Annotated in this window: 59 protein-coding genes (2 of these 59 running past the window's edge); 18 read left to right on the top strand and 41 right to left on the bottom strand. The window is 62.3% G+C overall.

The genetic code is table 11. From position 1 onward, the window contains the following. From AC1DY9_RS18080 to AC1DY9_RS18065, 4 genes are all read right to left on the bottom strand, one after another. A protein-coding gene (locus AC1DY9_RS18080) for a TIGR03862 family flavoprotein (protein WP_477667234.1) crosses the window boundary here: on the bottom strand, positions 1-441 show its beginning. Its footprint begins 951 nt before the window's first position; 441 of the gene's 1,392 nt are visible here — the first part of the coding sequence; it begins with the start codon at positions 439-441; its stop codon lies beyond the left edge, outside the window. A 263-nt stretch (positions 442-704) separates the two neighbouring features. Beyond that, complete coding sequence (locus AC1DY9_RS18075; RefSeq protein ID WP_457278648.1) at positions 705-1,337, bottom strand: hypothetical protein; 633 nt, start codon at positions 1,335-1,337, stop codon at positions 705-707. Positions 1,338-1,395: 58 nt separating this feature from the next. Further along, on the bottom strand, positions 1,396-4,698 hold the full coding sequence (locus AC1DY9_RS18070) for a UvrD-helicase domain-containing protein (RefSeq protein WP_477667233.1): 3,303 nt from the start codon (positions 4,696-4,698) through the stop codon (positions 1,396-1,398). After that, positions 4,695-7,289 (bottom strand): PD-(D/E)XK nuclease family protein, encoded by a 2,595-nt coding sequence (locus AC1DY9_RS18065; protein WP_477667232.1) that lies wholly within the window; start codon positions 7,287-7,289, stop codon positions 4,695-4,697. Before AC1DY9_RS18065 ends, AC1DY9_RS18070 begins: the two co-directional genes overlap by 4 nt. A gap of 184 nt (positions 7,290-7,473) precedes the next feature. Between AC1DY9_RS18065 and trxA the strand changes: the two genes are divergently transcribed. From trxA to AC1DY9_RS18040, 5 genes are all read left to right on the top strand, one after another. Further along, positions 7,474-7,806, top strand: coding sequence for a thioredoxin TrxA (gene trxA / locus AC1DY9_RS18060; protein WP_077594529.1), 333 nt, complete (start codon positions 7,474-7,476; stop codon positions 7,804-7,806). A gap of 244 nt (positions 7,807-8,050) precedes the next feature. Beyond that, complete coding sequence (gene rho / locus AC1DY9_RS18055; RefSeq protein WP_348050341.1) at positions 8,051-9,313, top strand: transcription termination factor Rho; 1,263 nt, start codon at positions 8,051-8,053, stop codon at positions 9,311-9,313. A gap of 279 nt (positions 9,314-9,592) precedes the next feature. Further along, positions 9,593-9,874, top strand: a complete 282-nt coding sequence (locus tag AC1DY9_RS18050) for a type B 50S ribosomal protein L31 (RefSeq protein WP_457278651.1) — start codon at positions 9,593-9,595, stop codon at positions 9,872-9,874. A 207-nt stretch (positions 9,875-10,081) separates the two neighbouring features. Beyond that, positions 10,082-11,833 (top strand): hypothetical protein, encoded by a 1,752-nt coding sequence (locus tag AC1DY9_RS18045; protein ID WP_477667231.1) that lies wholly within the window; start codon positions 10,082-10,084, stop codon positions 11,831-11,833. After that, complete coding sequence (locus AC1DY9_RS18040) at positions 11,830-13,185, top strand: MATE family efflux transporter (RefSeq protein WP_477667230.1); 1,356 nt, start codon at positions 11,830-11,832, stop codon at positions 13,183-13,185. The genes AC1DY9_RS18045 and AC1DY9_RS18040 overlap by 4 nt, the downstream gene beginning before the upstream one ends. On the opposite strand, the gene phoR is transcribed toward AC1DY9_RS18040, so the two are convergent. From phoR to pstS, 7 genes are all read right to left on the bottom strand, one after another. Then, entirely contained in the window at positions 13,173-14,528 is a 1,356-nt protein-coding gene (gene phoR, locus AC1DY9_RS18035) for a phosphate regulon sensor histidine kinase PhoR (RefSeq protein ID WP_477667229.1), read from the bottom strand. The genes AC1DY9_RS18040 and phoR overlap by 13 nt on opposite strands. Next, positions 14,525-15,250 carry a phosphate regulon transcriptional regulator PhoB gene (gene phoB, locus AC1DY9_RS18030; protein ID WP_431096707.1) on the bottom strand — a complete coding sequence of 242 codons (726 nt, stop codon included), beginning with the start codon at positions 15,248-15,250 and terminating at the stop codon, positions 14,525-14,527. The genes phoR and phoB overlap by 4 nt, the downstream gene beginning before the upstream one ends. A gap of 171 nt (positions 15,251-15,421) precedes the next feature. Continuing rightward, a complete protein-coding gene (gene phoU / locus AC1DY9_RS18025) occupies positions 15,422-16,123 on the bottom strand; it encodes a phosphate signaling complex protein PhoU (protein ID WP_411879881.1) in 702 nt (233 codons plus the stop codon). Positions 16,124-16,142: 19 nt separating this feature from the next. After that, a complete protein-coding gene (gene pstB / locus AC1DY9_RS18020) occupies positions 16,143-16,922 on the bottom strand; it encodes a phosphate ABC transporter ATP-binding protein PstB (RefSeq protein WP_457278655.1) in 780 nt (259 codons plus the stop codon). A 47-nt stretch (positions 16,923-16,969) separates the two neighbouring features. Continuing rightward, positions 16,970-17,830, bottom strand: coding sequence for a phosphate ABC transporter permease PstA (gene pstA, locus AC1DY9_RS18015; RefSeq protein WP_457278656.1), 861 nt, complete (start codon positions 17,828-17,830; stop codon positions 16,970-16,972). Continuing rightward, on the bottom strand, positions 17,827-18,792 hold the full coding sequence (pstC, locus tag AC1DY9_RS18010) for a phosphate ABC transporter permease subunit PstC (RefSeq protein ID WP_477667228.1): 966 nt from the start codon (positions 18,790-18,792) through the stop codon (positions 17,827-17,829). Before pstC ends, pstA begins: the two co-directional genes overlap by 4 nt. 117 nt (positions 18,793-18,909) lie before the next feature. Beyond that, positions 18,910-19,953: a phosphate ABC transporter substrate-binding protein PstS gene (gene pstS / locus AC1DY9_RS18005; RefSeq protein ID WP_457278658.1), complete on the bottom strand. Its 1,044-nt coding sequence runs from the start codon at positions 19,951-19,953 to the stop codon at positions 18,910-18,912. A 228-nt stretch (positions 19,954-20,181) separates the two neighbouring features. Between pstS and AC1DY9_RS18000 the strand changes: the two genes are divergently transcribed. The 4 genes from AC1DY9_RS18000 to AC1DY9_RS17985 all read left to right on the top strand — a co-directional run bounded on the left by AC1DY9_RS18000 (position 20,182) and on the right by AC1DY9_RS17985 (position 24,374). Next, positions 20,182-20,661: a fasciclin domain-containing protein gene (locus AC1DY9_RS18000; protein ID WP_457278659.1), complete on the top strand. Its 480-nt coding sequence runs from the start codon at positions 20,182-20,184 to the stop codon at positions 20,659-20,661. A gap of 169 nt (positions 20,662-20,830) precedes the next feature. After that, entirely contained in the window at positions 20,831-21,970 is a 1,140-nt protein-coding gene (locus AC1DY9_RS17995; RefSeq protein ID WP_477667227.1) for an ABC transporter substrate-binding protein, read from the top strand. A gap of 323 nt (positions 21,971-22,293) precedes the next feature. Next, positions 22,294-23,793 (top strand): exopolyphosphatase, encoded by a 1,500-nt coding sequence (gene ppx, locus AC1DY9_RS17990; protein WP_457278661.1) that lies wholly within the window; start codon positions 22,294-22,296, stop codon positions 23,791-23,793. 104 nt (positions 23,794-23,897) lie between these two features. Then, positions 23,898-24,374 carry a hypothetical protein gene (locus AC1DY9_RS17985; protein ID WP_477667226.1) on the top strand — a complete coding sequence of 159 codons (477 nt, stop codon included), beginning with the start codon at positions 23,898-23,900 and terminating at the stop codon, positions 24,372-24,374. Between the two features lie 59 nt (positions 24,375-24,433). Here AC1DY9_RS17985 and AC1DY9_RS17980 read toward each other — a convergent pair whose 3' ends face one another. The 15 genes from AC1DY9_RS17980 to AC1DY9_RS17910 form a co-directional block, all read right to left on the bottom strand. Continuing rightward, a complete protein-coding gene (locus AC1DY9_RS17980; RefSeq protein ID WP_477667225.1) occupies positions 24,434-24,853 on the bottom strand; it encodes a YcxB family protein in 420 nt (139 codons plus the stop codon). Positions 24,854-25,562: 709 nt separating this feature from the next. Next, complete coding sequence (locus AC1DY9_RS17975; RefSeq protein WP_477667224.1) at positions 25,563-26,087, bottom strand: SLOG cluster 4 domain-containing protein; 525 nt, start codon at positions 26,085-26,087, stop codon at positions 25,563-25,565. A gap of 79 nt (positions 26,088-26,166) precedes the next feature. Continuing rightward, entirely contained in the window at positions 26,167-26,910 is a 744-nt protein-coding gene (locus AC1DY9_RS17970) for an AAA family ATPase (RefSeq protein ID WP_477667223.1), read from the bottom strand. 65 nt (positions 26,911-26,975) lie between these two features. Next, a complete protein-coding gene (locus AC1DY9_RS17965) occupies positions 26,976-27,392 on the bottom strand; it encodes a hypothetical protein (protein ID WP_477667222.1) in 417 nt (138 codons plus the stop codon). Between the two features lie 201 nt (positions 27,393-27,593). After that, complete coding sequence (locus AC1DY9_RS17960; protein ID WP_477667221.1) at positions 27,594-28,091, bottom strand: GNAT family N-acetyltransferase; 498 nt, start codon at positions 28,089-28,091, stop codon at positions 27,594-27,596. Between the two features lie 62 nt (positions 28,092-28,153). Continuing rightward, positions 28,154-28,483, bottom strand: coding sequence for a cupin domain-containing protein (locus AC1DY9_RS17955; RefSeq protein WP_477667220.1), 330 nt, complete (start codon positions 28,481-28,483; stop codon positions 28,154-28,156). Between the two features lie 87 nt (positions 28,484-28,570). Beyond that, positions 28,571-29,068, bottom strand: a complete 498-nt coding sequence (locus AC1DY9_RS17950; protein WP_477667219.1) for a hypothetical protein — start codon at positions 29,066-29,068, stop codon at positions 28,571-28,573. A 378-nt stretch (positions 29,069-29,446) separates the two neighbouring features. After that, the gene (locus tag AC1DY9_RS17945; RefSeq protein WP_477667218.1) at positions 29,447-29,920 is read right to left on the bottom strand and encodes a SixA phosphatase family protein; all 474 of its coding nucleotides are present in this window, start codon (positions 29,918-29,920) and stop codon (positions 29,447-29,449) included. Position 29,921: 1 nt separating this feature from the next. Continuing rightward, positions 29,922-32,015 carry a polyphosphate kinase 1 gene (gene ppk1 / locus AC1DY9_RS17940; RefSeq protein ID WP_477667217.1) on the bottom strand — a complete coding sequence of 698 codons (2,094 nt, stop codon included), beginning with the start codon at positions 32,013-32,015 and terminating at the stop codon, positions 29,922-29,924. 50 nt (positions 32,016-32,065) lie between these two features. Beyond that, complete coding sequence (locus AC1DY9_RS17935) at positions 32,066-33,193, bottom strand: glycosyltransferase family 4 protein (RefSeq protein ID WP_477667216.1); 1,128 nt, start codon at positions 33,191-33,193, stop codon at positions 32,066-32,068. Beyond that, positions 33,190-34,053 carry a UDP-2,3-diacylglucosamine diphosphatase gene (locus tag AC1DY9_RS17930; RefSeq protein WP_477667215.1) on the bottom strand — a complete coding sequence of 288 codons (864 nt, stop codon included), beginning with the start codon at positions 34,051-34,053 and terminating at the stop codon, positions 33,190-33,192. Before AC1DY9_RS17930 ends, AC1DY9_RS17935 begins: the two co-directional genes overlap by 4 nt. Beyond that, on the bottom strand, positions 34,053-34,919 hold the full coding sequence (locus AC1DY9_RS17925) for a GNAT family N-acetyltransferase (RefSeq protein WP_477667214.1): 867 nt from the start codon (positions 34,917-34,919) through the stop codon (positions 34,053-34,055). The genes AC1DY9_RS17930 and AC1DY9_RS17925 overlap by 1 nt, the downstream gene beginning before the upstream one ends. Before the next feature lie 111 nt (positions 34,920-35,030). Then, positions 35,031-35,294, bottom strand: a complete 264-nt coding sequence (locus AC1DY9_RS17920; RefSeq protein ID WP_477667213.1) for a hypothetical protein — start codon at positions 35,292-35,294, stop codon at positions 35,031-35,033. Positions 35,295-35,664: 370 nt separating this feature from the next. Next, positions 35,665-36,171, bottom strand: a complete 507-nt coding sequence (locus AC1DY9_RS17915) for a hypothetical protein (protein WP_477667212.1) — start codon at positions 36,169-36,171, stop codon at positions 35,665-35,667. A 54-nt stretch (positions 36,172-36,225) separates the two neighbouring features. Beyond that, positions 36,226-37,353: an MFS transporter gene (locus AC1DY9_RS17910; protein WP_477667211.1), complete on the bottom strand. Its 1,128-nt coding sequence runs from the start codon at positions 37,351-37,353 to the stop codon at positions 36,226-36,228. Positions 37,354-37,428: 75 nt separating this feature from the next. On the opposite strand from AC1DY9_RS17910, the gene AC1DY9_RS17905 reads away from it, so the two are divergent. Together AC1DY9_RS17905 and AC1DY9_RS17900 are read left to right on the top strand one after the other, a co-directional pair. Further along, positions 37,429-38,328, top strand: a complete 900-nt coding sequence (locus tag AC1DY9_RS17905) for a LysR substrate-binding domain-containing protein (protein WP_457278678.1) — start codon at positions 37,429-37,431, stop codon at positions 38,326-38,328. Between the two features lie 150 nt (positions 38,329-38,478). After that, positions 38,479-38,787, top strand: a complete 309-nt coding sequence (locus tag AC1DY9_RS17900) for a plasmid stabilization protein (protein WP_477667210.1) — start codon at positions 38,479-38,481, stop codon at positions 38,785-38,787. 366 nt (positions 38,788-39,153) lie between these two features. On the opposite strand, the gene AC1DY9_RS17895 is transcribed toward AC1DY9_RS17900, so the two are convergent. The 10 genes from AC1DY9_RS17895 to AC1DY9_RS17850 form a co-directional block, all read right to left on the bottom strand. After that, on the bottom strand, positions 39,154-39,741 hold the full coding sequence (locus AC1DY9_RS17895) for a hypothetical protein (RefSeq protein WP_477667209.1): 588 nt from the start codon (positions 39,739-39,741) through the stop codon (positions 39,154-39,156). Between the two features lie 25 nt (positions 39,742-39,766). Then, the gene (locus AC1DY9_RS17890; RefSeq protein WP_457278681.1) at positions 39,767-40,555 is read right to left on the bottom strand and encodes a DUF899 domain-containing protein; all 789 of its coding nucleotides are present in this window, start codon (positions 40,553-40,555) and stop codon (positions 39,767-39,769) included. A 59-nt stretch (positions 40,556-40,614) separates the two neighbouring features. Continuing rightward, positions 40,615-41,226, bottom strand: coding sequence for a glutathione transferase GstA (gene gstA / locus AC1DY9_RS17885; RefSeq protein WP_477667208.1), 612 nt, complete (start codon positions 41,224-41,226; stop codon positions 40,615-40,617). Positions 41,227-41,361: 135 nt separating this feature from the next. Continuing rightward, entirely contained in the window at positions 41,362-42,039 is a 678-nt protein-coding gene (locus AC1DY9_RS17880) for a Vgb family protein (protein ID WP_457278683.1), read from the bottom strand. A gap of 44 nt (positions 42,040-42,083) precedes the next feature. Further along, entirely contained in the window at positions 42,084-43,304 is a 1,221-nt protein-coding gene (locus AC1DY9_RS17875) for a helix-turn-helix domain-containing protein (protein WP_477667207.1), read from the bottom strand. Positions 43,305-43,341: 37 nt separating this feature from the next. Then, positions 43,342-44,187 (bottom strand): YhjD/YihY/BrkB family envelope integrity protein, encoded by an 846-nt coding sequence (locus AC1DY9_RS17870; protein ID WP_457278685.1) that lies wholly within the window; start codon positions 44,185-44,187, stop codon positions 43,342-43,344. Positions 44,188-44,228: 41 nt separating this feature from the next. Beyond that, on the bottom strand, positions 44,229-44,369 hold the full coding sequence (locus tag AC1DY9_RS17865) for a hypothetical protein (protein ID WP_457278686.1): 141 nt from the start codon (positions 44,367-44,369) through the stop codon (positions 44,229-44,231). A gap of 86 nt (positions 44,370-44,455) precedes the next feature. Next, positions 44,456-45,046: a flavin reductase family protein gene (locus AC1DY9_RS17860; RefSeq protein ID WP_457278687.1), complete on the bottom strand. Its 591-nt coding sequence runs from the start codon at positions 45,044-45,046 to the stop codon at positions 44,456-44,458. A gap of 89 nt (positions 45,047-45,135) precedes the next feature. Then, positions 45,136-46,050 carry an amino acid ABC transporter substrate-binding protein gene (locus AC1DY9_RS17855; RefSeq protein ID WP_477667206.1) on the bottom strand — a complete coding sequence of 305 codons (915 nt, stop codon included), beginning with the start codon at positions 46,048-46,050 and terminating at the stop codon, positions 45,136-45,138. 7 nt (positions 46,051-46,057) lie between these two features. Then, positions 46,058-46,507 (bottom strand): VOC family protein, encoded by a 450-nt coding sequence (locus AC1DY9_RS17850; RefSeq protein WP_457278688.1) that lies wholly within the window; start codon positions 46,505-46,507, stop codon positions 46,058-46,060. A gap of 114 nt (positions 46,508-46,621) precedes the next feature. Here AC1DY9_RS17850 and AC1DY9_RS17845 point away from each other — a divergent pair, with 114 nt between their 5' ends. Further along, positions 46,622-47,500 (top strand): LysR family transcriptional regulator, encoded by an 879-nt coding sequence (locus tag AC1DY9_RS17845; protein WP_477667205.1) that lies wholly within the window; start codon positions 46,622-46,624, stop codon positions 47,498-47,500. A 90-nt stretch (positions 47,501-47,590) separates the two neighbouring features. Here the strand turns inward: AC1DY9_RS17845 and AC1DY9_RS17840 are convergent, their stop codons facing one another. The 3 genes from AC1DY9_RS17840 to arsC all read right to left on the bottom strand — a co-directional run bounded on the left by AC1DY9_RS17840 (position 47,591) and on the right by arsC (position 49,169). Further along, positions 47,591-47,821, bottom strand: coding sequence for a hypothetical protein (locus AC1DY9_RS17840; RefSeq protein ID WP_457278690.1), 231 nt, complete (start codon positions 47,819-47,821; stop codon positions 47,591-47,593). Between the two features lie 207 nt (positions 47,822-48,028). Next, a complete protein-coding gene (locus AC1DY9_RS17835; RefSeq protein WP_457278691.1) occupies positions 48,029-48,397 on the bottom strand; it encodes an RNA recognition motif domain-containing protein in 369 nt (122 codons plus the stop codon). Positions 48,398-48,734: 337 nt separating this feature from the next. After that, positions 48,735-49,169 carry an arsenate reductase (glutaredoxin) gene (gene arsC / locus AC1DY9_RS17830; protein WP_477667204.1) on the bottom strand — a complete coding sequence of 145 codons (435 nt, stop codon included), beginning with the start codon at positions 49,167-49,169 and terminating at the stop codon, positions 48,735-48,737. Positions 49,170-49,230: 61 nt separating this feature from the next. Between arsC and AC1DY9_RS17825 the strand changes: the two genes are divergently transcribed. The 6 genes from AC1DY9_RS17825 to AC1DY9_RS17800 all read left to right on the top strand — a co-directional run bounded on the left by AC1DY9_RS17825 (position 49,231) and on the right by AC1DY9_RS17800 (position 53,772). Beyond that, positions 49,231-49,593 (top strand): ArsR/SmtB family transcription factor, encoded by a 363-nt coding sequence (locus AC1DY9_RS17825; RefSeq protein WP_477667203.1) that lies wholly within the window; start codon positions 49,231-49,233, stop codon positions 49,591-49,593. Between the two features lie 76 nt (positions 49,594-49,669). Then, positions 49,670-50,122, top strand: a complete 453-nt coding sequence (locus AC1DY9_RS17820) for an ArsI/CadI family heavy metal resistance metalloenzyme (protein WP_477667202.1) — start codon at positions 49,670-49,672, stop codon at positions 50,120-50,122. Beyond that, a complete protein-coding gene (locus AC1DY9_RS17815; protein ID WP_457278695.1) occupies positions 50,113-50,835 on the top strand; it encodes an aquaporin in 723 nt (240 codons plus the stop codon). Before AC1DY9_RS17820 ends, AC1DY9_RS17815 begins: the two co-directional genes overlap by 10 nt. A 52-nt stretch (positions 50,836-50,887) precedes the next feature. Then, on the top strand, positions 50,888-52,132 hold the full coding sequence (locus AC1DY9_RS17810; protein WP_457278696.1) for an MFS transporter: 1,245 nt from the start codon (positions 50,888-50,890) through the stop codon (positions 52,130-52,132). Between the two features lie 6 nt (positions 52,133-52,138). After that, the gene (locus tag AC1DY9_RS17805) at positions 52,139-53,053 is read left to right on the top strand and encodes a hypothetical protein (protein WP_477667201.1); all 915 of its coding nucleotides are present in this window, start codon (positions 52,139-52,141) and stop codon (positions 53,051-53,053) included. A 191-nt stretch (positions 53,054-53,244) separates the two neighbouring features. After that, positions 53,245-53,772 (top strand): hypothetical protein, encoded by a 528-nt coding sequence (locus AC1DY9_RS17800; RefSeq protein ID WP_457306394.1) that lies wholly within the window; start codon positions 53,245-53,247, stop codon positions 53,770-53,772. 102 nt (positions 53,773-53,874) lie between these two features. Here AC1DY9_RS17800 and AC1DY9_RS17795 read toward each other — a convergent pair whose 3' ends face one another. After that, complete coding sequence (locus AC1DY9_RS17795; RefSeq protein ID WP_457279765.1) at positions 53,875-54,402, bottom strand: GNAT family N-acetyltransferase; 528 nt, start codon at positions 54,400-54,402, stop codon at positions 53,875-53,877. A 56-nt stretch (positions 54,403-54,458) separates the two neighbouring features. Then, on the bottom strand, positions 54,459-55,236 hold the 3' portion of the coding sequence (locus AC1DY9_RS17790; RefSeq protein ID WP_457278699.1) for an amidohydrolase family protein. 59 nt of this gene lie beyond the right edge of the window; only the last 778 of its 837 coding nucleotides appear in the window; the start codon falls outside the window, past its right edge — the gene reads right to left on this strand; its stop codon occupies positions 54,459-54,461.

Here is a 55,236-nt window from a genome sequence, read left to right as displayed (position 1 = left end):
GCGGTGCCGCATGGAAAACTGCACGCCGGCCTGGCGAAGGCGGTGCAGCCAGGCGCGCAGCAGCGGCGCGGCTTTCATGTCTTTGGGGAACACGCGGCCCGAGCTGCCGATAAAGGTTTCCACACCCAGCGCTTCAGCCCAGGCACGCAGCTCGGCCGGGCCGAACGCGGCCAGCAACGGCTGCAGCTGTGGAGCGCGCTCGCCATAGCGGCTCAGAAAAGCCTCCGGTGCTTCGGAATGCGTGAGGTTGAGCCCGCCCTTGCCGGCCAGCAAAAACTTGCGCCCCACCGAAGGCATGGCGTCGTACACCTCGACCTTCACGGCCGCACCGGCAGCGGCCAGCACCTCGGCGGCCATCAGGCCGGCGGGTCCGCCGCCTATGACGGCAATACGCAGGGGGCCGGCAGGCGGCGGTTTCACGGGAGAGGCTGAGTCGTTCAAAAGGTGTTCCGTCTGCTCGCGGAGGCGAGGTATGGTGAGATGGGAGAAATCAAGGCCAAACAACCGCCGCCTTCCTGAAAGGCGTCAAAGATAGCGCTTCACAGGCGAATGTGTTTGCTCTGTTTTTGATAGCTGCTTGCGCCCTATCCTATTGGCCTGCAGGGCTAAATCGCTTAAAAACAGGGGCCAGGTACAGGTTTGGCGCCGGTGGGCGGCATGCGCCAATTATCACAGGCCGCACTTGCCGGCCCGCGCGCGGCGCATTACATGGGCGGCGCAAAACCATCGCGGCCGACGATGACACGCAGCGCGGTCGGCTTGCCGGCTTTTTCCTGCGCAGTGATCATCACCTTGGCGCCCGGCACCAGCAAGGCGTTTTCGTCGGCCTTGCCGGGCTTGAAGGACACCACCGGCACATCCGGCGGAACAATCACGGTTTTCTCGCCGTCCTTGTAGCGCAGCGTGAGCTTTTGCCCGCCGGGCACCGACGTTGGCGCCGCGGCCAGGTCGGCCACGGTGGCGTTGGTCATGGTGCTGTCGGGCCGCAAATCCCAGGGGCGGTGGCCTTCACCGGCGCCGCGCGCTGCTTCGGGGAACACCAGCACCTCCAGCGCCAGCTGGCTGCCGTCGGGCTGCGGCATGCCGGCAGTGCCGATGTAGCTGCCGGGCTTGATGTCGGCGAGCGACAGCGGGTACACCTCGGACACGTCCATCTCGGCCGGGCGCACCAGCGTGATCACTTCGCCGCTGCGTTCCCTGATGGTGAGGCTGGTCGCATCGACTTTTTCAATCGTCGCGCGCAGGCGCACCGTGGGGTTAGTCGGTGCCGGGGTTTGGGCCCATGCCAGTGGCAGGACGGCCAGGAAGGTTAGCGAGGCGGCAAGTTGCTTGAACATGGTTGTCTCTTTCTTCAGGTCGGCGAATAACATGGGGTAGAGCGCGGGCTGTGTGAGATCAATCCAGCTCGACAACAGTTCCCCGCCCCGTCAGGAAAGCTGCTTTTACCGGCGCGCCGGGGTAAATCAGCTGCACCGCCGCACGGTAGTCCTGCAGCTGCGCCACCAGCGCGGGCTGCAGCTCCGGCGCCACGGCGGATTTGTAGTCGAGCACCCACCAGTGGCCTTCGTGGCCGGCGTCCTTGCGCTGCACCAGGCGGTCCAGCCGCAAGTCTTTCCCGGCGTAGACAAGGCCGACTTCGTTGCCTTGCCAGGCCACGGCTTGCGGGCTCCAGGCCCAGGCGCCCTCACCCGCCAGAATGCGCCCGGCCAGGCCGGCGGCCTCGGCGGCTTGTGCCGGGCTCAGGCGAAACTCGCGCGCCGCGGCCTTCACTTGTTCCGCCGACAGCGCACCGCCCCACTCCAGCAAACGGTGCATGGCCTTGCCGATGCGCGCCTTGAGCGAATCTTCATCAACGCGCACCGCAGCGGGCTCGGAAATCGTCATGACCTCGGGCAGTTCAGGCAACTCGGGCAGGTAGAACACGCCCGCGTCGGCCGCATCAAGATGGGCGGCTGCAGACTCATCCGCGACCGGCGCAGGCAGCTCGCCCACCAGTGCGTGCAGGCGCTGCCACCAGCTCTCAGTCGTCACACGGTGCGGCTCGATGGAGGAAATCACCAGCGTATGGCGGGCGCGCGTCAGCGCCACATACAGGGCGTTGAGCTCTTCGCGCTTGCGGGCGGCCTGCTCGCTGGCCAGCGTATCGGCGGCGCAGGCGGGCGGGCGGCTTTCGCTGACCAAAAAAACAAACTTGCGCGGCTCGGTCGCTTCGCCGGGCCAGTCGACCAGCACGCCCATGCTGTCGGCATTGCGTTCCACGGTGTCGGTGTCCAGCAGCAGCACGGCTTCGGCTTCAAGGCCCTTGGCGCCGTGGATGGTCAGCAGCCGGACCGCCTCGCTGCTGACGGCTGCCGGCGCCTGGGTGCCGCCGGCCTTGAGCGCGCGCACAAAACCGTAAGGCGTGGCGTAACGCCCGCCGTCGAGTGCCAGCGACACACCGAGCAGCGCGCGCAGGTTGGCCAGCACCGCGCTGCGCTGGGCCGCCGGGGCGGCAGCGCCAAAGCGCGCCAGCACGTCGCCGTCGTCGTAAATGCCCTGCAGCGCATCGTGCGGCGGCAAACGGTCCAGCCAGCTTTTCCATTTGGTCAAAATGGGCCCCAGCCCTTTCAAATCGGGCGCAAGCAGCTCCTCTTTTTGTAGCAGGCCGTACCACGGCTGGTGGTGCTCGCGCTGCAGCAGCGCCAGCTGCACCAGGCAATCGTCAGCCAGCCCGAACAGCGGCGAGCGCAGCGCGCGTGCCAAGGAAAGGTCATGCTGCGGCGACACCAGCACGTCGAGCAGCGCCACCATGTCCTGCACTTCGCAGCAGTCAATCAGCTCGGTTTTCTCGCCCACCTGCGCAGGAATGTGCAGCGCGCGCAGCTCGTCCTGCAGCGGCAGCAGGCCTGCGCGTTTGCGCGAGAGAACCATCACGTCCTGGGGACGCAGTCCGGCGGCTACCTGTTCTGAAATCCAGGCAGCGGCCTGGCGCGCCTCGCGCGTGCGCAGGGTCTCCTCGGGCAGTTCGCGCGGCGTGGTCAGGCTGTCGCGCCAGCCGGCGGCCAGCGGCGAGACCTCTTCTTCGTCCTTGTTGCGTGCAATGGGCGGAAGCCGGCCCACGGCGCCGGCGAGGCCTGAAGCCGTGGTGTGTTCGCGAAAACCGTCATAGCCGTCGGCCTCCCGTGCCATGGCCATGGCCGAGTTGACGGTGTCGATCACGGCTTCAGCGTTGCGCCGCGTATGGTCGCAGCTGAGCAAGTCACCGCCCAGGCCGTGCACCACAAAAGCCTGCGCAGCGCGGAACACCTGCGGCTCGGCACGGCGGAAGCGGTAAATGCTTTGCTTCGGGTCACCCACCAGGAACACGCTGGGCGCCGTACCCGCACCCGAGTATCCGATGAGCCAGGCATACAGGGCCTGCCACTGCAGCGGGTTGGTGTCCTGGAATTCGTCAATCATCAGGTGACGGATGCGCGCGTCCAGCCGCTCCTGCACCCAGCCCGACAACACCGGGTCGGCCAGCATCAGCAGCGCAGCGCGCTCTACATCGTTCATGTCGACCCAGCCGCGGTCGCGCTTCAACGCGGTGAATTGCGCAATCAACGCGCGCGTCAGACGCGCCATGCGCTGCTGGTACAGCCAGGCGTCGTGCTGCTGGCGGGCCGCCACCACGCGCAGCACCAAATCTTGCGCAATGCGCACCTGTTCGATACCGACGATTTTTTCGCCGAACTTGCGTGGCGTGCCCTTCTCGGTCAGCAGGGCCGCGATGGCCGCCGGAAAGTCACCGGCCATCAACGCCTGCTCCAGTTCCACGCCTTTGGCCGAGAAAGTCGGCGCGCTCGCACGGCCCAGCGCGATGGCAGCGTCCCTCAAGGTTTGCCGGTGAAAACGGTTGGTGCTGAGCAGCTCTTCGGGTTCATCCAGGCCGCCAAATTCAGTGAACTGAGCGCTGAAGGCTTGTACCGAGGCGTCGATCACCCCTTTTTCGTCGGCCAGTGTGAACTCGGTGCGCTTATCGAGCGCGGCCTGCAAGGCTTTGTCGGCCTGGAAGCGGCCATACGCCAGCACCACAGCCTCAAAGTCGGCCTTGAGCGACGCATCAGCCGCGACGGCCGCGTAAAACCGCCGCCACACCAGCGCGCGCGCTGGCGCGTCGTCTTCCAGCAGCTCATAGTTCACCGGCAGTTCCAGGCGCTGCAGCACCGCCACCGGTGCGCTGCGCAGCAGGGCTGCAAACCAGCTGTGGAAGGTGCGGATCTGCACCGAGCGGCCACTGGCCAGGATGGAGCGGTATAAATTTGATAGCTGCCCGCGCACGACCTGTGCGGACTGCAAGCCTTTTTGGCTTGAAAAATCGACCCTGACGCCGCGCATTTCGAGTTCGCGCTGCAGGGTCTCATCGTCGGCGTGGGCAAAGGCCTTGAGCCAGTCGTCCAGGCGCTCGCGCATTTCACCGGCGGCTTTTTTGGTGAAGGTGATCGCCAGGATCTCATGCGGCAAGACCTGCTGCCCCGGTGCGGCCGTGGCGCCGTCAAGCAAGGCCCGAACGATACGCGACACCAGCATCCAGGTCTTGCCGGCGCCTGCGCAAGCCTCGACAGCCACACTGCGCCGCGGGTCGCAGGCGATGGCGTAGAAGGCATCGGCGGAGAGCGGCTCGCCGTTGCATTCGTAGGCGGCGGCGTGGGGGACGAGCGTTTGGTTGAAAGGTGTCATTGGCTTTCCCCTCTCGCAGCTTGTTCCTCTAGATTCCAGAAGTCTTTGCGGCACAACCCTCTGGCTGAACAGTAATCGCAAGCCTTGCCCTCCCCCAACGCCGGCAGCACCGCACCGCGCGAGATACGCGCCATGTCGGTCAGGATGCTGTCGATGAGCTCGTCGCGCAGGCCGACGATGTCGGGCTGCTCATAGGTTTTGGTCGGCTCTTTTTCACCGAGATTGACATAGGCCGCGGCCAACGTGTCGTCGCTCATCAGGGCGGCATAAAACGCCAGCTGCGTGTCTTCCTGGCCGTTCTTGATGCGCTCGCTCGTGGTGGTGCGGGGCTCGGTCTTGTAGTCGATCACCAGGGCGTGCCCGTCGGGCTGGCGGTCGACGCGGTCGAGCTGGCCGAGCAGCGTGAGCGTGCCGACGGGCACTTCGCGCCAGACTTCGGCTTCGTCGAATACCGCGCCGGCGGCTTCGTGGTCGGCCAGCCATTTCAGGTAGCCCTCGCGCACGCCGGGCCAGGCCGCGGCAAAGGGCAAAAACTCGCTGTCGCTGAGCGCCAGCTCTTGCGTGGCGCGCTCGGCTGCTATGTTTAGCATAGCTACCCGCGCTGATAGATCGGGGGTTGGCGCCGCTTTGAGGGCTTCATGAAAATGCCGCAGCAGGCTGTGCAGCCAGTTGCCGAAGTCGCGCTTGCCCAGCTCGCTTTCAAGCTCTTCGGGTTCCTGCAGCCTAAGCTGGCGCAGCGCAAAAAAGCGGTAGGGGCAGCGCCGCAGGTCTTCATACGCGCTGGCCGAAAGCCGGGTGACGGGCAAGGCCTCGCCGGTCGGAAAGGGGTGCGGCGTGGGCTGGGTTGCCACGGCACGCAGGCTGCGAGGGTCGGTGGCCATGCGCTGTACCGCTTCCTCGTCCTGGTCCAGCAGCAGCTCCTGCACAAAGCCGCTGGGGATGAGGTGCTCGCCCGATTCACTGGTGCGCCAGAGCACGTCGAGATGCGGCATGTGCAGGGCGTAGTGCCAGGCTTGGCGCTGGGCCGCGGCCAGCACTTCCCGGGGCGGCAGGCCCAGCAGCTCGCGCTGGCCGGGCGTCCAGGGGCCGGCAGGTTCCGGCGACACCGGCAGGCGGATTTCATCGCAGCCGGGTAACACCACGGCCTGCATGGGGCGGCCCAGCAGCTGCGGCAGCGGCAAGATGACCACCTGTTCTGCCGGCGGATGCACCGGGGAGAACTTGCCGCCTTCCAGCGCCTGGTTGGCCCACTGCGTGAAATCATGCAGCCGCATCACCGGCGATGCTTCAAATTCGGTCTCAGCGCCTTCGTGCAGGCGCAGCACATCCAGCACCGTCTGCCCGGCTTCGTCCTGCACCAGTGCGTCCCACTGCCCGGCCGCCTGCAAAAGGGTGCGCAGGTCGCGCAGCCACATCGCCAGCGGACGGGCCCGGCCGAAAGGGCTGCGCAATGCGTTCACTTCGCGCGCCAGCGGGCCTGTAGCGGCAAACGCGGGCGGCAAGATGTCTTCTTCCGCAAAGTCCGGCAGGTCGCGCCAGGCGCGCACGCCGGTCTTGCGCAGCTCGGTTTCGGCGGCGGTGACCAGCGCGGCGTCAAACGCCGGTGCGTTTTTCAGCCAGTCCAGCACGGCATCCGTCGAGGCATCCCAAGGCATGGCGCGCAGCAGGCTCATCAGGGCGGCAGCGGCGCGTGTGGTCGAAAGCTTCCAGCCGGTTTCATCGCGCATGGCGATGCCGCGCTCAGCCAGCATGGCGCCTACGCGGCGGGTGAGCTGCCGGTCCTGCGCAATCAACGCGACCGGGCTGCGGCCTTGCGTCAGATGCGCCAGCACGCAAGCGGCGGCCCGGCCCGCTTCGTCTTCAGCGTCTTGCGCAATGTGCAGCGCGGGTGGTGCCGAGGGCTCTTCGAGTGAGATGCACAGCAGGATGGAAACCGACCGGTCGCCGAAGTGCGCCTTGAGGGCTTCGGTAAGCGGGTCGGCCTGAAAGCCTTCCAGCACGGCGAACAGCTGCGGTTTCGCCTGGAAAAGGCGGTCTGTGGGATAGGCGGACGCCGCCGCCCAGGCCAGCGCGATGCGCCCCACAGCAGCTTCGAGGGCCAGCACCGGCGAGTCCAGGCCGGCACCCAGCGTCAGCGCCAGCCGCTCGCTCCAGGCGCGGCGCGCGGCCGGCACGACGGCTGCGGCCACACCGGCCAGGCTCCAGGCCGCTTCAACCAGCCTGCCGGCCAGCGCATCCTGCTGGGCGCCCAAGCCGGCGCGGCCCAGCAGTGACGCGGCCGTCAGCATGTCGACCGCCACATCCATGCGCAAATCGTCGCCCGAGGGCACATAAAGGCCCAACGTGCCGCCCAGGCCGCTGGCCCAGTTCATGGTGGTTTCAAAGCGGGGAACAAAAAACGTCTCGCCCGCCTGCGCAGCCCAGGCACGGCGCGCCTGCTGGATCAGCTGGGCATAGGGCAGCAGCACCACGGCTTCTGCGGGATGGACGCCGCGCGCCTGCATTGCTTCTGCAAGCCGGCCCATGGCCTGATGCCAGCACAGCGCATCAGGCGCAGACCATGCGGCATCAGAGGTTGGGACGGGTGGCATACAGAGGTTGGGGAAAAGAGGTTGGCAAGAAAGAAATGAGGCCGGAAGCCGCAAATTGAATAATCTCTATCGGGGCCATAGCCCCCGCGCGCCCGACCCGGCCACTTGCTTTCTGCCACAATGACTACAACTTTAGCCGTACCGTACCGTATCGTAACCATCCTAACCAGACAAAGGAGCCGCCATGGCGAGCGAACTGATCAAACATACCACCGATGCCACCTTCGAAGCCGACGTGCTGCAAGCCTCCAAACCCGTGCTGGTGGACTACTGGGCTGAATGGTGCGGTCCGTGCAAGATGATCGCGCCGATTCTGGACGAAGTGGCCACGGGTTACGACGGCCGTCTGCAGATCGCCAAGATGAACGTCGACGAAAATCGCGACATCCCTGCCAAATTCGGCATCCGCGGCATCCCCACCCTGATGCTGTTCAAGGATGGCCAGCTTGCCGCCACCAAGGTCGGCGCCATGAGCAAGGCCCAGCTGACCGCCTTCATCGACCAGCAACTGGCCTGAGGTTTTTCGCGCGGGAAGGGAGGCACGGCGCACCGCCGCTTCCCGACCCGTGCAGGTCTCCCGGCCGCTGGCCGGATGCAGGGAAAATGCCTTGATTTCCCGCCTGAATTTCCTGTCATAATGTGCTTTATTCACCAGACGGCACTCGCTGCCTGGTTCGAGTTCCCGGTTTGTAAGCCATCTTCTGCGGCTTCTTTTCAAACCTCCCCCATTTCCATCAATGAACTCCGCAAGGAGTAACTCCATGCACTTAAACGAACTCAAGGCACTGCACGTGTCTGAAGTCCTCAAGCAGGCCGAAGCCCTTGAGATCGAAAACGTTGGCCGTATGCGCAAGCAGGAGCTGATGTTCGCCATCATCAAAAAACGTGCAAAAACCGGCGAGACCATCGTGGCCGACGGCGTGCTGGAAGTGCTGCCCGACGGTTTCGGTTTCCTCCGTGCTCCGGATTCAAGCTACACGGCCAGCACCGACGACATCTACATCAGCCCCAGCCAGATTCGCCGCTTCAACCTGCACACCGGCGACATGATTGAAGGCGAAGTGCGCACCCCCAAGGATGGCGAGCGCTACTTTGCCCTGAACAAGCTGGACAAGGTCAACGACGGCCTGCCCGAAGACAACAAGCACAAGGTCATGTTCGAGAACTTGACGCCGTTGTTCCCGCGCGAGCAGTTCAAGCTCGAACGCGACATCAAGGGCGAAGAGAACCTGACCAGCCGCATCATCGACATCGTCGCGCCTATCGGCAAGGGCCAGCGCGCCCTGCTGGTCGCGCCGCCCAAGTCCGGCAAGACCGTGATGATGCAGAACATCGCCCATGCCATCACCGCCAACTACCCTGAAGTGGTCATGATGGTGCTGCTGGTGGACGAGCGCCCTGAAGAAGTGACCGAAATGCAGCGCAGCGTGCGCGGCGAAGTGATCTCCTCCACTTTTGACGAACCCGCCGCGCGCCACGTGCATGTGGCCGAAATGGTGATCGAACGCGCCAAGCGCCTGGTCGAACTCGGCAAGGACGTGGTCATTCTGCTGGATTCCATCACCCGCCTGGCCCGCGCCTACAACAACGTGCTGCCCTCCTCCGGCAAGGTGTTGACCGGCGGTGTGGACGCCAACGCACTGCAGCGCCCCAAGCGCTTCTTCGGTGCGGCCCGCAATATTGAAGAAGGCGGCAGCCTGACCATCATCGGCACCGCACTGGTCGACACCGGCAGCCGCATGGACGAAGTGATCTTTGAAGAATTCAAGGGCACCGGCAACTGCGAAATCCACCTGGACCGCCGCCTGTACGAAAAGCGCGTGTTCCCGGCAATTCACCTCAACCGCAGCGGTACCCGCAAGGAAGAGCTGTTACTTGCACCCGAAATCCTCCAAAAGTCGCGAATTTTGCGTCAATTCATGTACAACATGGATGAAATCGAGTCCATGGAGCTGATGCTCAAGAACATGAAAGCGACGAAGAACAACCACGAATTCTTCGACATGATGAGGCGCGGCGGCTAAAGCCGCCACGCCAATTGTTGCCCCCACGGTCGCTCACTTCGTGTAGCTTCCTGCCCCCCGAGGGGGCCGCTGCGCCTGCGGCCCGGCAAAGCCGGTTCCGCGGCCCCGGCTGGGTTAAGACCAGTTCCTTACCTCCTCTTAGCTCTGTCTTGGACACAAAATCGCCTCTCAGAAGGCCAAAAGTGCGCTAAGTGCTTGATTTCATGCCATAATGTGCGGCTTAGCGGAAAGTGCCCAGGACTGGCTTGGTGTGGCTCCCGCAACGAATAAGGAAAGATCATGAAAGAAGGCATTCACCCCAATTACCGCGAAGTTTGTTTCCTGGACCTGTCCAACAACTTCAAGTTCGTCACCCGCTCCTGCGTGAACACCAAAGAAATGGTGAAGATGGACGACGGTCGCGAACTGCCCCTGTACAAGCTCGATACGTCCAGCGAATCGCACCCTTTCTACACCGGCACGCAAAAATCCGTGGACAACATGGGTGGCCGCGTCGAGAAATTCCGCAACCGTTTCGGCAAGACCGCAGCCAAAGAGGCCGCGCCCGAAGCTGCGAAGTAAGCTGCCGGATAAGCTGCGAAAAACTTTCGCCAGCCTGCAAAAAAGCAGCCTGAATTTCAGGCTGCTTTTTTTTCGGCAAAATTTGCCAGGTCACGCGATGTACCTCAGCCTGGTTTGACGCAGAATCACCCGTAGCCAAGGTTGAACGACCCGACAGCAGCCGCCCCCTTTCGATCCCTCAGATCTATCTATCCGATCCCCTACGTTTTGAACAAACCGTCTCCTGCCATCATTGCCCAGTCCGCTGTGCGCCGCCTGCCGCGACTCGCATTGCTCCTGTTTTGCGCAGCCTATGCGCTGCCGGGTTTTCTGGGGCGCGGCCCCTGGAAAAACGAAGACATTGCTGCGTTTGGCGTGATGCGTGAACTCGCCTCCATGGCGGGCAACTGGCTGCGTCCACAGCTGCTGGGCCAGGTCACGGAGTTCGATGCACTGGCACCGTATTGGCTGGGTGCCATCGCCATCAAGGTTTTCCCTTTTCTGGATCCGGCATGGGCTGTGCGCATTCCATTTGTGGCGCTGCTGGTGCTGACTATGCTGGCGACGTGGTACGCCGTTTACTACCTGGCGCGTAGCCCGCAAGCCCAGCCCGTCGCCTTTGCTTTCGGCGGCGAGGCCAGTCCGGTCGACTATGCCCGGGCTATCGCCGATACCGCCCTGCTGGCGCTGATTGCCAGTCTTGGCCTGGCACAGCTCTCCCATGAAACCACACCGGCCCTGGCGCAGCTCGGCTTCACGGCACTGGCCTTTTACGCCATGGCCGCAAGCCCCTACCGCCCGGCCACCAAGATCCTGGGGCCGGCATTCGGCCTGCTGGTCGGGCTTGCAGGGCTGGCCCTGAGCGGCGCGCCCACACTGGCACTTCTGATTGGCATGGGCGGAGCGTTGGTGGAATGGACCCACATGCGCTGGGGCACCGGCCAGTCCGACCCTGCGGCCAGGCAGCAGTCATGGCACTGGGTGCTGCTGATCACCGGCATCACGCTGCTGGTAGCGCTGTTGGCCTATGGGCTGAACCTGTGGCGCTGGAGGATTCACCTGCCCGGTGCGGACGGTCAATCGGCCTTGAAAGACTGGCGCAGCCTGGGACGCCTGCTGCTGTGGTTTACCTGGCCGGCATGGCCGCTGGCGATGTGGACACTTTACCGCTGGCGCAGGCAACTGGCCAGCCGCCATGTCGCCTTGCCATTGTGGTTCGCCGCGATGGCCGTGGCCGCCACGCTGACGACCACAGCCTCGGACCGCAGCCTGCTGCTGAGCCTGCCGCCGCTGGCAGCGCTGGCTGCCTTCGCGCTCCCCACACTCAAACGCAGCGTGGCCTCGTTGATTGACTGGTTCACACTGCTGTTTTTCACCGGCTGCGGCATCATCATCTGGGTGGTCTGGATTGCCATGCAGACCGGCGTTCCGCGTCAACCCGCAGCCAACGTCGCCAAACTGGCACCGGGGTTTGAACCCAGCTTCTCGTGGCTGGCATTCCTGGCCGCACTGCTGGCCACCTTGGCCTGGGCCTGGCTCGTCAAATGGCGCGCCGGCGCGCAGCGTGCGGCCATCTGGAAATCGCTGGTACTGCCTGCCGGCGGCGCCACCCTGTGCTGGCTGCTGCTGATGACACTCTGGCTACCGCTGCTCGACTACGCCCGCAGCCTTGCGCCCCTGTCGCGCCAGATCGCAAATCTCGTCGACAAAAGCGCCTGCGTTGAGATTTACGGCGTAGGCAGTGCGCAGGCCGCCGCGCTGCAGTACCACGGCGGGCTCGAGCTCCGGCAAGCCGGAACGCAGGCAAGCTGCCCCTACCTGATTGTGGATGTCGAGGCGCAGCCAACGCTCAGCCGCGTCGTTAATTTGCCCGATTGGGCCTTCCAGGCGACAGTGCGCCGCCCCACGGACAAGACTGAAAACGTCCTGCTGTTCAAGCGAGTGGGGCTTCCCCGCCCGAATTCAAGAACCAGCCCTTGAGCGAACTCAAGATCATCAGCCAGCACGCGGGCACCGTGCTCGTCGGGCAACTGGCCGTCATGGCCTTCGGTGTGGCCGACACGGTGATTGCAGGCCGCTACAGCGACGAGGCCCTGGCCGCGCTGTCGGTAGGGTCGGCGCTTTACATCAGTGTTTACGTCGGCCTGATCGGCATTGTTCAGGCGCTACTGCCCATCTGGGCCGAAATGATGGGCGCGCGCCGCCATGAGGCGGTAGGTGCTTCGCTGCGCCAAAGCATGTACCTGTGCGGTTTTATCGTGGTGGCGGGCATGGCCGCCATGCTCTTCCCCGGCCCCCTGCTGCGCTGGGCACAAGTGCCTGAACTGATGCGCGACGAGGTGCAGCATTACCTGGCGGTGCTGGCCTTTGCGTTCGCACCATCCCTGCTGTTTCGCATCTACAGCACCTTCAACCAGGCACTGGGCAAGCCGCTGTTGGTCACCTGGCTGCAGGTCGGCGCCCTGCTGGTCAAGATCCCCCTGTCTATCTGGCTGGTGGCCGGCGGTGCCGGCGTAGAACCCATGGGCGCTGTCGGCTGCGCATGGGCCACGCTGATTGTGAACTACCTGTTGCTGGCGCTGGCCATCCTGATGCTGCGCACACAGACGCTGTACCAGCCCTATCGCATCTGGCAACGCATGGAACGGCCGGACTGGCTGCAAATAGGTCACTTCGCCAGGCTCGGCATTCCCGGCGGCCTGGCTTATCTGGTGGAAGTGACGTCGTTCACGCTGATGGCACTCTTCATCGCCCGCCTCGGCACCGTAGCCTCCGCAAGCCACCAGATTGCATCCAGCGTGGCTGCGGTTCTCTACATGATGCCGCTGTCCATGGCAATCGCGTGCAGTGCCCGTGTCTCGTTCTGGATAGGCGCAGGACGCCCGGATTACGCCAAACGCGTGGTGCTGCTGGGGCTGAAGCTCACGGGGCTCGCGGCGCTGACACTCGCGGCCTTGGTTTCAATGGCCGGCCCCGTACTGGCAAGCTGGTACTCCGGTAACCCGGAAATTGTCGCGCTGGCCTCCGCTTTGCTGGTGTGGGTTGCGTTCTATCACGTCGCCGATGCAACACAGGCCCTGACGGCCTTTTTGCTTCGCTGCTACCGCATCACCATTGCGCCGCTGGCCCTTTATGGCGTGCTGCTCTGGGGACTTGGGCTTCTGGGGGGTTACCGTCTGGCTTACGACGGCATTGCAGGCCGGGCCGCGACGCAGTCCGCCAGCAGTTTCTGGGCAGCCAGCACGCTCGCCATTGGCCTCGTTGCGGCATGCTTTCTGGCCCTGTTGTGGCATGCGGTCAGGCGCAGCCTGAAGGTGACTCAAACGGGTTGAGTCCGGCGAACCCGCACGACGGGAAAAATGATGGAAAAGCAGGAGCCGTGCCCCGGTTCACTTTGAATGTTGAGTTCGGCACCGTGACGCTGGGCGACATGTTTGACGATAGCGAGGCCGAGGCCGGTGCCCCCGGTTTCACGCGATCGGCTGCGGTCGATGCGATAAAAACGTTCCGTCAGGCGCGGCAGGTGCTCAGGCGCGATACCCGGCCCGCTGTCCTTGACCTTGAACTCACCACGCCCGTCCGCCAGCAGCGTCCAGCTGACGCGGACCAGACCTCCCTCGGGCGTGTAGCGCACAGCATTGGTCACCAGATTGGACATCGCGCTATAAAGCTCGGTCTGAACCCCGGCAACTTCGGTGCCTGGCCCCTGGTCAAATTCCAGCTGGTGGCCCTGCGGCGCAATCACCAACGACAAGGCCCTTGCCTCCTGCTCTGATTGGGCCATCAGCGCACTGACGGTCATCCAGTCATTGGCACCCGGAAACGGGCTGCCTTCCAGCCGCGACAGGGTCAGCAGGTCATTCACCAGCGTTTGCATGCGCTGCGATTGCTGCGACATCAGCGCCAGGTAGCGGGCCCGCTCCGGCTCCTTGAGCGGCAGCGTCTGCAGGGTTTCGATAAAACCCGACAAGACCGTCAGCGGCGTGCGGATCTCATGCGACACATTGGCCACGAAATCGCGACGCATGGCTTCTGCCAGCTCCACGGCGGTGATGTCCCGCGACAGCAGCAGCTTGCGGTTTTTGCCATAGGAATGTACATGCACCGACAGCTTCACCGGACGGGCCGGCGTGCTGAAGTTGCCGGGGATCACCACGTCGTGCGAGAAATCACCCGCTGCCATATAAGCTTTGAAGGCCGGGTCACGCACCAGGTTGGCGATGTGCTGCAGCACGTCGCGCTGGGCGTCAAAGCCGAAGTGCTGGCTGGCCATCTGGTTGCACCACTCGATACGGCCTTGCGCGTCGAGCAGCACCACGCCGCTCGGCGAGGCTTGCATGGCCGCCAGGAATTCATCGAGGCGCGCCTGGCTTTCCTGCAACTGTTGATCGCGATTCTTGAGCAGCCGGCGGGTCCGGTCCACGACCTCGCCCCATACACCGGGAAGGCTGGGGGCGCTGCCTGCCATCACGGCTGGCGCGTCGTTGTTCTGTTCGGTACGCAGCCAGCGCAGCAGGCGGCCGATATAGACGCTGTCGATCACCAACCAGAGCATCGCCCCCACAGCCAAGCCTATGCCCAGTCCGAAGGTCAAGCCGTTTGCGGTGCGCGCCCAAAAGCCCAAACCGCCGCCAACAATCATGCAGGCGGCAAAAACAATCCACCGATTGATCATGCGCTGGATTGTGCCGCAGCAACCGGGTTGTTGGCGGCCATCGCCGTCAGCCGGTAACCGGCGCCGCGCACGGTTTCCACCATGGTGCCCGCTGCGCCCAAGGCCTCACGCAGGCGCTTGACGTGGACGTCGACGGTGCGCTCTTCAATGAACACGTGGTCGCCCCACACCTTGTCGAGCAGGGAACTGCGGCTGTGCACGCGTTCGGCGTGTTTCATCAGGTAATGCAGCAGCTTGAACTCGGTCGGGCCCAGCTTGAGCTCCTGGCCCAGGTAAGAGATGCGGTGCGTGGCGGCGTCCAGGACCAGCCCGCCCACCGTCACGCTGTCGTTCACCGACTCGGGCGCGCGGCGGCGCAGCACGGCGCGTATGCGCGCCAGAAGTTCCTGGGTAGAAAACGGCTTGGTGATGTAGTCGTCGGCGCCGGCATCCAGTCCGGCCACCTTGTCGGGCTCGTCACCGCGTGCCGTCAACATGAGTATGGGAATGCTCTTGGTACGCGCCTGCTTGCGCCAGTGGCGGGCCAGCGCCAGGCCGCTTTGCCCCGGCAGCATCCAGTCGAGCAGGATGGCATCGGGCAACACAGCGTCGAGTTCGCGCTGGGCCGACACACTGTCTTCCGCCACCACGGGGTCAAAGCCGCCATGCCGCAGGTTGACGGCAATCAGCTCGGCAATGGCCGGCTCGTCTTCAACAATCAGTATGCGTGGCAGGTGTTTCATGATGAATATTCGTTCAAAGGCAAAGACACCGAAGCGCCCATGCGGAAAATCCCCCCGACAGTTGCAAGCTCTTCATACCAGCAGGGGCCGCGGGACTGGCTTCGCCAGACCGCAGGCGCAGCGGCCCCCTCGGGGGGCAGGAAGCTACACGAAGTGAGCGACCGTGGGGGCTCATTTCACGGCGGATTCGATTTGTTCCATAGGAGTGTGCCGCACGTCGGCGCCCTTGACGATGTAAATGATGAATTCTGCGATGTTCTTGGCATGGTCGCCCACGCGCTCGATGGCCTTGGCCACAAACAGCAAATCCAGGCTCGGCGAAATCGTGCGCGGGTCTTCCATCATGTAGGTGATGAGTTTGCGCACAAAACCGTCGAATTCCTGGTCGATCTGGTCGTCTTCCTTGAGGATGGAAACCGCGACCGCGGTGTCCAGCCGGGCAAAAGCGTCCAGTGCCTTGCGCAGCAGGCCGGAGGCAAGCTCCGCCGCGATGCGCAGGTCGGACGAAGGCAGGGCCCGGGCCGAACCGCTTTCGATGATGGACTTGACCATGCGGGCAATCTTCTCGGCCTCGTCACCGGCACGCTCAAGGTTGGCCGTGGTCTTGGAAATCGCAATCAGCAGGCGCAGGTCGCGAGCCGTGGGCTGGCGCCGCGCAATGATGGACGACAGCTCGCGGTCGATGTCGATCTCCATCGCGTTGACGCGCGATTCGGTTTCGATCACCTGGTTGGCGCTTTCGGCGCTGAACTGGGACAGCGCATAGATAGCCAGGCGAATCTGCGACTCGACCAGGCCGCCGAGCTCCATGACGCGCGAGGACACGCCATTGAGTTCGCTGTCAAACTGGGTCGATAGGTGTTTATCAGGCATGTGTGCTCCCTAATCCGTATCAGCCGAAACGGCCGGTGATGTAGTCTTCGGTTTCTTTACGTTTTGGCTTGAAGAACAAGTCTTCGGTTGCGCCAAATTCAACCAGGTCGCCCAGGTACATATAGGCGGTGTAATCACTGCAGCGGGCAGCCTGCTGCATGTTGTGCGTCACGATGACCACCGTGTATTCGTTCTTGAGCTCGGCAATCAGCTCTTCCACCTTGGCGGTGGAGATCGGGTCCAGCGCCGAACAAGGCTCGTCCAGCAGCAATACTTCAGGCTTGATGGCGATGCCGCGGGCGATGCACAGGCGTTGCTGCTGGCCGCCCGAGAGGCTTGAGCCGCTCTGGTTCAGCTTGTCCTTGACTTCCGTCCACAGCGCGGCCTTGCGCAGGGCCCATTCCACACGCTCATCCATGTCCGAGGCGTTCAGGCTTTCGAACAACTTCACACCAAAGGCGATGTTGTCGTAGATCGACATCGGGAAAGGCGTGGGCTTCTGGAACACCATGCCGACCTTGGAGCGGATCAGCGCCACGTCTTTTTTGGACGTCAGCAGGTTCTCGCCGTCGAACATGATTTCACCTTCGGCGCGCTGCTCGGGATAGAGCTCATACATGCGGTTGAAAATGCGCAGAAGCGTGGACTTGCCGCAGCCCGAGGGGCCGATGAAAGCAGTGACCTTCTTCTCGGGAATTTCCAGGTTGATGCTTTTGAGGGCGTGGAACTTGCCGTAATAGAAGTCGAGGTTTTTGACCGAGATTTTCGATTGTTCGCGTGATGCAGTAGGGGTATCCATCTGTGACCTTGTTGTGTTGTGTGGTCTAAAGGAAAGGCGTCAGCCTGTCAGTTTTTGGCGCGTGTCAGCACGCGCGCCAGGATGTTCAGGCCAAGCACGGCCATGGTGATCAGGAACACGCCTGCCCATGCCAGCTGCTGCCAGTTCTCATAAGGGCTCAGCGCAAACTTGAAGATCGTCACGGGCAGGCTGGCCATGGGCTGGCTCAGGTCAGACGTCCAGAACTGGTTGTTCAGCGCGGTGAAGAGCAACGGCGCTGTTTCACCGGCAATCCGCGCCACGGCCAGCAGAATGCCGGTCGTCACGCCGGCGCGTGCGGCGCGCAGCGTGATGCTGGTGATCACCTTCCACTTCGGCGCACCCAGGGCGTAAGCCGCTTCACGCAGGCCCGGCGGCACCAGCTGCAGCATGTTTTCCGTCGTGCGAATCACCACGGGAATAACGATCAGCGCCAGCGCCAGGACACCGGCCCAGCCCGAATAGGACTTGAACTGCGACACGACGACCGTGTAGACAAACAAGCCGATCACGATGGACGGCGCGGACAGCAGGATGTCGTTGACAAAGCGCGTCACAGACGCCAGCATGCCCTTGGTGTTGTACTCGGCCAGGTAGATGCCCGCCATGATGCCGATCGGCGTGCCCACAAAGGTGGCCAGCAGCACCATGAGGAAGGAGCCGTAAATCGCGTTGGCGATACCGCCCTCTTCATTGGGTGCCGGCGTCATCTGCGTCAGCGTGGCCAGCGAAAGCCCGCCCACGCCCAGGCGTATGGTTTCCCACAAAATCCATGCCAGCCAGAACAGGCCGAAGGACATGGCCGCCAGGGAGAGGACCAACGCGATCCGGTTGACCCGCTTGCGGCTGGCGAACTTGGCCAGGCGCGCGTCGTGTGCCGCGGTACTCATGTTTTCACCCCTTCACTCTTTCGCAGTTGGGCCAGCAGCAGCTTGGACAGCGACAGCACGACAAACGTGATGAAGAACAGCACCAGGCCCAGGTAGATCAGCGCCGCCTGGTGCAGGCCCTCGCCGGCTTCAGCGAACTCGTTGGCCAGTGCCGACGTGATGCTGTTGGCGGCCTGAAAGAGGCTCAGCGAATCGAGCTGGTTGAAATTGCCGATGACGAAGGTCACCGCCATGGTTTCGCCCAGTGCGCGGCCCAGGCCCAGCATGATGCCGCCCACCACACCGGCTTTGGTGTAGGGAAGCACGACCTTGGAGACAACTTCCCAGGTGGTGGAGCCCAGCCCATAGGCGGACTCCTTGAGCAGCACCGGCGTGACCTCGAACACGTCCCGCATCACCGAGGCAATGAAAGGAATGATCATGATGGCCAGGATGATGCCGGCCGACAAAATACCGATGCCCACAGGAGGGCCAGACACCAGTGCGCCCAGGTAAGGCACGCCGCTCAGCATGCTTTGCAGCGGCTGCTGCACGTAAGTGGCCAGGATGGGGCCGAACACCAGCAGGCCCCACATGCCGTAGACGATGGACGGCACGGCGGCGAGCAGCTCGATGGCGGTGCCCAGCGGCCTTTTGAGCCATGCGGGCGACAACTCGGTCAGGAACAGCGCAATGCCGAAGCTCACCGGCACCGCGATGAGCAGTGCGATCAGTGATGTGGCAATGGTGCCGTAAATCATGACCAGCCCACCGTACTCGCCCTTGACAGGGTCCCAGACGCTGCTCGTCAGGAAGCCGAGGCCGTATTTGCTGATCGCCGGCCACGCCCCGATGACGAGGGAAACCAGGATGCCGGCCAGCAGGGCCAGTGTCAGCCAGGCCGCGCCCTGCGCAGCCCAGCCGAAAAGCCGGTCTGCCAGGGGGCTTCTGCGCACAGTGCTGCCAGGAGGAGGATTGGTCATAGCGCGTCCGGTCGCTTTTGCCGGGTGGTCAAAAGCGGCCCGGCTAGCCGGAAGTGTAGAGGACACGTGAGAAACCCCTATGGTGTGTAACGACTGGGAAAAATCAGCTGGCTGTGCTTACTTGTAGGCAACCGTCTTGCCCGATGCATCCTTGATGTCGCCCCAGGCTTTTTCGATGATGGTCTTCACAGCGGCAGGCATGGGCACGTAGTCCAGGTCGTCGGCGGTTTTGTCGCCGTTTTTGTAAGCCCACTCAAAGAACTTGAGCGAAGCGGCGGCCTGGGCAGGCTTGTCCTGGACTTTCTGCATCAGGATGAAAGTAGCGCCGGTGATGGGCCACGAATCCTTGCCGGGCTGCTCGGTCAGGATCTGGTAGAAGCTCTTGGACCATTCGGCACCCGCTGCAGCAGCCTTGAAGGCGCCATCTTCCGGCGACACGAAATTGCCGGCCGCATTCTTCAGCTGGGCAAAGGTCATCTTGTTCTGCTTGACGTAAGCGTATTCCACGTAGCCGATCGAGTTGGGCAGACGACCGACGAATGCCGCCACACCTTCATTGCCCTTGCCGCCTGCGCCCACTGGCCAGTTCACTGCGGTGCCCTCGCCCACTTTGGACTTCCACTCGGCATTCACCTTGCTCAGGTAATTGGTGAAGATAAAGCTGGTGCCGGAGCCGTCGGCACGGCGAACCGGTGCGATGGCGGCGTCAGGCAGGGGCAGCGTGGGGTTCAGGGCCTTGATGGCCGGATCGGTCCACTTGGTGATCTTGCCGAGGTAGATGTCGCCCAGCACCTGGCCGCTCAGCTTGAGCTGACCGGGGGTGATGCCCTTGATATTGACCACAGGAATGACGCCGCCGATCACCGTGGGGAATTGCATCAGGCCTTTTTTGGCCAGTTCTTCGTCTTTCAGGGGCGCATCGGAAGCGCCGAAATCGACGGTTTTGGCTTCAATCTGGCGCAAACCGGCGCCGGAACCCACCGACTGGTAATTGATCTTGACGCTGGTAGCCTTGTTGTAATCAGCGGCCCACTTGGAATACAGGGGGGCGGGGAAGCTGGCGCCGGCGCCTGTCACGTCCTGGGCTGCAGCCAGCGTGGCGAACGACGCGAGGGCAACGCCCATCACAGTAGTCAGGGAAGCTTTGAAAGTCAGGTTCATCAGAACACCTCTTGGGTTGGGATTGGTCGAAACTGGTTGGGATTGATCGGAAAGATGCGTCGACTGTAGGAATCTTGTGTGACAAGGATGTGACAAATATGACAGCCTCCCGGTGGGCTGCCGTCCCTCTATAGCGTCACAAAACCTTCAAATTACCGTCACGAATCTGTCACCGGGTTCTCCTACCCTTGGCCTCGTCTTAATCAGGATTAATCAGGAGAATCTTTCATGTTGAACCGCCGCTTTCTGGTCCTCGCCACCGCCGTTGCCGCCCTCGCCGGCTGCGCCACCACCTCCACCCCGGTGTCCGTGGCAGACACGATTGCCACCCAATCGCAGCTCAGCACCCTCAATGGCCTGGTAGCCAAAGCCGGGCTGACCGACACACTCAAGGGCACCGGCCCCTACACCGTGTTCGCGCCCACCAACGCGGCCTTCGCCAAAGTGCCAGCCAAAACCATGGACGAGCTCGCCAAAGACCCGGCCAAGCTCAAGGCGGTTCTGGCCTACCACCTCATTCCCGGCAAGGTAATGGCTGCCGACGTCAAAAACGGCAACGCCAAAACCGTCAATGGCGCCAATGTGGCGCTCTCCAAGGCCGGAGAATTCGTCACCATCGAGGACGCCATGGTCCAGACCGCCGACATTTCCGCCACCAATGGCGTCGTTCACATTGTGGACAGCGTGCTGATCCCACCCGCCAAGTAAGCCCACGGGTGCTGGAACGGGTCAAGCCGGAAGGTTTGACCCGTTTTTTATTGAATTTGTGCAATTTCGTGTTCCATCCCTTATGGAGCCAGCGCAAGCAGCTATTGTTTTAATAGCAATCCATGCACGGCGAGCCACCTCGCACCGGGGAACATCCATGCCAGCTCAAATGCCTTTACCTTTAGTCAGTCGCCGCCGGCTGCTGCGTCGCGCCGGCCTGGTCGCCGCAGCAATTACAAGCCCGGCCTGGGCTCAGCCCGGCAAGGGCGCCTCATCGCGCAGCGTTGTCGTGGCCCAGCCGGTTGATTTTTCCCAGGCGCAGCAGGATGTGTCCAAGGACTTCCTGATCGGCTCACGCGCCGCCTGGCAGGACATCAACTTGCGCGGCGGCGTCCGCGGCAGGCAGGTCCAGCACCTGGCGCTGGAAACGGACGGCACCCCCGCAAGCCTGCGCACGGCACTGGACTCGGTCAAGGACAACCCCCTCTGCATGGTGCTTTCCGGCAGTGTCGGCGACCAGGTTGCCAGCCAGATCGTGGCGCTGTCCCGCCAGGGCGGGCTGGGCATCCCCCACGCCGCCCCGTGGCTGCAAAACTCCAGCCTCGAAATCGACGACAAGACCTTTCCCATCTTCGCCGCGCGCCAGGAACAGATTGCCTATGCGCTCAAGAGCCTTTCGACCATGGGCCTCAAGGAGCTGGGTGCGATTTACGCCACAGCACAGGACCATGCCGCCTATCACACGGACGTCGAGCGCATCGCCCTGGACATGCAACTGAAGCTGCAGCCCTTCAAGGCAACAGACGACCTGCGTGCACTGGGTCAGAAACTCACGCCCCGTACACCCGCCGTGCTGCTTTTTGTGGGCGGAACGCCGGAGCTCGCCGAATTCACCCAGGGCCTGGAAAAGCAGGCTCGCCAGCGCTATGTCGTGGCATTGGCCGATGTGAACCTGCAAACCATGCTGCAGATGGGCGCGGCGCGCAACACGCCGGTCATCGCCACCCAGCCGGTGCCCCTGGTCAACGCCAGCCTTCCGGTGGTCAGAAGCTACCGTGAAACGCTTTCGCGCCTCTTCGACGAGCCGCCCACGCCGCTGAGCCTGGCAGGATTCATTGCAGCACGCTACACCTACGAAGTGCTCAATGACGTCGATGGCCCCCTGAACCGCCAGAGCGTTCTTGCCGCCTTCCAGCGCCGCACAAAGTTCGACGTCGGCGGATTCAGCATCAGCTTCAACCCCCAGCGCAGAAGCGGCACCTACGTCACGCAAAGCATGATGACGGTCGATGGCCGGTTGATCGGCTAGGCAGGGCCTGTGAACACTGTGTTTGCAAATGCGAATGGGGTGAAAACGGCGCCACTCCGCGTTGCACTCCTCACCCAGACTCCCGGTCTGGGATTCGTCACGCGCCTTGATTGGCGCCGTTTTCACCCCATTCCCTCCGGGTTGCGATCAAAAAGGCCCTGCGCGGCGTTGCAAAGCCTTGACGGGGTTCACCCCGCCTGCGTTTTACGCCTTGCTCATGGCCTTTTTGACTCGCAACGCATCTTGCAAACACAATGTTCACAGACCCAGAAATGCTGATGCGAGTCCCGCGCGAATGCTATGGCAAGCCCTTAAACTCAGGTATGCAAAATGGAACGCTGCTCGCCGCTGTAGACCTCGGGTCCAACAGCTTTCGACTGGAAATCGGCCGCTTTGATGCCGGCCAGATCCACCGCACCGAATACCTCAAGGAAACCGTTCGCCAGGGCAACGGGCTGGATGCCGACCGCAACCTGACCCCGGAAGCCATGCAGCGAGGCTGGGACTGCCTGGCGCGCTTCGGCGAACGGCTGGCCGGTTTCAAGAAGTACCAGGTCCGCGCCGTCGCCACGCAGACCCTGCGCGAAGCGCGCAACCGCGAGGAATTCCTGGCGCGCGCCCACAAGATCCTCGGTTTTGCCATCGACGTCATCCCGGGCCGTGAAGAAGCCCGCCTCATTTACCAGGGCGTTGCTCACCTCCTGCCGCAGTCCGATGAACGCCGGCTGGTGGTGGACATAGGCGGGCGCTCCACCGAAATGATCCTCGGCAAGGGGCTGGACGCGCGCACCATGGAGTCCTACCGTGTCGGCAGCGTGGCATGGTCCATGAAGTATTTCCCCGACGGGCAGTTCACCCCACGTGCTTTCCAGACAGCGGAAGTCGCCGCCAAGGCAGTTCTCGACGAAGCCGTCAACATCTACCGCGCCGATGCGTGGGATACCGCCTATGGGTCTTCCGGCACGATTGGCGCCGTCAGTGACGTACTGACAGCTTCGGGCTGGCCTGCGGGTATGGTCACGCAAGAAGGCCTCGACTGGCTGCTGGACCGATTGCTCAAGGCGCAAAGCGCCGACCGGCTCAAGCTCGACGGTATGAAGGACGACCGTCGCGCCGTCATAGGCGGCGGTGTGAGCGTGCTGAGGGCCGTGTTCGACCTGCTGGGCATCGCGCAAATGGAAGCCGCACAAGGCGCCTTGCGCCACGGTGTGCTCTATGACCTGGTGGACCGTGAGCAGGATTTGACCGATTTGCGCTCCACCACCGTGCAGCGCCTGGCCAGCAAATTCAATACCGACAACGCACAGGCCCAGCGCGTCAGCAAAGTCGCCAGGCAGTTGTTCGCAATGGCCAGTGCCGGCATGCCTCGCGCAGAGTCGGAGCGCTTCCAGCGCAAGCTGGAATGGGCCGCAGAGCTGCACGAGATCGGCAGCCAGATCTCGCACAGCGACTATCACAAGCATGGCGCCTACATCCTGGACAACGCCGACGCGCCGGGTTTTGCCCTGCCCGAACTGCATCGCCTGAGCCTTCTGGTGCTGGGCCACCGCGGCAAGCTGCGCAAGCTTGAAGTCAATTTTGAAGACCGCGTGTTCATCCAGCAACTGCTGTGCCTGCGCCTGGCCGTCATCCTCTGCCACGCCCGGCGCGACCCTGACCTGAAAGGCCTTCAGCTTGAGAGCAGCGCTGAACCCGGAAGAATCTTTGTACTGAACTGCCGCCCCGGCTGGGCGCAGTCGTTTCCGCAGTCAGCCCATCTACTGCAGGAAGAAGTCCTGGCGTGGCAAAAAACGCCGTGGACGCTGGTTGTGCCCGGCCCATGAGCACCCTTCTTCTGCCTCGCCGGACCAGGTCTTGACGGTTTTTAAACAAACCGTATAAACTATATATACGGTTTATTTGACCGCGCACCAAAAAGGATCAATCCATGGCTACCAGCAAAAAAGCAACTGCAAAACCCGCCGCACCGGCACCTGCCACGCCCAAGGCACCCGTGAAAACCGCCGCCAAGCCCACCCCGAAAAAGGCGTCCCCCGCCAAGGCCCCGACCGGCAAAGGCACGGTCAAGAAAGCCATCGTGAAAAAGGCCGGCGCCAAAAAGCCTGCGGYCAAACCGCAGGCCACCGCTAAGCCTGCCAAGCCTGCCAAGCCCGCCAAAGCCGCAAAGCTGGAAAAGACCAAAAAGCCAAAATTGGTGCGCGACAGCTTCACCATTCCGAAAGCCGAATACGTGGTGTTGGACGACCTCAAGCAGCGCGCCGCCAAGCTCACCCGCCCCGCCAAGAAAAGCGAACTGCTGCGCGCAGGCATCAAGTTGCTAGCCAGCATTTCCGATGCGGCTTTCCTGACCGCGCTCGAGCAGGTTCCCGCCATCAAGACCGGCCGGCCCACGCTCGGCTCTTAAGCTATACCGAGGAATCTTCCCGCGCTCGCAAGAGCGCGGAGTTTTGCGCTTGTGTCCGGCTAGGCACTACTTGTCGCACCGCGCTGAAGCTCGGATAAAAACTCGGCCTCATGGGCCGGAGACCTGAAACAGCGACGAGGGATGATGTGAAACGACCCGCTTCGCATCTCGATGAACGCGAAGGCTCTTGTTTTGTTCGCCCCTCGTATTCCGCTCCATCTTGCCAAGGTTTCATTGACCGCAGTCCTCTCCGTCAGCCCGTCTGCCGTCAGCGCATATTCGTGCTCGCCAAGCACACCATCGCCGTCCTTTAATCCATTCCGAATGCGCAGTAGCGTGAAGACGATAGAGACAGCAACTGAGAGTAACGAGCCCAGGGATGCAGAGATCGCAAGTACGGCGTCCAAGAGCGATAGCTCTTGGACGCCCCTCTCGATGGAAGGGTTAGGCCTCGGCRTGAAGACAGAACTGACTTTCATTGCTTTTCCTCGATTGGCGCCGACTGAGAACTTGGGGGAGGGCGCTACTTCCAGATCAGGTGGCTCTCTAGTAGCTGCTCAAGCTCTTTGAATGGCAAGGTAAGGATGCGATGGTTTCTCGCAATCGACGGCTGCTAGGTCTCTTGGTCGTCAGGGTCCTCTTTTGAACTTCGTGGTGGTACACGGGCATCTGCAGATAGATACCTTTCTAGTGCAGGGCCGAAAAGTGGATAGAGAGCCCAGTAAACCAGGACTGGAGCAACCAATAGGCCGACTAGGAAGGGGGCAACACCGCCTCCTACAAGGCCGAGGAACATGCCTGGCGGCCCCCAAAAGGAGAGTGTTATCAAGACTGAAAGACCAAGGCGACCGACAACTTTGGCAAGCAGCCTATTTGTTGACGGTTCAGACTTCTGAACTGCAAGTGATGTGATCCAGATTGCACCGGCGCCTAGTACTAGCGAAGGCCAGTTAACGAATACGAATTTCAGAAAATCGCGCACAGAGGCCTAACGTAATGTATGCCGCAAAACCTGCGGTATAACCTGGCGCTTGCGATCTGGTCTATACATTCAAAACTCCTGCAGTCCGCTCGCATTCCGGGTTTCAAGGAAGAATACTGCAAATTCATGCAGTTATAAAAACGCCATGAAACCGCGCAGTTCTCCCTTGCAATCTGCCCTCCCGCTTGTCGAACCAGTTCCCCAAGTCAATCCTCATTTTTGACCAACCCAAGACTGCGGAGATTTGCCTCCAGCTCGGCGATGGTGCTCCACGGCAGGATCCGGGAGTTCGCCCGATCGTCTGGAGGGTTGGACGGCAGTTCATCAGACCACCCGCCGCAGCCGACCAGGGGAAGCAAAGGCCGCTTGTGCAGCCAGGCCAGGTGAACCTCGGATTTGGTGCCTGCGCGACCACCGATGACGATGCAGGCATCGCCGGCAAGCGCCATCAAGAGATTGCGTGCATCTCCCATGCCACAGGGGAGCACCACCGTGGCGGGCCAATCCGGCTCGGGCATCTGGTCTGGCGGCACTATGCTGAGCACCAGGCCGTTAGCCTGAATTGCGCGCTCCGCAGCAACTCGGGTTGCGGGACTGCCGCACCCGCTTACAACGGTAATGCCCAGTTTAGCGAGCGCTTCACCAGCTTGCCCGGCAAGCTCGTAGGCGCGAGAACCCGGCTCAGCGCTGCCGAGTAAACAGACTTGGGGCTTTCGATGAGAAACGATCATGGCAGGGGCGAGTTTACGATCTCACGTTTAACAGGAACCACGTGCCAGGCTTGCCAGTGCACGCAGCTCGACGGAATGGTCAGGTGTCTACGTCATTTTGAAGCAGTTGCTCGAGACGCCTTGGATAGTTGTTGAGAAAGTCCCGGGTGACAGCAAAGTGCTCTGTGTCTTCGAACGAGACCTCACTGACTCCCGACCCGTCGAACTGAATGATCTTCGCGTTTGGATAGGAAAGAAGTATCGGAGAGTGCGTTGCAATGATGAACTGCGAGTGATCCTCTACAAGCTGGTGAATGGCACTGAGTGCGGCGAGTTGGCGGCTGGGCGACAGAGCCGCTTCTGGCTCATCCAGGAGGTAGATGCCGTTGCCGCGTAGCTTGTTCAAAAGCACCGCCATGAAGGACTCACCGTGAGACTGCGTGTGCAAGGACTTGCCGCCGTAGCCTTCCAGGTAACCAGTTTCATCCATATAGCTCGCGACATTGAAGAAACTTTCGGCGCGAAGGAAATACTCATCACGAGGTTTTGGAACACCGCGAGCCAGACGCAAGCAGTCGTGAAGTGCGGATAGTGAGCCTGCAGAGTGAAAGCGCACATTCTTTGTGCCGCCTTCAGCTCCGAAGCCAAGAGCAACTGCGATGCCTTCCATGACGGTCGACTTCCCCGACCCGTTCTCTCCGACAAAGAAGGTCACGTTTGGATGGAAGTCGATGTTGGCAATCTCGCGTACAGCGGGAATGCTGAACGGATAGGACTCGTAGTCAACAACCGCGTCTGGACGAATTGCCGCGTGAAGCAGGTAGGGCTTGGTGCGCTTGGTCATGCGAGCTGGACACCTAACGTTTGACTTGTGCGGCGTGCCGAAGGCGCGTTCGCTTCAAGGATGGGTCAGGCGCTGCCGTTTGCATGCTGAGATCTTGCCTGAAGGAGGACTGCGGCCGGCGGCGCCAGAAGAATGACGAGAAGCACAACAGGCCAGATATTACCGTCTTTGAATGCATACGCTTCGAGTAGCTCAGACCAGGCCTTGTGCTGAACGTAACGGCCAAAGCTGAACTCGAAGACCAGTGTGAGACACAACCAGGAAGCGCCAACGCAAAGACCTTGCAAGATTGTGATGCCGTGGCTGAGACGAACAAGGGCGAAAGACACAAGCATCACAAAAAGGGAAAGTAGCGCCCCGCTCATGACCAGACCAGTGGTCTTGCCAAGAACAGGAATCAGAACAATCTCGCGAAGCGCTCCGTTGGCAACGGCCAGGGCAAGTATGACCAGCCAGGCAACAAGCGGCTTGAGCAACGGCATGGAATTCCTTGCGGCGTCTAAAGTTTGACATGAACCCTCTTCTTCTCTTCTTCTCTTCTTCTCTTCTTCTCTTCTTCTCTTCTTCTCCGGGAGCCGCGCGACGTACTCTGGGCACCAAAGCACTCAAGCTTTCAGATCCCCTAACGTTTGAGATGAGAGGCGTGATCCGGCATGCCGGGGCACGTCCCCTCGATGGAAAGGTTAGGCGTCATTGCGTTGCAGTGACAACCCATAGAACTTGGTGTCAACAGCCATGACGGGAAAGCTCTCTGGCAGAGCTTCTTTGACCATCTCGTGGAAGCCATTCTTCTCGTAGAACCTGTGGGCGGCAAGGAACTTGGCTGTTGTGCCCAGGAAGACCTCTCGTACACCTTGAGCACGACACCAGCTGAGCAGTGTTTGAAGCAGCTCCTTGGCGACGCCATGCTCCGGCCCGCGATGCGAGCTGGCCACGAACATCTTGCGCAGAGCTGCCTGACAGTTTCCGATGTCTAGCAGAGCAAGTGTGCCGACAACGGCTCCCGCCTCCAGGGCGACCCAGAAGTTGCCGATGCCATGCTGATAGAAACCGGCAATGTCCTGCAGGTCTGGTTGTGCTTCCAGTGTGATCGGGATTTCGAACTCGGACTGTTGAATCGGCAGGATCACAGACACGACACCATCGGCGTGAGCCGGAGAGAAGGGGACGATTTGAATCATTGGTTCTATTCTGGCGGTGAACGTTTGAGCTGAACGACGGGCGGCGGCGTGGTAAGGAAACTTTAGACAAGCATAGTTCCGTCTTTCGCGGTACCCGGCGGTTCGATAAGTATGAAGTGAGCCTCCTCAGTGGCTACTGGGCGATGCTCGACGCCTCGTGGAACGACGAACATTTCTCCCGGGCCGAGGTGAACACTGCGATTGCGCATTTCGATTGTGATGCTGCCCTTGAGTACCAAGAAGAAATCGTCTGTATCTTCATGCTTGTGCCAAGCGTACGAGCCCATGGCTTTGGCAACCATGACTTCGTTGCCATTGAAGTGCGCAACCGTTTCGGGTTGCCATGATTCAGAAACACTTGATAGCACTGCCGAAAGGTTGACAGAGTTCATTGCGTTGCACTCTTTCTATGTGAGGTGGAATATGACGCCTACCGTTTGACTTAAGCGGCGCCGATAGGCGTCCGCTTGAAGGAATGGTTAGGCCGCATTCGCGAAGGGGGGATTCTGGTGTTCAAAGCAATGTGGTCCAAGCCGACCGTTGAGCAAGTATTCATCGACCTCTGGCAGCAAAGCGGCCAACTCTGCGGTGATCAGGGAAGCTGGCCGTGGCGGACGGCCGAAGATTCGAAGCCATAGCGGCGCATCTTGGCAGAACCAGTGTCGGGTGCTGGAACCGGTGCCCGTGGGGTACAGGCAGACATAGCATGGTGCCTGGCCTGGGCCAATGTCCTGCGCCGAGGTATGCATGCCGTCGGCGATGGTTCCTTTGGCACTCACCGCGCCGAAGGACAGCTTGAACCTGGGCCTGCCGTACTTCTCCCACTGGAACTCGATGAAGTCGACTTGATTTTCACGGGTGCGCCGAAAGTCGATGAAGTGCGGCGCGTGGCGCTGATCAATCGAGAAGCCAAGCTCAACGAGACGCGGAAAGATGTCCGTCTTCAGTGCCTTGCGGAGGTGGGTAGTCGTGCCCATGCGGCCTAACGTAATGTATGCCGCAAAACCTGCCGTATAACCTGGCGCTTGCAATCTAATCTGGACATCAAAAACTCCTGTAAGCCGCTTTCACGCTGGATTTCAGGGCACCACGCTATAAATTTATACAGTTATAAAAATTCCGTGAAACCCCGCAATCCTCCGCTGCAGTCTGCCCGCTTGCTGGACCAGGTTCGGGAGCGGGTTCGGTATTTGCACTATAGCCTTGGCACCGAGAAAACTTGCCTGTATTGGGTCTGTTTTTTTGTCCGCTGGCATGACCGCAACGGGCATGCCGTATTCGCGCGATAAGAGATCGCAAGGTAGGAGCCCTCCAGGATGACGACCACGAGCTCAACCCGTGCCGGCAAGTACCGATCAGAGAACTTCAGGCGACTGCACAGTGACCACAACAGTCTGGTTAAGGCCGTCGCGGTCCCGGCTGCGAAGCCACCAGAGTGCACCCTTCTTGACCGGGCATTCGCTTTCCTGCAAGCTGAGCAGCTGCGCGATGGCCTGCCCCAAGTTGGGCTGGTGGCCCACCACCAGAATCGGCGACCTGGCCGACGGCCATTGCACCAGCTCCAGCAGCTGCTCCACCGTGGCGTCGGGCGCCAGCTCACTGCGGATTTTGTATTTGCGTCCCAACGCCAGCGCGGTCTGCTCGCAGCGCCGCGCCGGGCTGACGAAAATGCGCGCGCCTTCGGGCAACTGACGGTCCAGCCAGTTGGCCATGCGGGCCGCCTGCTTTTCGCCCCTTGACGTCAGCGAGCGCTCAAGATCGCTGGCGCCCTGCGGGTCACCCTCGGGCCAGTCTTCTGCCTCTGCATGACGCCACAGGATGAGGTCCATGTCATTTTTCCTGGTGATGGGGGGCCGAATAGCGCGCCATCAAGGCAGCCTGCGCACCGTGGCGCGGGGCATCACCCTGCAGGTTCACGCGCAGGTAGGTGCCGTCAGGCTGCAGATCCCAGGCGTCGCGCCCGTCATGCAGGTAGGCCACCAGGCATTCGTCGATGATGCGCTGGCGCAGCACGGGGTCGGTCACAGGCCAGGCCAGCTCCACCCGGCGCAGCATGTTGCGGTTCATCCAGTCGGCACTGGAAAGCAACAAAGTTTCTTCTTCAGCACAGCGGAAATAAAACACCCGTGAATGCTCGAGGAAACGGCCGATGATGGAACGCACGCGGATGTTGTCCGTGACACCGGGTACCTGGGCCGGCAGCATGCAGGCGCCGCGCACAATCAGGTCTATCTTCACGCCGCGCTGCCCTGCCCTCACCAGTGCCAGCATCAGGTCCTCGTCGGTCAGCGCATTCATCTTGGCCACGATGCGCGCGTCTTTGCCCTGCAGGGCGGCCTCGCCCAGTGCGTCGATCTTCTCGATCAGCTTGCGGTGCAGCTGGAACGGCGCCAGCAGCAAATGGTGCAGCTTGGGCAGGCGGCTCTGGCTGGCCAGGTGCACGAACACGTTGTCGATGTCGGCCGTCGTCAAGGGGTCGGCCGTCAGGTAGCTCAGGTCGGTATATAGGCGGGCCGTACGCGGGTTGTAGTTGCCGGTAGACAAGTGGGCATAGCGCACCAGGTGTTTGCCTTCGCGCCGCGTCACCAGCAACATCTTGGCGTGGGTTTTCAGGCCCACCACGCCATACACCACCTGCGCGCCTATCGACTCCAGCATTTCCGCCCAGTTGATGTTGGCTTCCTCATCGAAGCGCGCCTTGAGCTCCACCACCACCGTCACTTCCTTGCCGCGGCGCACGGCTTCGCGCAGCAGCACCATCAGCTCCGAGTCGGTACCGGTGCGGTAAATGGTCTGTTTGATCGCCAGTACCTGCGGGTCGTTAACCGCTTCGCGCAGGAAGGCGAGCACGCCGTCAAAACTTTCAAAAGGCTGGTGAATGGAAACGTCACCCTCCTTGAGCCGCTCAAAGAACGACTGGCCGGGCTGCAACTGGGTGGGGTAACACGCGCTGTACCCGGGGAAGAGCAGTTTGGGGTCATTGACCAGGTCCACCAGCTGCGTCAGCCGCACCAGATTGACGGGGCCGTGCACACGGTACAGGGACTGTGTCGGCAGGTTGAATTGCCTGAGCAGGAAGCTGGCCAGGTATTCCGAACAGCCCGCGGAAACCTCCAGCCGAACAGCCTGCCCGTAATGGCGTTGCTCCAGGCCCTGGCGCAAGGCGGTGCGCAGGTTTTTCACGTCGTCTTCATCCACGGCCAGGTCAGAATGCCGGGTGACGCGGAACTGCGAAAACTGCCCCACTTCGCGGCCGGCAAACAACTCGGCCAGGTGGGCCCGAATCACACTGGAAAGCGACACGAACAGCCGGCTCTTGTCCTTGCCGTGCGAGGGCATATGAATCAGCCGCGGCAACACGCGCGGCACCTTGACGATGGCAATGTCGTTGTCCCGCCCGAAAGCGTCGTGCCCGCCCAGCCGCACAATGAAGTTGAGCGACTTGTTGGCCACCTGGGGGAACGGGTGCGAAGGGTCCAGCCCGACTGGAATCAGCAACGGCCGCACTTCCCTTTCGAAATATTCTTTCACCCAGCGCCGCTGGGCCGCATTGCGCTCACCGTGCGAGACGATGCGTATGCCCTGCCGCTCAAAGGCCGGCAACAGCTCGTCGTTGTAAAGCGAATACTGGCGCGCCACCATGTCGTGGGCTGCCGCTGAAAGTGCCGCGAAAGACTGCACCGAATACAGTGCTTTTTGTTCATTGGCCTGCGCCGCCGTCAGGTGGGGCGCGGTGCGAACCTCGAAAAACTCGTCCAGGTTGGACGAAACAATGCACAGAAACCGCAGCCGTTCCAGCAGCGGCACGTCGGGCCGCTTCGCCCAGTCCAGCACCCGCTCATTGAAGGCAAGAATGCTGTGGTCGCGGTCCAGGAACTGGACGGGTGGCGCGGCGGCGGCCACCGAGGCGGGTGAAGTGGGCATCAACAAGAGTGGTCTTTGTCATTAACAACAAGTCACAGTGTTGACGTGTTTCATGACAATGGCGTGACAGTACTTTTGACTGATGGTGCACCCGCCTGAAGGGGTACGCAAGCACTGCCCCTGTTATTGCCGGGGTTGGCCTGAGCGCTGTTCTTCCCGGCAGTTACGAGGAAAGACTCGAAAAGCTGCGCCGCATGGGCCCAGCTGAAGTCCAGCGCACGCAAACGGGCTTCATGGCGCGGCACAGCCAAAGCGCTGTAACAGGCCTGTTGCAAATCTTCATGCATGACACCGCCGTGACAACTTCCATCGGGCTTTCCAAGCACTTCCAGCGGGCCATCGACCGGGTAGGCCGCCACCGGTGTGCCGACTGCCATGGCTTCGAGCATCACCAGACCAAAAGTTTCTGACCGGCTGGGAAAGGCGAACACATCGGCGGCGGCATAAACCTTGGCCAGCTCATCTCGGGGCAGAACGCCCATCCAGCGGACCTGCGGATAACGCTCCTTGAGTGTCGCCTCCAGGGGCCCTACCCCGCAGACCACCTTGGTCCCCGGAATGTCCAGCTTGAGGAAAGCCTCGATGTTTTTCTCATACGACACCCGGCCCACAAACAGCGACACCGGCCGCACCACCGTCCCCATGGGCGGGTACAGCCGCGCTTGCGGCTCAAAGCCGAAAAGCTCCGTGTCCACGCCGTGCGTCCAGCTGCGCAGGTTCTGAAAGCCCCGCTGCTCCAGCATGCGCAACACGCCGTGGGTAGGCACCATCACACCCGACGAGGGCCTGTGGAAATGGCGGAACAGCGCATAACCCCAGGACAGCGGAATCTTCAATGCCGCATGAAGGATCTCGGGGAACTTGGTGTGAAACGCGGTGGTGAACTTCAGGCCGCGCTTGAGGCAGTAGCTGCGCGCAGCCCAGCCCAGCGGGCCTTCGGTGGCAATGTGAATGGCCTCGGGCGCAAAGGCATCGAGCTTTTCGGTCAAACCACGCTTTGGGCGCACCGCCAGGTCAATGCCGGCATAACCCGGGCAAGGCCGCGTCTTGAAAAGGCCAGGCTGGATCACTTCCACCTGGTGGCCCAATTCCTGAAGCTCGCGCACCAGTTCTACCAGGGTCGTGACGACACCATTGACCTGCGGTTGCCAAGCATCCGTGACCAGAGCGACTCTCATGCTGTCACCGTGGAAGCCATGTGGCCACGGCCTTGTGTTTCGTGCGCCGGTGCCCAGTGCACCAGTTCGAGCGAGCCGTCGAAGTTTTCCACCAGCGCAGTGCGGCTTTCCACCCAGTCGCCGTCGTTGCAGTACAGCACGCCGTTGATGTCGCGCATCTCGGCCCGGTGGATGTGCCCGCAAACCACGCCCTGGTGGCCGCGGCGGCGGGCTTCATTGGCCACGGCCTCTTCAAAGTCGGTGACGTAATTGAGCGCGCTCTTGACCTTTTGCTTCAAGTAGGCCGACAGCGACCAGTACGGCAGGCCCAGGCGGGCGCGCAGGCTGTTGAGGTGGCGGTTGAGTTTGAGTGTGAATTCATAGAGGTTGTCGCCCACGTACGCCAGCCACTTGGCGCACTGCACCACCGCGTCGAAGTAATCGCCGTGGATGATCCACAGCTGCCGGCCGTCGGCGGTGGTATGCACGGCTTCATCGATCACCTCGATACCGCCGAACTGGTTGCCAATAAATTCACGCGCAAACTCATCATGGTTGCCCGGTACATAAACCACGCGGCAGCCTTTGCGGGCGCGGCGCAGCAGTTTTTGCACCACGTCATTGTGCGACTGCGGCCAGTACCAGCGCCGGCGCAGCTGCCAGCCGTCGACGATGTCGCCCACGAGGTACAGGTTGTCGCTCGGGTGGGCCTTCAAAAAATCCAGCAGCGCGACCGCCTGGCACCCGGGCGTGCCCAAGTGGATGTCGGAAATAAAGATGGTGCGATAGCGCTTGCGCAGCGAGTCGTCGTCATCATGGTCGTCGCTGTTCCCGCTGAAGCCATTGCCCAGCGCGCCCATGGCGTCAAACATGCTGCGCATCAGGCCTCCGAAGGGCTGCCCGACACAGGCTTGCCGGAAAAATGCTTGAGGTAGCGCGGTGGCAGGTCGGCGATGCGCATCATCATCGGCAGGTCGGCCGAGTTGAAGTCCGGGTCCCAGGCCGGTGCGCCCAGCACTTTCGCGCCCAGGCGCAGGTAGCCCTTGATCAGTGCGGGCGGCTCCACGTCCAGCGTGTCGTCCAGTTTTTCCACCGGCAGCGCCAGGCGCGGCGTCACGCGGTATTCAATGGGCGCCAGATGCGTTTGGCGCACCTGGCGCCAGATGCTGGCGGCCGCGTGCCCACTCGACACGCCGTTGTGCTGCATCGGAATGCTGGCGCAGCCGATCATCGTGTCCAGCTGGTTGCGCGCCATGAATTCAGCCAGCGCACCCCACAGCGCCAGGATGACGCCGCCGTGGCGGTGGTCGGCATGCACGCAGCTGCGGCCCAGCTCGACCATGCGCTCACGCAGGGAGCGCAGGCGAGTGAGGTCGAACTCGGTGTCGCTGTAGGTACTGCCCACGCGCTTTGCCTGGGTCGGCGTCAGCACGCGGTAGGTGCCTATGACTTCCTGGCTGTCGGCATCACGCACCAGCAGGTGTTCGCAATAGTCGTCAAACAGGTCGACGTCGTGGCCGGGCAGCACCTTGGAAAGGTTGGCACCCATCTCGAGCGCAAAAACCTGGTACCTCAGGCGCTGCGCCTGCCGGACCTCGTCCTGGTGCCGGGCCCAGCTGACCGTGATTTTCCCCACGGCAGGCCTTTGAACAACGGCGGGAATGACAGCATGACCGCTTTGATGAAGTGACCCCCGTGGCATTGCGACTGGCGACAATGCAAAGGTGGGATTGGGCAGTTCTTTCATGGCTAACTCCTTGTTTCCTGGTGTCTCAACAACTTCGGCAACTCATCAACTCGGCAATTCAGCAACTTCAAATCGCGCTGTAAAAAAGCCCCAAAAAAGGGGCTTTGACTCTCAATCACCGGCGGTCAGCGAAACCACCTTGTCACGTCGCCCCAAACCGGCGGCCAGCATCGGCCGCGCGTTCGAAAGACCCTCAAGCCAGGGCCGGGTGCCCGCCTTGAAGCGCAAGCCGCCCGGGCTGTTGGCCAAGGCTTGCGCGGTGCAGCGCAGGATGCGCAGGCACTGCTTGTTGAAGTCCTGGATGCCGCTGCTCAGGGTGCGGCTGGGGCCCTGCGCCTGTCCGTCATTCATCGGGTGCTCCGTCATGCTGGTCATGGCGTGATTCTGGGAGCCGGGGGTGACGCGTTCGTGTCAGTTCAATGGCAGTTGTGTGACACGGGAAGAAATTCGCGTCGTGTGGCGGGCACGCATCGGCCGCCTCGATGGCTCAGGAGACCGTTTTTTTCGGCAATCCCTCCACGGCAAGGCGCAGCCCTGCCCTGGCCTTGCAACCTCACCACCGTGCCGGCGCATGAGTACGGACAAACGGCAAAAGAGAACGGACATGCCAGAGATGACAAATCGGACATCCCTGGATTGGCTAAAACAGAAATCGTCGTCCCTGTAAAGCGACGAGTAGTTGCCATCGGCAATCGATCCAAACAGCGGTAAATCGACCGGGTGGACGGCCGCCTGCGCAACGCAGTTAGGAGCCTGTCGCGTACCTCGTTGCCAACAGCACTTCGAGCCTCTTTGTTATGGCCTCGCATTCGTCCGCCTCCAGACGGCTGAACTGGGCCGCCCAGGCTTTGGATGAAGCAAATTTTGGAAACTGCGGAGGTTCGCCCCATTGCCAATCGGGGTGACTCGCTGTCGGGCTTCTCCCAAAAATGTGGAGATGCATTTTCCGGTGAAGTTGAGGGGTTTTCGGTCCGGGTGGATGCGCCAGTTCGTTGAGCGCGTTGTTACCTGCCTCCCAGTAGTTCAGGCACCCTCCGGCGAGTTGGGGCAGTGTTTCCAGCATGGCTCTTGCGGTGGCTGCGACCAGGCAGCCCCATAGCGCCAGTTCATTGGGCGTCAATTCACTTCTTTCCCACACCGGCCGGGGCGGATTGACCAGCAAATGTCCGCCATCGCTTCGATGGTTCATCGGGCTGACGGGTAACGCGACCGTGCCCCCGGCGCAATTGATGAGTGTGTGGTGAATGTCCAAGTGAAAATCTCCAAAAGAAACGAGAGAATGAAGAGAGTGGCATCGGATTCGCGCTCAGTCGCTGCGCTGCCTCAGGCAGGCCATGGCGGTGGCCGAAAGAAGAAGTGCAGCAACGCCGTAAATCCATGCGGAGGGCACGATGGGCAACAACAGGCCGGCCAGCACCGGACCTGCGCCGGCGCCCATGTCGCGCCAGACCGAGCGTGTGGCGAGGGCTTGTATGCGTCCGGGTCCCGGCGTGCGCAGTGCAACCAGCGGCGGCAGCAGCGGCAACAGCAAGGCACGTAAAACCACGATGGCAAGTGCGCAAGTCCACAGCCAGCCGAAACCAAAGCCCACCAGGGCAACAGAAGTGAGCACGGAGAAGGTCACCATAAGAACTTCGACGCCATGCTTTTCAGCCATGTATCCGCCGGCAGAACTCAAGACAATTTCCGCCAGGTAACGGACCGACAGCAGAAGCCCCGCCACGATGACCGGGTTGCCGGGCAACAGGTCACGGCCCAGATAAGACAGGCCGATGATGAACAGGCCGTCCAGCACCAGGCCTTCCGTGAAGGAAAAGATGTCCAGCCCGCCCGGGAGCCTGATTCCTGTTTTTCGTGGTGCCGGCTCGGCATGTGCGGCGGTTGGCAGCTGCCGTGCGACCAGCAAGGCACTCAACGCAACAGCCGCGAACAGGAAAAAAATAACTTTAGGGCCAAACCAAAGCGCACACACGCCGCCCAAAGGAAGGGCAAGCATGGGCCCCAGTGCCGTGAATGCGCGGGATCGCCCTGCCCGACGCGCAGCGCCCGCCGGTTCGGCGGTGGCCAATGCCTGGGTGGCCAGGTTCAGGGCTGCGAAGGCCAGGCCCCACAAGAGCCGCAAGAACAACAGGGCGACGAACCCGGTCAGCATCGCGTAACCCAGCGCGCACACCGCGGCCGCTAGCGCCGCCAGTGAGCAGGTGAGCCGTTCGCCGTTGCGGGCGTAAAACCTTGCCACCGCTGCGTAGCCCGCAATGCGCACCAAGCGGTTAGCGGCCAGGAGAATGCCCGCTTCGGGCAAGGTGACGCCAAACGCAGGAGCGAACATCGGCAGGAGCAGGTAGAGCACCGTGTCCCCCGGAAGTGACAGCCCGAGCACCATGGCGGCTTGGCGCGAGTTGCGGTCGGAAGTAGAAGCCGTGATCTGTTGCATGGCTTGTATGGTGCGCAGGGCCGCCTCTCCCGACAAACGATATTAGTGCGCGGCACGTGTGAGAAAATTGCACACATGTTGCCTCGCCTGCCTCCGTTGAACGCGGTCCGCGCTTTCGCTGCGGCGGCGCGCCATCAGAGTTTCAGCCGGGCCGCCCTGGAATTACATGTGACGCACGGTGCCATCAGCCGCCAGATCAAGGCGCTGGAAACCTATCTTGGCGTGGACCTGTTCGAGCGGAAAACCCGGCAAGTTCTTCTGACGGCAGCCGGCCATCAGTTCCATACGCAGGTGGGGCCCGCACTCGGGCAGATTGGCGCAGCCGCCGAATCACTCAGGGGTGGTACACCATTGCGCGCCGTCAAGATCAACGTCCGGCCCACGTTCGCGGTGCGCTGGCTGATTCCCAGGTTGTCAGCGTTCGTGGCAAAGCACCCAGACATCGAACCGCAGGTGATGACCAGCACCTTGCCGCCGGACAAAGCGGTGGATGAATTCGATCTGGCCATCCGGCGGAGCACCAAGGGGTGGCCGCCGGCGATGCAGATTCATCCATTTCTGGAAGACGAAGTTCTTGTTGTGGGGTCGCCTGCACTGTTTGCCAGCCGCCCCGTCACCGGCCCGCACTCTTTGGCGTCCCATGTCCTGCTGCTATCCAAATCGCGCAACCATGATTGGGAAAACTGGAAAAAGCAGGTGAACGCACCAGAGCTCAATCCAGCCAGTTGCCTGCAATTTGACCATTTGCACTTTGTGCTTCAGGCCGCCGTCGACGGGCTGGGTTTTGCCTTGGCGCCGGTATCGCAAATTACCCATGACATGGCGGCGGGGCGGTTGATGAGCCCTTTGCCGGAATTGCGGATGGCGCTGGGTCGCCACTATTTTGGCCTTGCGCCCAATGCCGCCCCGGAGACGCAGCAGTTTGTGCAGTGGCTGATGGATGAACTGAACGCCACGCCTTCGGCGGAAGATTGAGATCGGCAGCGAAGCGCCTGCGCCGCGTAGGAGATCACCGACCTTTTTTCGGGAATGCCGCGCGCGAAGCGCCCTGCCCCGGTGCAGTATTTTCAAGCTCTCGCCATCGCAGCGATCACGGCAAAGAAAATCCAGCTAAGGAGAACCAACATGCCCAGAGGCGACAAATCTGCCTACACCGACAAGCAAAAGCGCCAGGCTGAACACATTGAAGAAGGCTACGAAGACCGCGGCGTAGGCAAGGAAGAAGCCGAGCGCCGGGCCTGGGCCACCGTCAACAAGGAGACCGGCGGCGGCAAGAAGTCCGGATCGGGCCGCGGCAAGGCAGAAAACCATGCGCCGTCCCGCAAGGGTGGGCGCCTTGGCGGCGCAGCCGCAGCTTCCCGCACGGCGCAAGAGCGGTCAGCCTCCGCCAAAAAAGCCGCAGCCACCCGCAAGCGGAATGCGGCCAGGAAATAGCCCCGCCGGGTGTGTTCCAGCTGCAGGCGGTCGAAATGGCTGCGCACGGCGCGGCGAAATCGCTATTGTTTTGATAGCTGCTCGCGCCCATCCATATTGCCTCGAAGGGCTAAATTACCCCTAAAAACGGGCCCTCAAGGCACCCAAAAAGGCGCTTAGGCAGAGGAAAAAACATCGAAATGCTCAAAAACTGCTGTTTTTTTGCCTGTTTCGGGCATCAAATCGCGCTCAAGCCCAATAGGGATCTGCGCAAGCAGCTATAGAAAATATAGCAAATCAAACAGCACCCAGACAGTGGAAGCAGCAACTACCTCGGCCATGGCAGCCTGCGGAGCCTGGCCAGCGCTTCGCGCAGCCACATCACCATCAGCGCTGCGCCGGAGGCCGTACCCGCATTCGAGCGTTGATCACACGGGCACCGGCATCCAGACCACGGCAAACCCCGGTGGCAACCAAGCCGGTGACGGCAAGCATCGCGGCGGTATGAACGCCTACCGCCGCGAGGGCCAGCGCCAGCGGTCCTGACCCTGCCAGCTCCGCAGCCCGCGCCTCCCCTGCGCACAACGGGATCAGGGCCGGCACCAGCATCAAGCCGGCGCCGTGCGCGGTGGACATCATGAAAGACCAGAGCGCCAGCCCGGCGTGCCCCGCTGGTGCGCGCGCCGCCCTGGGTGCGCGGCCCGACAGGTGAACCACGGCGAAGGCGGCCAGCAGGCCGCCTGCCAGGACCTGCAGCGTGAAGCGATCCAGCGTCAGGCCCCCTGCCACCGCGCCGGCCACCAGCGCGACCGAAGCGGTGTGCCCGGCCGCAATCGGCAGCAGCGCCCACAGCGCCTGCGACCGGTCGCGTGCGCGCACGCCCCACGCGGCGGCGAGCGCCCAGCCGGTGGCGGGGTTCAGCCCATGAAGGGCGCCGACCCCTGCCACCACAAGCCACGGCCAAAGGCTTGACATGATGGGCGCACCGTTCGCGGACTGCTCAGGCCTTCGTGCTGCAGCACGAATCGGCTTCGGGCGCGGGCGTGAATGCGGACGCGGTTTCGTAGCGGTCGTGGTGGCGCACCCAGTCCATCTTGTAAAACCCGTCATGCTCGTCCCGGCCCTTGGGCGTGAGGTCCAGCATGTTGTAGGTGCCCATCATCACTTCCACACCGCGACCGTAGGTCGAGTAGGTGTGGAAGACTTCGCCCGCGTCGTCCTTGTAGAACAGGCTGATGCCGGGCGCTTCTTCGGCCGGGAATTCGGTCATGCCGTAGTTGTAGTTGACGGTGCCGTTGACCCTTTCCTCGGGCTTGAAGCTCACGTGGAAGTCGTAGTTGAAGTCGCTGCTGTTTGAAGAGACCCACTTGAAGGCCCAGCCCATGCGGCGGCGAAAACGCTCGATCTCAGGCAGCGTTGCGCGCGAGACGGCCACAAAACTCACGTCGCGGTGCGCCAGGTGGATCTTCATGCCTTCAGTGTGGTCGGCCATGTAAGAGCAGCTCGGGCAGCCCTGCTCCCAGCCCGGCCCGAACATGAAGTGCTGCACCATCAGCTGGCGGCGCCCTTCAAACAGGTCGGCGAGCGAGCGCTTGCCTTCGGGCGTGTCGAAGACGTAGTTTTTTTCGACGCGGACCCAGGGGAGCGCACGGCGCTCGCCGGCGATCCGGTCGCGCAGGCGTGTCAGTTCCTTCTCCTGCGCCAGCAGCGTCTTGCGCTCGGCCAGCCATTTGTCTCTGGACACGACGGAGTGCTTCATAGGGGATGTTTCGGTCACGGTGGTATTCATGGTGTTCTCCTGGGTTAAACGAGTGGGTGATTCAGTGAATGAAAGGCAGGTGGTCGGGATCAGGCAACGGCCGGTTGTTCACGGCGCATCGCCGTCTGCACGGCAGGCCGGGCCGCGATGCGTGCCTGGAACGCCAGCAGGTTCGGGAAGGCCGACAGGTCCAGCTTGACGAACTCCGCCCAGCGCGTGACCACAAACAAATAGGCATCGGTCACCGTGAAACGGTCGCCCAGCAGGAACGGCGTGCGGCCCAGCGTGGTTTCCAGCAGACGGTAGTGTTTGTGCAGATGGGTCATGCGTGCGCTGCGAACCTCATCGCTGCAAGCCGGGTTGAACAGCGGCATGTAGCCTTGGTGCAGCTCTGAATTGATGTACCCCAGCATCTCCTGCAGGCGATAGCGCGCCATGCTGCCGCTGGCGGGCGCCAGCTTCGCCTCAGGCTTCAGGTCGGCCAGGTATTGCACAACGGCGGGGCCTTCCGTCAGCAGGCTGCCGTCATCCAGCTGGAGCACAGGCACCAGACCTTTGGGGTTGATGGCGAGAAAGTCTTCGCCGTGCTCGGTGCGTTTTGCGACCACGTCGACCTTCACGAGTTCGATGGCAAGGCCCAACTCATTGGCCACGATGTGCGGCGACAAAGAACAGGCGGACGGGCTGTAGTAAAGCTTCATGGTTTTCTCCTTGGCTCGGTGAGCCGTTTGCTTGGGTTTGTGTTGCGTGGGTCAATGCGCTGCCCGACCCGTGCTGGTAACAGGTGCGCTCGTTATCGGTCCTGGTGACCGAATGGGGTTATGCGGCCAGGCGGGCTACGCGGCCTTCGCGGCTTTCGGTCGTCGCACGGCACGGACTTTTCCGCTCTTGCCGCCGCCCGCATAAAAGAGGTCCGCGCCGTCGGACTCCAGGCCGCTGACGCCGGTGCCCTTCGGCATTTCCAGCCGTTCGATCACGGCGCCGCTTTTCGGGTCGATGCGGCGGATCTCGCTGTCGTCGCCCTCCCAGGTGCCGTGCCAGAGCTCGCCGTCCACCCAGGTCACGCCGGTGACGAAGCGGTTCGATTCAATCGTGCGCTGGATGGCGCCTGTCTTCGGGTCAACCTGGTGGATCTTGCGGTCGCGGTACTGGCCCACCCACAGGCTGCCTTCGGCCCAGGTCAGGCCCGAGTCGCTGCCGCTGCCGGGCGCCGGTATGGACGCCACCACCTTGCCGGTGGCGGGGTCAATCTTGTCGATACGCGTCTCAGCAATCTGGTAGAGGTGTTTGCCGTCGAAGGCGGTACCGGCGTCACCGGCGCACTCCAGCGTGCGCGTCTGCTCACCGCTGGCGGGGTCGAAGGCGACGATCCTGGCGCCGGTGGCGGCCCAGACACGCTGGCCGTCATGCGTGACACCGGCGACGTCGTTGACACCGGGGAAGCTGTACTCGCGCACGATTTCGGCGGGGCGCGCCTTGGGTTCGGGTTTTGCGGTGAGGGTCTTGCGGGTCATCGTTGCTCCTTGTCGCGCCATCAATCAGCGCCATGGAGTCAACTCTATCCAATCGGCAGCGAAGCAGGGAGTAACAAGATCGTCGTGAATCCCGCCAGCGGCGGCGCCAGCCAGCGCTGTGCCCGTGCCCGCCCGATGGAACGCACCCGCCCGCCGGCTTCCAGATCGGCCAGCGCCCGCTGCACGGTGCGCTGGCTTGCCCCCACGGCCAGCGCCAGGGCCGAGGTGGACCAGGCCGCGCCGTCCGACAGCAGCGCCACCAGCGAGGCCTGCTCGCCGTCAATGGGCGGTGCCAGCACAGCCACGTCGCGCCCCGCCAGCGGCTTCAGGATGAAGCCCCGCTCGGTAGCCTCGATGCTTGCGAGTGTTTTGACGAGCGCGCGCAGGCGGCTGATCTCCACCCGCAGGCGCGCCCTGTGCGTCTCGTCGGGGCGCCTGGTGCGAAAGGCGAATTCGATCAGCGCTTCGCGGCTCACATCACCAGGCCATGCTTCGGCGAGTGAACGCGCCAGGGAGAACAACACCGGCCGGCGCGCCAGCGGCCGCCACTGGTCTCCCGCGCCCAGCCCGCGGCGGCAGGCGTCGACCACCAGCGCGTCCGAGGCCAGGAGCGCCGAGACCTCGTCGAGGCGCAGCGCCTGCTCGCCCCCGGCGGTGAGGCGCCGGGCGGCGGGCCTGTCAAGTGCAGTGCGCGCTTCAGTGACTTCGGCCATCAGCGCGGGAACCTGCGCCCGCTCTGCCGCCGCGTGCGCGCGCGCCAGCGCCATGCGCGCCTCACCGACGCGGAGCGATCGCAATGCCAGCTCGGCGGATGTGAGTTCGGCCACGGCCCGCAGCGAAGGCGGCAGGCCGCGCGCATCCAGCTTCGCCAGCGCCGCTGCGGCCTCATCAAGCCGGCCTAGCAGCAACAGCCGCCGTGCCGTGATGAGCCACGCCTGCAGCGCGTTGGCCGTATCGGCGTGCGCCTCCAGCGTGGCTGCCACAGCCGCAAGTGCGCGTGGTGAGCCGGCGAAGTCGCGCATGGCCATCGCCACCTCGGCTTCTGCCACAACGCAGCGTGCACGCGCCAGTTCTTCATGGGCACCGAAACCGCGGGCCGCGCGGCGAAGGAGTTCGCGGGCACGCGGGTGCTCGCCCAACTGGGCCATGGCGATGCCGCGCAGAGCCAGCGCCGGCGGGTCGTCGCGCAGGGCAACGCGTTTGAGGGCACCGAGCGCATCGCCGGCGGCAAGTGCACGGGCGGAGGCGGCAATCAGAGAATCCATGGCAAGAGGCTACACGGCCTGGCCGACGCAAGCCAGATCAGGCCCGTGACAACCGACGCGCCGGTTGCGCCCCGGCACGCGGCAGGCTGGCGCTGACCAGCGCCGCGGCCAGCGTGACGAGCCACGAGTAATACACCCACACCAGAAAAGCCAGCAGCGGCGCAAAGGCGCCGTAGATCGTGCGGTAGGTGGGCACGTTGGCCAGGTAAATCGCGAAGCCGTACTTGCCCAGCTCAAAGGCAATACCCGCGAGCAGGCCGCCAGCGATCGCATGACTCCACCGCACGACGGTGTTCGGTACAAAGCGGAACAGGCAGGTGAAACCGATGGCGCTCAGAATGGCGGGCCCCAGGTTAATGGCATGCGGCACCCAGGCGGGCCGCGCCCCCACCAGCCCGCTGGAAGCCGCCACCAGATAAGACGCAGCCCACAGGCTGGCGCCGATGAGCACCGGCCCCGTGAGCAGCATGCCTGCGTACAAAGCCAGTCGGCGCAGCACGGGGCGTGACTTCTTCACCTGCCATATGCGGTTCAGCGTGTTTTCCATGCTCAGCAGCAGCGTCAGGGCCGACACCAGCAGCAGCGCAAAGCCCACCAGCGTGAGGCCATTGGCATTGCCCGCAAACTGCGCCAGGTGCTTCAGCACCGTCTTGGCGATGCCCTCCGGCAACAGGCCGCGCAGCAGGTGCTCGCGAATCGCGTCACCGGTGGCGTGCAAGGCTGGCGTGCGCGCGAACAGCGCGAAGCTCACCGCCAGCATCGGCACCATGGACATCACCATCGTGAACGTGAGGCCGCCCGCCGCCTGGGCGATGCGTTCTTCCCGGCCACGCTGCAAGAGGCGAGTGATCAGGTTGCCCTGGTTTCGGCTTGTGGTCGCCATGGAATCGATGGGCTCGCGCCGGTCAGGAAGTGCCGGCTCGCTCAGCCCAGCAGGCGAAACAAGCCATAGAGAGAGAGAAGTCCCGATGTCACCAGAAGTCCGGTTTTCACCGAACGGGCACCGACCAATGCGCCGATGATGCTGCAAGCCAGGATGGCGCCGAGGATGTAGGTTGTTTTCATGCCCGCAATGGTAAAGCCTTCGCCTGGCCCAGGATGCCGTGCGGGGAAGGTTGTGGGGCGAAACCAACTCCTGATTGACGATGGCCTCAGGGTATTTTTGTCGCCACGTCACCGGCACGAAACATTCCCGCCGGTCTGACGAAATTCCCGCCCCCCAGATGATGAATCGTCTGCAGATCGAGGTTGTCATCGCCGAAGCGCCAGTGCCCCTGCTGGAACACACGCTCATCGGCAGCGGCAGCGACCACCTCCGCAAAGCAGGTGTCGTACGCGTCTTCGGTATGCGGCTCGCGGATCAGGCGGCACTCCAGCCATGCCGCGCAGCCCTCCTCCAGCAAGGGCATGCCGAGCACCGGCCCCGTGCGGGCCTTCAAGCCGTATTGCGCAAACTTGTCGCCCGTGCGGCCGGACTGACTGCCGACCGCATGCGTCAAGCCGGCCAGGGCCGTGCATGGAAGGCATATGCCGAAGCCGCCGCTGGCGGTGATGAGTTCACGCGTATAGGTTTTCTTGTCGATCACGATGGCAATGCGAGGCGGCGTGAACTCCACGGGCATCGACCAGGCGGCGGCCATCACGTTGCGCGCCGTGCCGTGCGCGCTCGTCACCAAAACCGTTGGGCCGTGATTGATCAGGCGGCTGGCGTGTGCGAGGGCGACTTCCTTGAAGTGTGTCATGTCATTTCTTCCCGGTGCGTTTCGATGCTGCCGATTATGTTGGGGCCGATGCGTTTCAGGGCGGGCTGCTCCCCTCGCCCTCTTCCTCACTACTTCTTCGTGTAGTCTTCCAGCGGCTTGTCGCTCAGGTTGGCCCATGCCGCCCTGGTCAGCTCCGATGCGGGCATGCCTACCTGCGTGTTGTTCGGCGGTATCGGCTGGACAAACCATTTTTCATAGAGCTTCGCCACCTCCCCGCTTTTCGCCATTCTGGCGATGCTGGCGTCCACCGCCTGTTTAAAGGATGCATCCCCTTTGGGCAGCATGATGGCAATCGGCTCGACGCTCAGGACTTCTTTCAGCACCACATAGTTTTTCGGCTGTTTTGACTGGGAAATCATGGTGGCCAGGATCTGGCCGTCCGCCACGAACGCTTCGGCCCGGTCATTTTCAAGAAGCAGGAAACCTTCGCTGTTGTCCTTGCCATAAACCTCCTTGAAGTCGACGCCCGCCGCGCGTTCGTGCTTGCGGATAAGCTGAACGGCCGTGGCGCCAGATGTGGCCGACACAGTCCTGTTGGCAAGCTGGGACAGGCTGGTGATTCCGGTCCTGGTTTTGGTGGCGACCCGGACTTCTTCAATATAGAGCGTCGGTGCGAAGGCAACATCCTTTTGGCGTGCGGCGTTGTTCGTCGTTGTCCCGCACTCCAGGTCTACCGTACCGTTTTGAACCAGAGGGATCCGGTTTTGCGCGGTGACAGACTGAAAGCGCACGTCCAGCTTCGCCAGGCCCAGCTGTTTCTGGATATCCGCGATCACCCTTTTGCAGATGTCCACATGAAACCCTGTGTATTCGCCGGCCCCCAGCGTATAGGACATGGCGCCGGAGGCTTCACGGACGCCCATGGTGACGGCTGCCGTCTCCTTGATCTTCTTGAGCGTGTCGATTGGCTGCGCGGTGGCCGCAGCTCCCGCCAGGGTGAACGCTGCGGCAATGCCCGAACAGGCTACCAATTTCATCATCATGCCTCCTTCACTTGGCAAACAGGCTGTCGAGCGTGGCGAAGGCTTTGAACTCGATTGCGTTTCCGGACGGGTCGAGGAAGAACATGGTGGCCTGTTCACCGGGCTCACCCTTGAAGCGGACGTAGGGTTCGATGACGAACTGCGTGCCCGCCGCTTTCAATCGGGCCGCCAGGACATCCCACTCGGGGAGGGACAGGATCGCGCCGAAGTGGCGAACGGGAACATTGTGGCCGTCAACGGCGCTGGTCTGGCGGTGGCCGCATTCGTCGGGCGCCAGGTGCGCCACGATCTGGTGGCCGTAGAAGTTGAAGTCGACCCATTCGCTGGAGCTGCGGCCTTCGGGGCAGCCCAGTAATTCACCGTAAAACCGGCGTGCGACGGCGAGGTCGTGGACAGGGAATGCCAGATGAAACGGCGGGAGCGCTTTGGCGGGAGTGGTTGCGTTTTGCGGGGTCATCGAAAGCCTCTTTGAGTCGTGGAAGCCGCACTTTAGGTCGATTGATGCACTTTGCAAAACGATATATATTCAATCTGAGAATCAATAATTTCGATGAATTAACGAGAAACCCGTGTGATTACCGAATTGAAAACCTTGATCGCGGTGGTGCGTTACGGAGGCTTTTCTGCCGCCGGCGGCCAGATTGGACTGACCCAGTCCGCCGTGAGCAGCCAGATCCAGCGGCTGGAAGAATCCCTCGGGCTGGCGCTCTTTGACCGGACACGGCGTTCCGCAGTGCTCAACGAAGAGGGTGCCAGGGTGCTCGCGCGTGCCGAAGAGATTGTTCTGCTGTTCTCAAAGCTGGGCGATGCGGGCACCGATGACGAGCTTGCCAGCACCTTGCGGATCGGCGCCATTGCATCTGTTCAGTCTTCGGTGCTTCCCCGTGCGCTGGCGGCACTGAGGAAGGAAAACCCGAAACTGCCCGTCCATATCGCCCCCGGCGTGTCCATGAAGCTGATGGACCAGCTCGACAGTGCTGAGATCGACGCGGCGGTGATGATCCGGCCTCCGTTCGGCATCCTGCCGGAAATGACCTGGCAAACCTTGATGTACGAACCCTTCAAGTTGCTCGTGCGCAAGGAAATCAAAGGGCGGGACTGGCGCGCATTGCTCCAGTCGCAGCCTTTTTTGCGCTACGAACGCACGTCTTTCGGTGGGCGTCTGGTGACCCGGTTCCTGCGCGAGAACAAACTGGCGGTGCAGGACTCCATCGAGCTTGACGAGATCACGGGTCTGATGAACCTTGTCGCCGAAGGCCTGGGAGTTGCGCTAGTGCCGATGGTGGAGGCCTACCTGCCCATGCCACCGGGTGTGCGCGCAATCTCCCTGGGTGAAAAGACTTTTTACCGCGAGATCGGCATCCTGCGCAAAGGCATGAGTTCCCGCCGGCGCGTCACGCAGGCCCTGGAAAGATGTCTTCGCGAGGCCCTGTCGCCGCCTGTTCCATAAAGTTTTTTGCCATCAAGATCGGCAGCGCTTGTGGCGCCGGGAGATGCTGCCGGAGGCTCATCACCGTCGTGCCAGATGCCGTCCAGATGGTCATCGGCCATGACCCCGGTTGGACTCCATCCAGCTGGCCAGTGCGGCTTCATAGGTAGCCGAGGCACTTGCAAGCCGAAATTCGGCACTGGCTGACCCGGCGCGCCCGGCAACAAAGCCTTGCCATCCGTCGCCGTCTTCTGCCTCATAGATGCATAGATCGAAGTCGCCCGGTGGAGGACTGTCACCAAGCATGAGGATGGTCGCGTCGTGCACCTTGTGAACCTTCATAGAGGGGCATTAGGCCACGAAACACCCTGCACACTGAAGTGCAAACGTTGTGACCGCCCGGCAAAGTGCCCGCAGGTAAATATTACCCAGCCCCAAAGAAAAAAGGCCTCAAAACCGAAGTTCTGAAGCCTTTTATGCTGTTCTCAACGTAACGCCGAGAGAGCGGGTTGGCAACGGCATCTCTGCCGTTGACGGGGTTTGCAGGGCTTAGTAGCCGCCGCGACCACCACCGCCGCCGCCGCCGTAGCCGCCACCGCCGGAACGATCGCCGCCACCGTAGCCGCCACCACCGCCGCCGCCGAAGCCGCCGCTACGTGGAGGACGTGCTTCCATTGGACGGGCTTCATTCACGGTGATGCTGCGGCCGCCGAGCGACTGGCCGTTCATGCCGGAAATTGCAGCTTGTGCTTCGGCATCGTTGCCCATTTCGACAAAGCCGAAACCTTTGGAGCGGCCGGTGTCACGTTCCATCATGACTTTGGCGCTGGAGACAGAGCCGTATTGGCCGAAAGATTGTTGCAGGTCTTCGTCGCGGACCGTGTATGGCAGATTGCCGACGTAAAGTTTATTGCCCATGGGGACTCCTCAAAAATACATAAAACAAAAGCGATGGGGTCCCGAAAGCACAACAAACCTAAAAAGTACCGCCGTAGCGCGCGAAACTGACCGATCACCTAACCTGTGCGAATGCAATGGCAGCCGCACCTCCCGATTATGCGTGAGGAAACGCGGGGGCACCAGCATTCTTGGGCCTATAAGCACAGCATTTGTCAAATCAGGTGCCCATTCCCCCGGTTAAACAGCGGAAATGACCGAAAAGACGACATTGCCGCCTATGCATGACCATGGACAGACCGTGCTACCGGCCGGGCAGTCGAACGGCCCGGACTGCATTGCGTTGAGGCTGGGAAGCTCAGCGGCCCGCCACACGCTCCCCTTTGTCATTGACGACCTGTTCACCGTCTTCCTTGCTGAACGCACCCCGCTGCGGCATGGGCAGGATGTCCAGCACGGCTTCCGAAGGCCTGCACAGGCGCGTGCCCAACGGCGTGACGACGATGGGCCGGTTTATCAGGATGGGATGGGCCAGCATCGCGTCGATCAGGGCTTCGTCGGCCAGCGTGGCGTCGTCCAGGCCCAGATCCTTGTAGACGGCCTCCTTTTGCCGGACCACCTCCCGCACCGGCACCGCCATCTGCGCGACCAGCTCCAGCAACTTTTCCCGTGTGGGTGGTGTTTTCAGGTATTCGATGACCTCGGGTTCGATGCCGGCATTGCGGATCAGCGCCAGCACATTGCGCGACGTGCCGCATTGGGGGTTGTGGTAAATCGTGACGGCGGAAGGCATAAGTTCACTCCTGAAAAAGGGATTGGTTGCATCGATTCAATATTTCAATTATATTTGAATTATGAAAGCATTAATCCCAAACCTTGATTTTCCCCCGCTTGAGGAAGGTTCTGCCGTGAAGGCCCTGGCAGCGCTGGCGCAAGCCCAGCGCCTGCGCGCGTTCCGCGCCCTCGTCGTCGCCGGGCCTGAGGGATTGACGCCGGGCGCGATGGCCGAACAACTGGGCGTCGCACCGAGTGCCCTGTCTTTCCATCTCAAAGAGCTCTCACACGCCGGCCTCGTCAACAGCGAGGCACGCGGGCGCAACCTGATCTACCGCGCCAACTTCGGGCAAATGAATGCGCTGCTGGGCTACCTGACAGAGCACTGCTGCGAAGGCGGCACTTGTGAAGTAGCCACCAAGGCCGATTGCAGCAACTGCTGAACACCCTACGCGATTGCACGCCACCACCTCCATCACGCACAGATCCAAGCCAACACAACCACCCAAGGAGAGCCCCATGAAACGCTTCCATGTCCACGTCCACGTGAAAGATCTCGAGCAGAACATCGCCTTTTACTCGGCCATGTTTGACCAGCAGCCTGCCCGCACCGAGGCCGACTATGCCAAGTGGATGCTCAGCGACCCGCCGGTCAACTTTGCCATCTCTACCCGGGGAAGTGCGCCCGGCGTGGACCATCTGGGCATTCAGGTCGACAGGCCCGAAGAGCTGCAGGCCCTGAAAGCCAGTGCCACCCGCGCCGACATGACGCTGCTGGACGAAGGCCCCACCACCTGCTGCTACGCCCGCAGCGACAAATACTGGCTGACTGACCCGCAAGGCATCGCCTGGGAGCAGTTCCATACGCTGGACAGCATTCCAGTGTTCAGCGAAGCCAAGCCCGCCGCCGGCAAGGCCTGCTGCGCCGCGCCCGCTGGCGCAGCTTCCAGCACAAAAGCGGCGTGCTGTTAAGCCCTGCCGTAGCGGAGGCACCGCGCCCCCCTGACGCGCCCTCGCTCGCGCGTCAGGCACTGGCGGAATTCATCGGCACCGCCGCCCTGCTCTGCGCCGTCATCGGCTCGGGCATCATGGCCGAACGCCTGAGCGGCGGCAACATGGGTGTGGCCCTGCTGGCCAACACACTGGCCACCGTGTGGGCGCTGTACGTGCTGATCGAGCTGCTCGGGCCCGTCAGTGGCGCGCACTTCAACCCGCTGGTCACCCTTGTTATGTGGTCAAAAGGCCCTGCAACCCATAAGAGACGGGCGCAAGCAGCTATTCTTTTTATAGCATTCCAGCTACTGGGCGCTGTAGCCGGAGCCTGGCTGGCCCATGCCATGTTTGACATGAGCGTGCTGCAGTTCAGTACCAAACTGCGCAGCAGCTGGGGTCAGTGGCTAGCCGAAGCGGTCGCCACGGGCGGGTTGATTTTTGTCGTGCTGCGCGCCCCTGCGGCCAAGGCGCCGGCGCTGGTCGCCTGCTACATCGGCGCAGCGTACTGGTTCACCGCCAGCACCTCGTTTGCCAACCCGGCCGCCGTGCTGGGACGCATGTTGTCAGACAGTTTTGCCGGCATCGCGCCCGCCAGTGCAGCGGGCTTTGTGGCTGCCCAGGCTGCCGGTGCGTTGGCGGGCGTCGCCCTGCACCATGCGCTCGGCCGGCAGCAGGCGGTGAGCCAAGGCTGAAACGCAGGCGGCGAATCAAGGCACCGCGTCCGTCCTTGGTACCCTTGTGGCTGTGACACCGAAAAGCCGTTCTGCCACCGTCGTCCAGCTGGGCATCGCACAGACGCTGGCGTGGGCCTCCAGCTACTACCTGCCGGCAATTCTGGCGGTGCCCATGGCGCGCGACCTCGGCGTCGGCACGCCCAACGTATTTGCTGCTTTTTCTGCTGCGCTGGTGGTCTCCGCATTGCTGGGCCCGGCTGCGGGCAAGGCCATTGACCAGCACGGCGGAAGGCCGGTGCTGGCCGCGAACAGCCTGATTTTTGCCGCCGGCCTGCTGGTGCTGGCCCTGGCACAGGGGCCGGTGGGCCTGTTTGCCGGCTGGGTGATCCTGGGTGTGGCCATGGCCGCGGGCCTGTACGAAGCGGCCTTTGCCGCGCTGGTGCATTTGTACGGCAAAGACGCTCGCGGCGCCATCACCGGAATCACCCTGTTTGCCGGTTTTGCCAGCACGGTGGGCTGGCCCTTGTCGACCTGGCTGGAGCTTGAATGGGGCTGGCGTGCGACCTGTCTGGTCTGGGCCGCATTGCACTTGCTGGTGGGGCTGCCGCTGAACTGGCGGCTTCCGGCTTCGCCCGCGTCAGGCATTCCCACCGAGTCTCATTCAGGCGCAAGCCCGCCCGATGCCCTGGCGCCCGCCGCTGCGTCCGCACCATCCACATCCACTTCTTCTCTCACCTCCTCCGTCTCCAGCAGCACCCGCACCGCAGTCCTGCTGGCGCTGGTGTTTGCCGTCACCTGGTTCATCAGCACGGCCATGGCCGCACACCTGCCACGGCTGTTGCAAGCCCATGGCGTACCGCTGGCCACCGCGCTGGTATTTGCCGGACTGGTCGGTCCCGCGCAAGTTGCGGGCAGGCTGCTCGAATACGGCCTGTTGCGCAACATCCACCCGCTGGTGTCGGCGCGGGTGGCCGGCAGCCTGCACACGCTGGGCGCGATGGTGTTCCTGTTTTTTGGAATTCCGGCAGGGGCGGTGTTCACCCTGCTGCACGGCGCCGGCAATGGCGTGCTGACGATTGCCAAGGGCACGCTGCCGCTGGTGCTGTTCGGCGTGCGGGATTACGGCGCGCGCCAGGGATTGCTGATGGTGCCAGCCCGCTTTGCGCAGGCCACAGCACCCTGGCTGTTTGGCCTGGGGATTGACCGTTTTGGCAGCGGCGCGCTGTGGTTCTCAGCGGCGCTGGGGCTGGTGGCGTTTGCGGCGCTGATGGCGCTGCAAGACCCTTCCTCTGCAACAGCCCGGCACAGAGATTGAGCTAGCATGTCCACGATCACTCAGAAGCGGACATTCACCAAGGGCAAACGCATGCGAGGCAAAGAAAAATTCGATCAGGGATTCGCGGATCGCATGACCTTCGCGCCCAAAAATTGGGCTCACCATGCAGGAGTGCTGGTGCTCAGCATGACACTGGGGTGCGCCACGAACGCTCAATCGCAGGGAACTACCCCTCAGGCAGAGCCAGAAGTCAGAGTTCAGGTGTGCGTTCCGGGCAAGCGAATCTACTTCAACGATCTTGAGCTCGATCAACTTGAGAATCATCCAATGTTCACAAGGTATTCGAAGCAGCAACTGGAGCTCGCACCAAAGACAATTCGACGTGCCGCGCCCTTCGACGACCCCAGGGTGGTAAATGATCCGCGATCGGTTAGAAGTTACGGAATTAGCTTCGGAGAGGCACTGAACAGGGACGGGGGATTCAGTTTTGGCGCTGGATTCGTCCCCGTCGAGGACTCCACAATCAGTGGGCAGCCTGTGTATGAGAAGGGCTACGGATACCCGGCCAGAAACTACGTGGCGATTAGAGTCGCTTTGCTAAATGCGGATATTGAGCCCGGGGCCAGCGCGCCCACCTTTTGGTTCAGGCTACCGTCAATCGTTTCCGCCGATAAGTTCTCTAACTGGTTGCCACCGGTATCGGTGGAAAGCGAACCGTCCAAGTCGCAGTTTTGGTATGGATTGAGTCACGGCAGAGACCTCCCGATTCAAGAGGTCCCTGCCGACGCTCCGAAGATTCGGGTCGTCTTGTGTAAGAACCGCCAGACCCACACTGATCCGGCAACCGATGTCCTTCCGGCACTGACGACAGCAAGACTGAGATTGAGGACCGCCACAAGCGGCTCTCAATTCGTCTACGAATTTGTCGCAAAGACGAATGAAGTCATACCTGATTGTTAGGCGAAATTCAGTCGGCTTTGGCGCGAGCGAAGACTCGTCGCGCCAAAGCCGAGTCTGTAATCAGCGAGCGAGAAGCCCGCTTTGGGCCCGAGCCGGACCTCAGTAAGATGGCGGCTATCGGCCAAAAGCCGGCAGAGGCCTCACACACTGGTAGCGGCTTCACGATCACTCTATTGACCGAAGCGACTCTTATGAACATGCTTGCGCGTACCCTTGTTTTCATCGTCCTCTTTGCGGCCTTGGCGACCGCTATCGGTGGTGTAGGCGGAATTACGTGGGGCCTGCTGCTGGCGTTCATCGGGACGGTGTTCATCCACAGTTACATGAAAGAGCGGCGCGACAAGCTGACGGATGGAGCCGGGCCCACCCGAATGGCTTCCTCCGATGCGGCAACTGATCCCGCCGCTGCGCTGGTTCCTGGCGCCACGACGGGGCACAGTCTCCAATGGGCACGTTGGACCTTCATGCTGATGCTGGCTTGCGTTTTCCTATTCCCTGAGTCGGTGGGCAAAGAGTACGCGTCCTATCGCTTAACTGCGATGCTGGTGCTCTTCGCCGTCTTTCACGTTCAGTTGGGCCACGCAGCTGCATCGTTTGGTCGCAGTTGGGCCGTGTTCGGTCTTCTGCCTCTTCTGTTGCCGGTGCTTGGGGGACTGATTTCGTTCGGCGTGCTGTGGCAGGTTGGCCCCAGGAAGGCGGCCGCAGACCCGCCCAAGTGAGGACACGATCAGATTTTCAACGGCGCTGGGTCTGGTGGCTTTTGCGGTGCTGATGTTGCCGCGGGATCCGTCCGATGCGGGCGACCAAGGCGCCTGAAATATTCACTCCAGCCACTTCTGGAAAAACTGCGCCTGGCCCATGGCCGGATCCAGCTGGTAGCCGGCAAAGCCGATGCGTTCATAAAGCTTGATGGCGCTGCGGTTGCCCTGCAGCACTTCGAGCGTCAGTTTGCAGGCGCCGCGTTCGCGTGAAATCTCGTCCACCAGCGTGAGCATCTTCTCGCCGATACGCTGGCCACGGTGGCCTGGCAGCACGGCCACGTCGTGGATGTTGACGAGCGGGCGGCAGGCGAAGGTGGAAAAACCTTCAATGCAGTTGATGAGGCCGACAGCCTTGTCGCCGCTAAAGGCCAGCACGCTGAAGGCATGCGGGCGTTTGGCGAGTTCACTGACGAGGTTGTCTTTGGCGAAATCGCTGAGCGGCTTGGCGCCGCCGGCCGGGTCTTGCGCATAGGCGTCGAGCAATTGCACGACAGCGGCGGCATGCACGGGGTTGTGATAATCGGCGCGGCAAACCTGCAGCGGGCTTTCGGAAGGGTTGGAGGATTCGGTCACGCGATGCGCTTTCAGTGCAGACAATCGGATGATTCTAAAGACGGCGCGCAAAGCAGAGCGCAAACCGGGATTTAAAGCCAGTACAACTCTCTGGCGTTGCCACCCATGACGGCCGCCTGGCTCGCTACGTCGAGCGGCGCAAGCAATTGTTGCGTCTCGCCCCACCACTGCGCGTAGCTGCCGGCCAGTTCCAGCACGGGCCAGTCACTGCCCCACACCACACGCTGCTCACCAAAACTTTTGAGCACGCGCTTGCCCCAGCGCGTGACAGCGCCGGCAGCCGGCTTCGGCCCGGCCTCGGTCATCAGGCCCGACAGTTTGCAATAGGCCTGTGTCTCGCCGGCAACGCGCAGCATGTCGTCGGCCCAAGGCTGCCACTGGCCCGCAGCGATGTCAGGTTTGGCGGCATGGTCTATCACCATGCGCAAATCCGGGTGCCGGCGCGCCAGTGTCACGATATGCGGCAGGTGCACAGGCTTGACCAGCGCATCGAACACCAGGCCGCATTCCACCATCGCATGCAGGGCCGGCGCCAGCGCAGGCTGCAGTATCCATTGCGCATCGGCAATGTCCTGCAGCATCGGGCGCAGTCCCTTGAGCCGGGGGTGGCGGGCCAGCGCCGCTATGCGGGCAGGCGCGTCGGGCGCCAGCATGTCCACCCAGCCGACCACACCCAGCACACCGGGGCTCGCATCGGCCTGCGTCAGCAAAAAATGTGTTTCGGCTTCAGTGGCTGCGGCCTGCACCAGCACGCCGCCCCGCACACCCAATGGCGCAGACTGCGCCTGCCAGTCCTTCACGGCCACATCGCGGTAGATCGGCGCCAGCTCCGGTGTCAGCCAGCCGTAG

The sequence above is a fragment of the Polaromonas sp. P1_F6 genome (genome assembly GCF_056405695.1).
Note: the sequence above shows the minus strand (reverse complement) of the source record. Positions and strands in the feature narration are given on the sequence as shown.

Excerpts from the sequence above, each read along its gene's own strand:
- AC1DY9_RS18075 (WP_457278648.1), bottom strand. The coding sequence starts at position 1,337 with ATGTTCAAGCAACTTGCCGCCTCGCTAACCTTCCTGGCCGTCCTGCCA.
- AC1DY9_RS18070 (WP_477667233.1), bottom strand. The coding sequence starts at position 4,698 with ATGACACCTTTCAACCAAACGCTCGTCCCCCACGCCGCCGCCTACGAA.
- AC1DY9_RS18065 (WP_477667232.1), bottom strand. The coding sequence starts at position 7,289 with ATGCCACCCGTCCCAACCTCTGATGCCGCATGGTCTGCGCCTGATGCG.
- trxA (WP_077594529.1), top strand. The coding sequence starts at position 7,474 with ATGGCGAGCGAACTGATCAAACATACCACCGATGCCACCTTCGAAGCC.
- rho (WP_348050341.1), top strand. The coding sequence starts at position 8,051 with ATGCACTTAAACGAACTCAAGGCACTGCACGTGTCTGAAGTCCTCAAG.
- AC1DY9_RS18050 (WP_457278651.1), top strand. The coding sequence starts at position 9,593 with ATGAAAGAAGGCATTCACCCCAATTACCGCGAAGTTTGTTTCCTGGAC.
- phoR (WP_477667229.1), bottom strand. The coding sequence starts at position 14,528 with ATGATCAATCGGTGGATTGTTTTTGCCGCCTGCATGATTGTTGGCGGC.
- phoB (WP_431096707.1), bottom strand. The coding sequence starts at position 15,250 with ATGAAACACCTGCCACGCATACTGATTGTTGAAGACGAGCCGGCCATT.
- phoU (WP_411879881.1), bottom strand. The coding sequence starts at position 16,123 with ATGCCTGATAAACACCTATCGACCCAGTTTGACAGCGAACTCAATGGC.
- pstB (WP_457278655.1), bottom strand. The coding sequence starts at position 16,922 with ATGGATACCCCTACTGCATCACGCGAACAATCGAAAATCTCGGTCAAA.
- pstA (WP_457278656.1), bottom strand. The coding sequence starts at position 17,830 with ATGAGTACCGCGGCACACGACGCGCGCCTGGCCAAGTTCGCCAGCCGC.
- pstC (WP_477667228.1), bottom strand. The coding sequence starts at position 18,792 with ATGACCAATCCTCCTCCTGGCAGCACTGTGCGCAGAAGCCCCCTGGCA.
- pstS (WP_457278658.1), bottom strand. The coding sequence starts at position 19,953 with ATGAACCTGACTTTCAAAGCTTCCCTGACTACTGTGATGGGCGTTGCC.
- AC1DY9_RS18000 (WP_457278659.1), top strand. The coding sequence starts at position 20,182 with ATGTTGAACCGCCGCTTTCTGGTCCTCGCCACCGCCGTTGCCGCCCTC.
- AC1DY9_RS17995 (WP_477667227.1), top strand. The coding sequence starts at position 20,831 with ATGCCTTTACCTTTAGTCAGTCGCCGCCGGCTGCTGCGTCGCGCCGGC.
- ppx (WP_457278661.1), top strand. The coding sequence starts at position 22,294 with ATGCAAAATGGAACGCTGCTCGCCGCTGTAGACCTCGGGTCCAACAGC.
- AC1DY9_RS17975 (WP_477667224.1), bottom strand. The coding sequence starts at position 26,087 with ATGATCGTTTCTCATCGAAAGCCCCAAGTCTGTTTACTCGGCAGCGCT.
- AC1DY9_RS17970 (WP_477667223.1), bottom strand. The coding sequence starts at position 26,910 with ATGACCAAGCGCACCAAGCCCTACCTGCTTCACGCGGCAATTCGTCCA.
- AC1DY9_RS17965 (WP_477667222.1), bottom strand. The coding sequence starts at position 27,392 with ATGCCGTTGCTCAAGCCGCTTGTTGCCTGGCTGGTCATACTTGCCCTG.
- AC1DY9_RS17960 (WP_477667221.1), bottom strand. The coding sequence starts at position 28,091 with ATGATTCAAATCGTCCCCTTCTCTCCGGCTCACGCCGATGGTGTCGTG.
- AC1DY9_RS17955 (WP_477667220.1), bottom strand. The coding sequence starts at position 28,483 with ATGAACTCTGTCAACCTTTCGGCAGTGCTATCAAGTGTTTCTGAATCA.
- AC1DY9_RS17950 (WP_477667219.1), bottom strand. The coding sequence starts at position 29,068 with ATGGGCACGACTACCCACCTCCGCAAGGCACTGAAGACGGACATCTTT.
- AC1DY9_RS17945 (WP_477667218.1), bottom strand. The coding sequence starts at position 29,920 with ATGGACCTCATCCTGTGGCGTCATGCAGAGGCAGAAGACTGGCCCGAG.
- ppk1 (WP_477667217.1), bottom strand. The coding sequence starts at position 32,015 with ATGCCCACTTCACCCGCCTCGGTGGCCGCCGCCGCGCCACCCGTCCAG.
- AC1DY9_RS17935 (WP_477667216.1), bottom strand. The coding sequence starts at position 33,193 with ATGAGAGTCGCTCTGGTCACGGATGCTTGGCAACCGCAGGTCAATGGT.
- AC1DY9_RS17930 (WP_477667215.1), bottom strand. The coding sequence starts at position 34,053 with ATGCGCAGCATGTTTGACGCCATGGGCGCGCTGGGCAATGGCTTCAGC.
- AC1DY9_RS17925 (WP_477667214.1), bottom strand. The coding sequence starts at position 34,919 with ATGAAAGAACTGCCCAATCCCACCTTTGCATTGTCGCCAGTCGCAATG.
- AC1DY9_RS17920 (WP_477667213.1), bottom strand. The coding sequence starts at position 35,294 with ATGACCAGCATGACGGAGCACCCGATGAATGACGGACAGGCGCAGGGC.
- AC1DY9_RS17910 (WP_477667211.1), bottom strand. The coding sequence starts at position 37,353 with ATGCAACAGATCACGGCTTCTACTTCCGACCGCAACTCGCGCCAAGCC.
- AC1DY9_RS17905 (WP_457278678.1), top strand. The coding sequence starts at position 37,429 with ATGTTGCCTCGCCTGCCTCCGTTGAACGCGGTCCGCGCTTTCGCTGCG.
- AC1DY9_RS17900 (WP_477667210.1), top strand. The coding sequence starts at position 38,479 with ATGCCCAGAGGCGACAAATCTGCCTACACCGACAAGCAAAAGCGCCAG.
- AC1DY9_RS17895 (WP_477667209.1), bottom strand. The coding sequence starts at position 39,741 with ATGTCAAGCCTTTGGCCGTGGCTTGTGGTGGCAGGGGTCGGCGCCCTT.
- AC1DY9_RS17890 (WP_457278681.1), bottom strand. The coding sequence starts at position 40,555 with ATGAATACCACCGTGACCGAAACATCCCCTATGAAGCACTCCGTCGTG.
- gstA (WP_477667208.1), bottom strand. The coding sequence starts at position 41,226 with ATGAAGCTTTACTACAGCCCGTCCGCCTGTTCTTTGTCGCCGCACATC.
- AC1DY9_RS17880 (WP_457278683.1), bottom strand. The coding sequence starts at position 42,039 with ATGACCCGCAAGACCCTCACCGCAAAACCCGAACCCAAGGCGCGCCCC.
- AC1DY9_RS17875 (WP_477667207.1), bottom strand. The coding sequence starts at position 43,304 with ATGGATTCTCTGATTGCCGCCTCCGCCCGTGCACTTGCCGCCGGCGAT.
- AC1DY9_RS17870 (WP_457278685.1), bottom strand. The coding sequence starts at position 44,187 with ATGGCGACCACAAGCCGAAACCAGGGCAACCTGATCACTCGCCTCTTG.
- AC1DY9_RS17865 (WP_457278686.1), bottom strand. The coding sequence starts at position 44,369 with ATGAAAACAACCTACATCCTCGGCGCCATCCTGGCTTGCAGCATCATC.
- AC1DY9_RS17860 (WP_457278687.1), bottom strand. The coding sequence starts at position 45,046 with ATGACACACTTCAAGGAAGTCGCCCTCGCACACGCCAGCCGCCTGATC.
- AC1DY9_RS17855 (WP_477667206.1), bottom strand. The coding sequence starts at position 46,050 with ATGATGATGAAATTGGTAGCCTGTTCGGGCATTGCCGCAGCGTTCACC.
- AC1DY9_RS17850 (WP_457278688.1), bottom strand. The coding sequence starts at position 46,507 with ATGACCCCGCAAAACGCAACCACTCCCGCCAAAGCGCTCCCGCCGTTT.
- AC1DY9_RS17840 (WP_457278690.1), bottom strand. The coding sequence starts at position 47,821 with ATGAAGGTTCACAAGGTGCACGACGCGACCATCCTCATGCTTGGTGAC.
- AC1DY9_RS17835 (WP_457278691.1), bottom strand. The coding sequence starts at position 48,397 with ATGGGCAATAAACTTTACGTCGGCAATCTGCCATACACGGTCCGCGAC.
- arsC (WP_477667204.1), bottom strand. The coding sequence starts at position 49,169 with ATGCCTTCCGCCGTCACGATTTACCACAACCCCCAATGCGGCACGTCG.
- AC1DY9_RS17825 (WP_477667203.1), top strand. The coding sequence starts at position 49,231 with ATGAAAGCATTAATCCCAAACCTTGATTTTCCCCCGCTTGAGGAAGGT.
- AC1DY9_RS17820 (WP_477667202.1), top strand. The coding sequence starts at position 49,670 with ATGAAACGCTTCCATGTCCACGTCCACGTGAAAGATCTCGAGCAGAAC.
- AC1DY9_RS17805 (WP_477667201.1), top strand. The coding sequence starts at position 52,139 with ATGTCCACGATCACTCAGAAGCGGACATTCACCAAGGGCAAACGCATG.
- AC1DY9_RS17800 (WP_457306394.1), top strand. The coding sequence starts at position 53,245 with ATGAACATGCTTGCGCGTACCCTTGTTTTCATCGTCCTCTTTGCGGCC.